We start from the raw sequence: 56245 nt of genomic DNA on the forward strand, positions 1-56245 counted from the left end.
AACATCGACCGCGACAATTTCGACGACGTGATGAAGGCGATCGAACCGCGTGCCGCGTTCCAGGTGGAAAACCGCCTGAGCCCGGAAGGCGGCAAGTTCGCGGTCGACCTGAAGTTCCGCTCGCTGTCGGATTTCAGCCCGGACGAAGTCGTCGAACAGGTCGAGCCGTTGCGCCGCCTGCTCGAGGCGCGTTCGAAGCTCGCCGACCTGCGCAACAAGCTCGCCGGCAACGACAAGCTCGAGGATCTGCTGTCCGAGGTGCTGAAGAACACGCAGCAGCTGCAGGAGCTCGCGAAGGGCACGGGCGGCGACAAAGACGGCGAATGACGACGGAGTATTGAGATGAACCAGCAAACGGCTGCGGCCCAAGCGAGCGGCGCGGAATACGCCGCCGGGACCTCGCTGCTCGACGACATCGTCGAGAAGAGCAAGGTCGCGAAATCCGATTCCGAGCATGCGCGTGCGAAGGACCTGATCGGCGAACTCGTGCACCAGGTGCTCGACGGCACGGTGATCGTGTCGGACAACCTGTCGGCCACGATCGACGCGCGCGTCGCGGAACTCGACCGCCTGATTTCCACGCAGCTTTCCGCCGTGATGCACGCGCCGGAATTCCAGCGCCTCGAAAGCACGTGGCGCGGAATGGATTATCTGGTCAAGGAAAGCAACACGGGCCAGACGATCAAGATCAAGGCGCTGCACGCGCCGAAGCGCGACCTCGTGCGCGACTTCAAGGGCGCGAGCGAGTTCGACCAGAGCGCGCTGTTCAAGAAAGTCTACGAAGAGGAATTCGGCACGTTCGGCGGCTCGCCGTTCGGTGCGCTGATCGGCGATTACGAGATCTCGCGTCAGCCCGAAGACATGTACTTCATCGAGCAGATGTCGCACGTCGCCGCGGCCGCGCATGCGCCGTTCATCGCGTCGGCGTCGCCGGAGCTGCTCGGCCTCGAGTCGTTCTCCGACCTCGGCAAGCCGCGCGACCTCGGCAAGGTGTTCGACACCGTCGAATACGCGAAGTGGAAGTCGTTCCGCGACGCGGAGGATTCGCGCTACGTCGGCCTGACGCTGCCGCGCTTCCTCGGCCGCCTGCCGTTCAATCCGAAGGACGGCCAGACCGCGGAGAACTTCAACTTCGTCGAGGACGTCGACGGCACCGATCACGACAAGTACCTGTGGTGCAACGCGGCATGGGCCTTCGCGGCCCGCCTGACGGCCGCGTTCGACGACTTCGGCTGGTGCGCGGCGATCCGCGGCGTCGAAGGCGGCGGCCTCGTCGAGGATTTGCCGACCCACACGTTCAAGACCGACGACGGTGAAGTCGCGCTGAAGTGCCCGACCGAAATCGCGATCACCGATCGCCGCGAGAAGGAGCTGAGCGACCTCGGCTTCATCCCGCTCGTCCATTGCAAGAACTCAGATTACGCCGCGTTCTTCGCTGCGCAGTCGGTGCAGAAGCCGAAGAAATACAGCACCGACAGCGCGAATGCGAACGCCGTCCTGTCCGCCCAGCTTCAGTACATCTTCTCGGTATCGCGCGTCGCGCACTACCTGAAGGCGATGATGCGGGACAAGATCGGCAGCTTCGCATCGGCGCAGAACGTGGAGACTTTCCTCAACCGGTGGATTTCGCAATACGTCCTGCTCGACGACAACGCCTCGCAGGAACAGAAAGCGCAATTTCCGCTGCGCGAGGCATCCATACAAGTGTCGGAGATTCCGGGCAAGCCGGGCTCGTATCGTTCGGTCGCGTTCCTGCGCCCGCACTTTCAGCTCGACGAACTCTCGATTTCTCTGCGACTTGTCGCTGATCTGCCCAAACCGGCAAATTCATAAGCGAGTAAATCGCCCGGGCGGGCCGCCTGGGTAGGACGTTAAAACCACCTCTTTGGGGAGTCGAAGGGCCATGTTACATATGCACTTGCAGTTTGGTAGTCCCGCGGTGAAGGGCGAATCCGCGGACAAGGACCACCAGGGCTGGATCGAACTGAAATCGTGGGATCACTCGATCGTTCAGCCGCGTTCGGCAACCGCATCGACCGCTGGCGGTCACACGATGACGCGTTGCGAGCACGGCGACATGATCTTCACGAAGGAAATCGATTCGTCGAGCCCGCTGCTGTACCAGCACGCTTCGGGCGGTACCACGTTCGACGAAGTGACGGTCCATTTCTCGCGCGCGGACGGTGAAGGCAAGCGCGTGCAGTATCTGGAAGTCAAGCTCAAGTACGTGATCATCTCGAGCATCGCCCCGAGCGTTCGCGAGGAAGGTCTGCCCCTCGAGACGTTCTCGCTGAAGTACGCAGCCGTGCAGTGGAAGCAAACCCAGCAGAAGATCGGCGGCAACCAGGGCGGCAACACGCAAGGCGCCTGGAGCCTGACGAAGAACGACAAGACCTACGCGGTCTAAGGTCGGTTGCGGCAACGGGGCGCTTCGCGTCCCGTTGCCGTTTTCGCTGTCCACCCCGGCCGATGAAACGATTCGAACCCAGTTTTCTCGACAAGCTGTTCGACGACGAACCGCACCTGCCGGCCTCGGCAGCGATGCGGCAATTGTCGCTGGAAGAGCTGAAGAACACGGTCGCCCGCGACGTCGAGGCGATCCTCAACACCCGTATCGCCCACACCGAGAACGAGCTGGCCACGCTGCCGGAATGCCAGAAATCGGTGCTGACCTACGGGCTGAACGATTTCGCGGGGCTGAGCCTCGCGAGCCACTACGATCGCGCATTCATCTGCAAGTCGATCCAGCAGGCGATCGCGCGCCATGAGCCGCGCCTGCAGCAGGTGCAGGTGACGTTCGAGCTGAACGAGCAGGCCACCAACGCGCTCTACTTCGCGATCCAGGCGCTGCTCGTCGTACACCCGGCCGAGGAGCCGGTGAGTTTCGACGCGATGCTGCAACCGTCGACGCTGCAATACTCGGTCACGCGCGCACGCGCGGCGCGAATGCAGTAAATCAAGCCGCCGAGCGGGCCGGACCGCCCGGTGGTCAATCAGGTCCGGCAGAAATATTGAGGTTCGGGGTCGTCGATGGAAGAATTGCTGCCGTATTACGAACGCGAATTATCGTTTTTGCGGCGCTATTCGCGCGATTTCGCCGAACGCTATCCGAAGATCGCCGCGCGTCTCGCGGTGTCGGGCGAGCACTGCGAGGATCCGCACGTCGAGCGGATGATCGAGTCGTTCGCGCTGCTCGGCGCGCGCATCAACAAGAAGCTCGACGACGACTACCCGGAATTCACCGAAGCGCTGCTGGAAGTGCTGTATCCGCACTACCTGCGGCCCTTCCCGTCGTGCTCGATCGCGCAGTTCACGCCGGCTTCGCCCGGCCAGCAGACCGAGCCGGTCGTGATCGATCGCGGCACCGAGCTCAAGAGCCGCCCGATCCGCGGCGTGCAATGCCGGTTCCGCACCGCCTACGACGTGACGCTCGCGCCGATCCGCATCTCGGAGGCGCGCTATACGCCGGTCGCGCTCGCGCCGAGCGCGACGGTGCTGCCGTCGAACGCGACGGGCGTGATCTCGATCACGTTCGAATCGCTCGCCGCGCAGCTCGATCTCGGCGCGCTGAAGCTGTCGACGCTGCGCGCGCATCTGCACGGCGAGCAGTCGTTCGTCGCCGCGCTGACCGACTGCCTGTTCGTCAACGTGCTCGGCGCGTATGTCGAGCCGGAACGCAACGGCCGCTGGACCGCGCTGCGCAAGCTGCCGATCGCGCAGGCCGGCTTCGACGAGGACGACGCGCTGATCGACTATCCGGCGAAATCGCATCCCGCGTACCGGCTGCTCACCGAATACTTCGCGTTTCCCGACAAGTTCGATTTCGTCGACTTCGACCTCGCGGCGATCGCACGTGCATCGGGCCGCTGCCAGCGCGCGACGCTGCATCTCGTGCTGCAAGACGTGCGCAGCGATTCGCACGTCGCGCGCCTGCTGGAGTTGCTGACCGCAAGCCATTTCCGGCTGTTCTGCACGCCGATCGTCAACCTGTTCCGCCAGCACGGCGAGCCGATCCGCATCACGCACCGCGCGGTGTCGTATCCGGTGATCGCCGAGGCGCGGCGCGCATTCGCGTACGAGGTGTACTCGATCGATTCGGTGAAGCTCGTCCGGCAGCAGGCGCACGAGGAATCGGTGATCGAGTTCCGCCCGTTCTATTCGCTGCATCACGGCGAATCGGCGCGGATCGGCCATTACTGGTTCGCGCGTCGCAACGACTGGGTCGCGCAGAAGAGCCCCGGTTACGAAACCGAGATCTCGATCGTCGACATCGACTTCGAGCCGACGTCGCCGCAAACCGACACGCTGAGCCTCGACCTCACCTGCACGAACCGCGACCTGCCGGCGATGCTGGCGTTCGGCCTCGAAGGCGGCGACCTGTTCCAGGAAGGCGGCGCGCAGACGAGCGGCATCTCGATGCTGCGCCGCCCGACGCAGAGCGTGCGCTTCGAGCGCGGCCGCGCCGCGCACTGGCGGCTCGTGTCGCACCTCGCGCTCAATCACGTGTCGCTCGTCGCGCACGGCCTCGCGCCGCTGAAGGAAATGCTGACGCTGTACGACCTGCGACGCACGGCCGTGTCGATGCGCCAGATCGACGGCCTGGCCGGCGTCGAGCAGCGCGGCGCCGTGCAGTGGCTGCCCGGCAAGCCGTTCGCGACCTTCGTGCGCGGCATCGAGATCCGGCTGACGATCGACGAGGAACACTTCGTCGGCGCGAGCCTCGCGTCGTTCGTGCGCGTGCTCGACAGCTTCTTCGGGCTGTACGTCCACCTCAACAGTTTCGTTCAATTGGTCGTCGTGTCGAAGCGCACCGGCGAGGAGATCATCCGATGCAAGCCCCGAACCGGCGAATCGATCCTGGCGTAGTCGACGCGCTGCTCGACGAGCCGCATCGCTTCGAGTTCTTCCAGGCGGTGCGCGTGCTCGAAGGGCTGTTCGCGCGGCAGGCGTCGGATGCGCCCGGCGCGTGGCGGCAGGGCGACGTGGTCGCGCAGCGCATCGCATTCCGCAACACGCTGTCGCTCGGCTTCCCGCCGAGCGAGATCGAAGGCGCGCGCTCGTTCGACGGCGACGGCGCGCCGCTGAACTCGGACGAGCAGCGCGGCGCCGCGCTGGCCGCCGGCGAGCTCGGTCGCGTCGAGCTGACGCCCGCGTTCTTCGGGCTGCTCGGCGGGCAGGGCGCGCTGCCGCTGCACTACACCGAACAGATCGTCGCGCGCGAGCACCTGCGGCGCGACCACGCGGCGCGCGCGTTCTTCGACGTGTTCTCGAACCGCGCGACCGCGCTGTTCTATGCGGCGTGGAAGAAATACCGACTGCCGTTCCATTACGAACTCGACCGCGACGAGCGCTACCTGCCGCTGTTGCTCGCGATCGCGGGCGTGCCGAGCGACGAGGTGCGCGACAGTCTCGCGGCCGGCCCGGGCGGCGTGCTCGACGAAGCCGTGGCCGGCTACGCGCTCGCCGCGCGGCACCGGCCGATGTCGGCCGCCTACCTGCAACGCACGCTGTCCGATTACTTCCGCGTGCCGGTGAATATCGACCAGTTCGTCGGCAAGTGGTACGACGTGCCGCCCGACCAGCTGAGCGTGCTCGGCGAAGTCAACGCGGTGCTCGGTGCGACGGCGCTCGTCGGCGAGCGCGTGTGGCAGCGCGACATGCGCGCGCGGATCGTCGTCGGCCCGCTGTCCAAGCGCGACTACGAGGCGTTCCTGCCCGGCGGCGCGCACGCCGTCGCGCTCGAACGGATGCTGACGCTGCTCGCCGGCGTCACGCTCGAGTACGAGGTGAAGCTCGTGCTCAAGCGCACGGAAGTCGGCGCGAGCGTGCTCGGCGCGGGTTCGCGGCTCGGGTGGGACGCGTTCCTGTGCACGCGCGACGCGCTCGAGGACCGCTCGGACGCCCGCTACGAACTGCACGTGATTCACTGACCTAACAACAACACGCAATCGAACCTGAGATCGACGCCATGAGCACGCCTCTGAAGACCCTGATCACGAAACTGAACCCGCTGTGCCGCCACGCGACCGAGCGGGCGGCGAGCGCGTGCCTGGCGCGCGGCCATTACGAGGTCGATCTGGAACACCTGTTCCTCGCGTTGCTCGACGAAGCGACGGGCGACCTGCCGCTCGCCTTGCGCGCGAGCCGCGTCGATCCGCATGCGCTGCATGCCGATCTCGAACGCGAGCTCACGCGCCTGAAGACGGGCAACACGCGCACGCCGGTGTTCTCCGTGCACCTGATCGCGCTGTTCGAGCAGGCGTGGCTGATCGCGTCGCTCGATTCGCAGCTCGGCCGCATCCGGTCGGGGCATCTGCTGCTCGCGCTGCTGACCGCGCCGGATCTCGCGCAGTTCGCGCAGCGGATGTCGTCGCGGTTCGCGGAAATGAACGTGACGGACCTGAAGCACAAGTTCGACGAAATCATGGCCGGCTCGAGCGAAGCCGAGCCGCACCAGGCGGACGACGAGGGCAGCGACGCCGCGCCGGCCGCCGACGGCTTTGCACCCGCGGCCAGCCCGTCGAAGACGCCCGCGCTCGACACGTACACGACCAACCTCACGCAGCGCGCGCGCGACGGCAAGATCGACCCGGTGATCGGCCGCGAAGCCGAGATCCGCCAGGCGATCGACATTCTGATGCGCCGCCGCCAGAACAACCCGATCATGACCGGCGAGGCCGGCGTCGGCAAAACGGCAGTCGTCGAAGGGCTCGCGCTGCGGATCGCGGCCGACGACGTGCCGCCGCCGTTGCGCGGCGTCGCGTTGCACGTGCTCGACATGGGGCTGCTGCAGGCCGGCGCGAGCGTGAAGGGCGAGTTCGAGAACCGGCTGAAGAGCGTGATCGACGAGGTGAAGAAGAGTGCGCACCCGATCATCCTGTTCATCGACGAGGCGCACACGATCATCGGCGCGGGCGGCCAGGCCGGCCAGAACGACGCCGCGAACCTGCTGAAGCCGGCGCTCGCGCGCGGCGAGTTGCGCACGATCGCCGCGACGACGTGGAGCGAATACAAGAAGTACTTCGAGAAGGATGCGGCGCTCGCGCGGCGCTTTCAGGTCGTGAAGGTCGAGGAGCCGAGCGAGCCGCTGGCCGCCGCGATGCTGCGCGGGATGTCGGGCCTGATGGAGAAGCACTTCAACGTGCGGATTCTCGACGATGCGATCACCGAGGCCGTGCGCCTGTCGCACCGCTACATCAGCGGCCGCCAGCTGCCGGACAAGGCGATCAGCGTGCTCGACACCGCGTGCGCGAAGGTCGCGCTCGCGCACAGCGCGACGCCGGCCGCGATCGACGATACGAAGAAGCGCATCGAGCGCATCGATGCGGAAATCGCGTCGCTGGAGCGCGAGGCGGCGGGCGGCGCGGCGCACGACGAGCGGCTCGGCGAGCTGCGCGGCGCGCGCGAAACGGCGCTCGAACACCTGGCGAAGGACGAAGCACGCTATGAGGCCGAGCGCGTGATCGTCGCCGAGATCACCGAACTGCGCGACGCGCTCGACAAGGCGCGCGGACCGTCGGAAGACGGCGAACCCGTCGATGTGCCGGCCACGCGCGAGAAGTTGACCGAACGCGTCGCGGCGCTGCATGCGCTGCAAGGCGGCGAGCCGATGGTGCCGCTGCAGGTCGACGGCCACGTCGTCGCCGAGATCGTCGCCGCGTGGACGGGCATTCCGCTCGGCCGGATGGTGAAGGATGAAATCGACACCGTGCTGAACCTGCAGCCGCTGCTGACCGCGCGCGTGATCGGCCAGGACCATGCGCTGGAGGCGATCGCGCAGCGCGTGCGCACCGCGACCGCGAACCTCGAGGATCCGAACAAGCCGCGCGGCGTGTTCATGTTCGTCGGGCCGTCGGGCGTCGGCAAGACCGAGACGGCGCTGGCGCTGGCCGACATCCTGTACGGCGGCGAGCGCAAGATGGTCACGATCAACATGAGCGAGTACCAGGAAGCGCACAGCGTGTCGGGCCTGAAGGGCTCGCCGCCCGGCTACGTCGGTTACGGCGAGGGCGGCGTGCTGACCGAGGCCGTGCGCCGCAACCCGTATTCCGTCGTGTTGCTCGACGAGGTCGAGAAGGCGCACCCGGACGTGCTCGAGATGTTCTTCCAGGTGTTCGACAAGGGCACGATGGACGACGCGGAAGGGCGCGAGATCGACTTCCGCAACACGCTGATCATCCTGACGTCGAACGTCGGCTCGGCCGCGGTGATGCAGGCCTGCCTGAACAAGCCGGCCGAGGAATTGCCCGATCCGGACGCGCTCGCCGAGACGCTGCGTCCGCAGCTGTACAAGACCTTCAAGCCGGCGTTCCTTGGCCGGATGAAGGTCGTGCCGTACTACCCGATTTCCGACGACGTGCTGGCCGAGATCATCGAGCTGAAGCTCGAACGCATCCGCCGCCGGATCGAGGCGAACCACAAGGCCGCGTTCGAATGGGACGAATCGCTCGTCGACGCGGTGCTCGCGCGCTGCACCGAGGTCGATTCGGGCGCCCGCAACGTCGACCACATCCTGAACGGCACGCTGCTGCCGGAGATCGCGGGCCACGTGCTCGGCCGGATCGCCGACGGCGCGGCCATCGCGCGCATCGCGGTGCGTGCGGACGAGGCCGGCGAATTCGCGTACACCGTCGAATGAGCCCCGCGCGCGACATCTGATGCATCAACGGATTCACTGGACCATGCCGATCAATCTCCCCGAGCTGCTGACGCCGATCAGCGACGCGTCGCCCAGCGGCGACGACCTGCTGTTTTCGAACGAATTCGACGCGATCCAGGACGCGCGGCGCTACGACGACCCGACGCTCGACCAGGGCGAATGGGTGACCGAGATCAAGGAGGCCGACTGGGGCTTCGTCGTCGATCATGCGGGCGAGCTGCTGCGCACGCGCACGAAGGACCTGCGGCTCGCCGTATGGCTGACCGAGGCACTCGCGCTCGAGGACGGCATCACGGGCCTCACCGAAGGCTATGCGCTGCTCGAGGGTCTGTGCCGCGACTTCTGGGACACCTTCCACCCGCTGCCCGAGGACGACGACATCGAGCACCGGCTCGGCAACGTCGCATGGTTGTCCGGCCGCACGGCCGAGCTGCTGCGCGCGGTGCCGCTGACGGACGGCGCATCGAATGCGTTCAGCACGCTCGACTGGGAAGTCGCGCAGCACGTCGCGCAGTCGATCAAGCGCGATCCCGAGCACGCGGACGACATCGCGCGCGGCAAGCCGTCGATCGAGCAGATCGATGCGTCGCGGCGCGTGACGTCGATCGCGTTCTACACGGCGCTGCTGGCGAACCTGAAGGCGTTCGAATTCGCGCTCGATGCGTTCGAGGAGCGGCTCGTCGAGCGAGCGGGCGATTCGGCGCCGAGCTTCCGGCAGGCGCGCGACGCGTTCGAGACCGTGTACCGGCTCGCCGAGCGCTTTGCGCGCGAACAGGGCTATACGGGCAGCGCGCCGCAGACGCAGGCGGCGCCGCAGGCCCAGTCAGAACGCATCGAGCCGGTGTTCGGCCAGCCGATCCAGACCGAGGAGACTCACGTGCAGCAGCAGACCGCTTCGCGTCCTCCGGTGACGCAGATGATCGCCGGCATCCAGAACCGTGCGCAGGCCGTCGACCAGTTGCGTGCGGTGGCGCGCTATTTCCGTCAGACCGAGCCGCACAGCCCGGTCGCGTATCTCGCCGACAAGGCGGCCGAATGGGCCGACATGCCGCTGCACAAGTGGCTCGAGAGCGTCGTGAAGGACGACGGCTCGCTGTCGCACATTCGCGAGCTGCTGGGGGTGAGGCCCGACGAGCAGGCGTGAACGCACGACGGGCGGCGCATCGCTGCCACCGCCCGTCGTGTGCCGCGCCGCGCCGCTTCGCCGTTGAGCCAGCGGTCGGCCGAATCCCCGTTACTGCCCCACCCGGAACTCGATCCGCCGATTCCTCGCCCTGCCGTCGGCCGTATCGTTCGGCGCGATCGGCTGATCCGGCCCGACCCCCGTCGTCGTCATCTGCTGCGGCGGAATGCTCTTCGTGATCAGATAACCCTTCACCGCATCCGCGCGCGCCTGGCTCAGCGCGATGTTCGACGTCCGGTTCCCCGAATTGTCGGTGTGGCCGATGATGTCGACCGTGCGGTTCTGCATCTTCGCGAGCGCGGCCGCCATCTGGTCGAGGATCAGCTTGCCTTGCGGCGTCAGCGTCGCGCTGCCGGTCTCGAACTCGATCGTCCGGTTCGCGAGCGTCTGGTCGAGCACGCCCTGTTCGGACGCCGACACGCGCAGCCCGTTCTTGATCGTGTACGTCGGGTTCAGCGTGTTCGCCATGTCGCTCGCGAGCTGCTGGCGCTGCGCCTCGTTGTGCACCTCGCCCTTCATCTCGATCTGCGTGCCATTGATTTTCAACTGGCCCTTGCTGATCTGCTTGAGCTGCGCGCCGAGCAGCTTCTGCACGTTCGCGCTCCAGTTCGGCGGCGTCGCGACGTCGCCCACCTCGACCTGGTCGACGACGTTCGTCGCGCCGTAGGTGTCGCGCAGCTTCTGCAGCACGGCGGCCTTGGTCGCTTCGTCGGGCACCTTGCCGCCGACCACCACCTGGCCGGGCGTTGCATTCGCGGGCGGCGGCGTGATCGTGCCGGCGGTGGTGCCGTGCACCACCGTGCCCGACGCGCCGCCGGCGTTCGGGTTCGCCTGCGGCAGCGCGGTCGTCGCGACCGTGCCGTTGCCGACCGGCGTGACGGTCGCGCCCGTGTTCTGCGCGAAGGCCGCGCCGCTCGCGACGAGGCCGGCCGCGAACAGCGCGGCGAGGGCGGGCGAGACGGCGGACGACAGGCGCGCGCGCCGGACCTGAATCGTGCGATGCATGCCGTCAGCCTCCGATGAACGCTTCGCGGAACGCGTCGATGGCGACACGCAGCGAGAGTTGCGGTTGGTCGAGGTAGCTGACGAGCTTGCTGATCTGGTGATCGTTTTGCGCATGGGCGTCGATCCACTCGGGATCGTCGATGTCGATGTTGTGGGCGGCGTAGGTCTGCGGGTCGACGACGCTCAGCAGCGTCTTCGCCGACGCGCCGTTGAAGCCGATGATGAGCCGTTCGCGTTCGGCGATCGTGCCGATGAAGATCGCCAGCTCGAAGTCGGCCTGCGCGACGAACGGCGCGATCAGCTCGAGCCAGAACGCGGCGACGAGGCTGCGGTAGAACGGATCGACCGGCAGCGGCAGCGTGAGGCCGCGTTCGATGTGCGACGAGCCGCTCTGCATCACCGGCCGCAGCAGCGAGCCGAGCGCGAGCATCGCGCCGCGCAGCCGCACCGGATGACCGCTTTCGAGCAGCATCTCCTGCAGGCCGTGCAGCGACTGGTGTTCGACGAAATCGTTGAAGGTGCCGTCATGCGACGTGCCGGGGCCGCCGACGTCGATCGGCACCTGCGTGTCGCCGAGCGCCTGCAGCGCGCCGGGCGGCTCGTCCTTGCCGAGCAGCGGCGGGATCTGCGCGGCGACGCGCGACCACAGCCGCGCGAACGCGAGCGGGCTGCGCGCGAGGAACGCCAGCGGCCGGTCGACCTCCAGCGCGGTGGCGCCGAGGAACGGGAAGCGGCGCATCGACACGTCGTGGCTCGCGACCATGTGGCCCGCGATCGCGAGCTTGCTGCGCGAACCGAGGAACGCGAAATGCATCGGCTTCGCGTCCTCGTAGACGATCTTCCAGCGCGGATCTTCCGCGAGCAGCTCGAGCGCCTGCGCGATCCAGCGATCGAGCGTCTGCAGCAGCTGCGGATTGTGCGCGCTCTTCACGAAGTCGCCGCGCGACGGAATCTTGCCGAAGTAGGCGATTTGCGCCTGTACGGTTTGCGTCATTGCGCCCTCTGTGCATTCGTTGCGTTGGCGGCCGCGACGGCCGGCGCGGCACCCGGCGTGCCGGTGCCGGCTTGCGTCGCGTTCTGCGCGGCGCCTGCGCTCGCGTCGGCGACCGACGACGGCAGCTGCAGGCCGCGCAGGCTTTGCTGCTGCGGCTGGTCGCCGCCACCGGCCGACGGTTGCGACGTACTGATGATGCGCATCGTCACCGACACGTTCACGCTGCCCTGTGCCCACGTCAGGTCGAAGGTGCCGTCCGGACGGCGCTTGCGCTGCGCCGAGTTGATCAGCTTCTCGAGACCGTAGCGGCCCGGCTCGTTGACGAGCTGCACCGTGCGGCCGTCAAAGGTCGTCGCGGACAGCGTCGCGCCCGGCGCGCCCTGCGGGTTCGGCCACACGAAGTTGGTCCACTGCGGCGGCGTGTTGCGGTAGCGCAGTTGCTGGCCGTCGATCGCGATCGTGTATTCCGTCGTGCCCGTGCTCGGTTGCGGCAGGATCTGGAACACGGTCTGCGGCTCGGACGACGCGGCCGCGCTGCCGGCGGCGCCGCCCGCGAGCGGCGCGACCCAGCGTGCGAAGCCGTTCGTGAAGTCCGGCGTGAGCCCGATGCCCATGTCGCCCCACGTGCGGGCGGCGAGCGTGTCGCCGCGGCGCACCGCGAGCGGCCCGAGCGTCGTGCCGACGAACTTCGCGATCGAGCCGTCCGGGCCGAACACCTGCGCGATCTCGCCGGCGCCGGCCTCGACCTTCGCGTTCGCCGCGAACGGGTACTTGGTCGCGAGCGAGCTCTGGAACGGCTGGTAGACCTGCGCGTTCCACACCTTGTTGACTTCGGCGCTGGCCGGCTGGATCACGACCGCGAACGCCTGCATCAGCGGCCGCACCAGCAGCGGGCGCAGCGACTTGCGTTGCGAATCGGTCAGGCCCGTCAGCATCTGCTCGTCGACGAGCTTCAGCGAATCGGCGAGTTCTGAACCGCTGCCGTCGAGCGTCTGCTGCATCAGCTGGCGCGCGCCCGGCCCCGGGTCGCCCTGGTTCTTGATCACGTTGAAGCGGGTGCGGACCTTCGACAGCGACTCCATGTAGCCCTTCAGCATCGACGTGCCGTCATGCGTCGCGACGATCCGCGCGAGGCCGACGAACTCCTGGCCGATCGGACCCATCGGCACCTCGGCCGGATTGCCGTTGATGTCGATGTTGGCTGCCGCCATCTGGCCGGCCTGCGAGCGCGTGAACAGTTGCTTGACCCAGTTCACGACGCCCGTCTGCGCCTTCTTGATCGTCACGTTCGCGAGCGACGGGTTGTCCCACGACGTCTGGTCGTACGCGGTCTCGAGGATCTTGCGGATCGGCGAATCCTGCGGGTCGCCGAGGCGGTTCATCCCGTCGACAGCCTGGCCGAAGCTGGTGAAGCCCTGGACCGCGATGCCCTGCATGAATTTCTGCCAGTGCTGCGCGTACTCGGTCTTGTACATGCCGACGAGCGTCTTCTGGATCTGCTCGGGGCTGCCTTCGAGCGTCAGGTCGTCCTGCGTCGACGTGTTGAGCACCCAGTCCTTCGCCTGCAGTTCCTTGGTCGCCGCATCGCGGATCGCCGGCTGCACGTAGTCGAACCACGCTTCGCGCGTGAACGTGCCCGGAATCGCGTAGCTGCCTGCCACGAGCCCCTGGTTGCCGTCGCCGACGATGCGCGCGATGGTCATCGGCGCGAAGCGGGTCGACGCACGGGCCTTGATTTCCTCGTACACGCGCTGGCGGGCCGGCATGCCGCGCACGACGCGGCGCAGATTCTCGCGGGTCTGGTCGACGAGCGCGAGGTTCGCGTCGATCATCGGCCAGTCGTTGTCGTTCACGCGCGACAGGTAGAACGAGATCATGCGCTCGGCGCTCCGGATCATCTCGTCGCGCGGCATGTTGCCGCGATTCGTCTCGAGCCAGCCGCGCCAGAAGCGGGCGAGCTGGTCGGTCAGGTGCGCCTGCTCGACGTGACGCTTGTCGGACAGCATCAGGTAGGTCTTCAGCGCGTTGTACGCGTCCTGCACGTTGGTCGGCGACGCGTCGCTGTAGAGGCCGCCCTGCGGCGCGGCGGGCTGCTGCGGGGCGGCGGCCGGCGCGGCGCCCGACGCGGCCAGCACGGCGCCGGCCTGCGGCGCGGCGCCTGCCGCGTTCGTCGACACCGGCATCGTGCCGCCCTGCACGGCGCCCGATTCCGGCGGGCGCGTCATCGGCACGAGCTGCTCGGGGTGCGCGTTCACGTCCTTCATGAACGACGCGAGGTTCTGCGACACGGGAGCCAGCAGGATCTGGCGCACGCCGTTGTAGTACTCGGTCAGCAGGTGCTGCTCGAGACGGTCGCCCTGGTACAGGCCGAGCGACACCGACAGCGGCTTGTCACGGCGGAACTGTTCGAGCTGCTCGATCCGGTCTTCCAGGATGTCCATCGCCTGCAGGCGCGACTGCAGGTCGTTGCGGCCCTGCTGCAGGCGCGTGACGTTGTCGAGGTCGGCCTGCACGTTCGACACGAGCTGCTGGTTGCCGATCGTCGACCAGGTCCAGCCGCCGAGCGCGAGCGCGAGTGCCGCGACGAAGCCGAAGAAGGTCGCGTAGCGCAGCCGCGTCTTGGTCGGGCTCGCGAACTGGCGCACCGTCTGGCGGTCGGCGAAGATCACCTTCGAGAACAGGTCGCGCAGGAAGAAGCCGTTCTTCGAGAACGCGCTGTGCGGTTTCGGCAGCGCGCTGCCGTCGAGGCCGAAGCGGTGCGCGATGCGCTGCGCGGCCGCGCTGTTGGTTTCGCCTTCCTGCAGCGCGCTGGTGAAGTAGAAGCCGCGGAAGATCGGCTTGTACTGGAACGGGTTGTTCTCGAACAGCGTCGCGAGGAATGCGCGCAGCGACGGCTTGATCGTCGAGAATTCGAGCGGGAAGCTCAGCTGGCCCGGCGACAGCTGGTTGCCGCGCGACAGCGACAGCTGCGCGACGCTGATTTCCTTCAGCCCTTCGTAGAGTTCCTCGAAGTGCGTGTCGAACTGCGCGACGACGTCGCGCTTGTCGTCGGGCTCGTAGGGCAGCGTCGCGCCCCACACGCGGTCGTACTCGTGCTTGTCGCTGCTGCTGAAGAATTCGGTGAAGCCGGTGATCAGGTCGGCCTTCGTGAACATCACGTAGACCGGCGCGAACACTTCGAGCTTTTCCGTCAACTCCTGAACGCGCTGACGAAGGTTTTTCGCGAGGTTGATCGCGAATTCCGGGCGGTTGCCGGTGAGTTCGGCGATGCTGGCCGTGACGATGATGCCGTTGATCGGCGCCTTCGGACGGTAGCGCTTGAGCAGCCCGAGGAAGCCGAGCCACTCGCTGCGGTCTTCCTCGTGCACCGAATAGCGGCCGGCCGTGTCGAGCAGGATCCCCTCGGTCGTGAAGAACCAGTCGCAGTTGCGGGTGCCGCCGATGCCGTGGATCACGGCGCTGTTCTTGTCCGCGAACGGGAATTGCAGGCCGGAATTGAGCACGGCGCTGCTCTTGCCCGCGGCCGGGTTGCCGATCACGATGTACCACGGCAGTTCGTACAGCGCGGAGCCGCCCGACACCTGGCCGATCTTCGACGTCTTGATCGTCTTCACCGCGTCCGACAGGCGCGTGCGCAGCACGTCGAGGTCGGCCGTCTTCGCGTCCGGCGCGAGCGCGGCGGCGGCCGGTGCGGCGATCTTGCCGGTTTCCGCCTGCTCTTCCAGCACCTGGCCGAGCTGCTGGTTCGCGCGCTTCACGCGCCAGCGGCGCCACAGCGCGACGACGAGCCACAGCGCGAGGACCGCCGCGAACGCGATCGCCGCCCACAGGAGCGGCAGCTGCAACATGTCGGCGACGATGAACAGGATGGCCGCTAGCGCGACGATCCCGACGATCGAGAGCGTACGCGGATGAGTCAGCACGTTGAGGATGCGTTGCATAGGACGTTCAGGTTCCGGTGCGATTCGATGAGGCGACGCAGGCGCGCCGAGCGGCAAGGGTGGCGCCGCGATGTGTCGCCATGCTGTCAAACGGGATGAAGGAGGCTGGCATCAATGCGCTCGCGGCATCGGAGCAGGCGCGCGCATTAACGAAAGGACGCTGTGAGATTTAAAACGGAAGCGGCGGCCGGAAAAAATCGCGCACCGGAATGCCCGATTGTTTGCGCCGCCCAAATCGTTTCCTGCCGGGTGATTAAAAAGCCCCATGCCGCCCTCATTATTTCTTGTCCGGCAGCGCTGACTAGCTGCCGCGTCCCAGTTTAAAACCGGGTTTATGGTATTCCACGTGCCCGAGATCCATCATTTTCCATCGGCCGCCCCAGGTCAGGCCGACTTGCTCGGCGACCTGGCCGTACAACTGGTAGCCGCGCATCGCCCACGGATCTTTCTCGGAAATGACCAGCTTGCCGTCGCGCAGGAACGCGTTGTCGGCCGCCAGCCCGAACTGGTGATAACTCTGGAAGGCCGCCGCATTGGTCACGTTCGTGCCCATCTGCGCAAGCCGGTTCTGTCGTTCCGGGCTCCGGTAGCCTTCCAGCAGCGCCATTTCATAACCATGTTGTTCGTGCATGATCTTGTAGACCAGCAGCAAACGCGTCCGGAAATCCGGGTCCAGCAGGTTCCAGTCGCGGCTTGCGTCCTTCAGCGCCGGGCGGACCTGTTCGACTTCCTTCGTGGCAAAGACTTCCGGCGGCAACGGCGGCGGCGGCACGAGTTGTTCGCCCTGCAACAGCGCGGCGATCTTCTCGTCGGGCACGCGCGCGGTGTCGTCGTACTGAAATAATTGCCGACCGCGTAACGCAATGGCCACCAATGGCGGCGTCGCAAGAATACCTGCCGACACCATAATCATCAAGCGCCGCCGAACCAGTAAATTTTGCACGTCACTAAATGCACCGCGCGTCACGCTTGCCGATTTAACAATCTGACTCCGCGCGCGGGCGGCGCGAGCGTTCGCACGGCGCGTGAGACGGCCGTGAAACTGGGCCACGGATTCGAAAACGGTCGCGCGGATACCCGGTAAAAGCAACAGTGCCGCGATGGCGACGGCAAGGGCGAAATAGGCGACGAGTGCGACGGCAATCAACGAAATCCCCGGAAATTGGAATTGATTGTGTTTTGCAATGCTTGCTCTTAGAATCAGGCTGCTTCGAGAGGCCGGGCTATATTATCGCGGTGAATTAAACCAGGATTCAATGAGACGCTGAATGAGTGCGCCGGAAAATTCAAATTCGAAAACTCCGCCCAGCCTGCTGTCCGATACTAAACCGGCAGGCGAGGGAGGACCTCGGCAGTCGCGCATTCTCGCGGATCTGGAAGGGCGTGTCACGCCGCCCGCCGAGCCGCCGCGCCGTTCGCTGAAGGCGCCGATCGCCGCCGTCGTGGCGTTGGTCGTGGCCGTCGGCGGCTGGGGCGCGTGGCGCATGCAGCAGTCGCCGGGCGAGCAGCCTGCCGCGATCGCGGCCGCGCCGGCACCGGCGGCGGCTGCGCCGGCCAAGGCCGCACCGGCCAGCGGCGGCGCCGCGCAGGTCGCGCAGAATGGCGCATCCGCTGCACCGGCCGCGCAACCGGCCACGATCGTCAACGACGATTCGGCGTCCCAGACCGTTGCATCCGCATCCGCTTCCGCCGCGGACAACAGCCGCCTGTCGCGTGCGCTCGCCAACGGCACCGACGAGGGTTCGGGCGCGGCGGCCACGGCCGGCGTCGCCGCAACGGCGGCTGCCGCGGCAGCGGCGACGACCAAGACGGCGAAGGCCGACGCGTCGAAGAGCACGAAGGCCGCGGCCCACGGCAAGACCGATGCGAAGGCCGACACGAAGGCCGAAGCCCGCAAGCATCGCAAGGAACAGCAGGCCGAGCTCGCGCAGGCGAAGAAGCGCCGCGAAGCGGCGCCGACCCGAACCGCGAAGGCGGGCGCGAAGGACGATCCGGATGCCGATCTGCTCGCCGCGCTCGTCGCGCGCACGAAGCCGGCCGACAAGAAACTCGCCGCCCAGAAGGCGCAGGCCGTGCCGACCAAGACGGCCGCGACCGGCGGCTCGCTGGGGACGCGCGTGAAGGAGTGTTCGGAGCGCGGTTTCTTCGAGGATCAGCTGTGCCGCTGGCGCGTGTGCGACGGCCACTGGGGCAAGGATCCCGCGTGCCCGAGCGCCGCGCAGTCGGAGACGCGGCAGTAACGCACGTCGCGCACGCCACGATGCTTCCTTGTCAGCAGCGCCGCCCATCGGGCGGCGCGTTGATTTCGGAGGCGCGGAGAAGCTGCCGGTATGATGCCGCGTGACGCTGTCACGAACGCGTCACGCCCGTCGGGCATACGTTTCCTTTCTTTTCCCGGCGCGGGCCCGCGACCCGCGATGCGCCGCGCGCCGCACCCCCTTCGACACGATGGACCTGATCGTACAGACTTACGGCGCCGATACGTCCGGCATGGTGTGCGGATTCCGCTTCGTTCCGGGCGGCGCCGGCGCGCTGCTCGATGCCGACGCGGCCGCCGCGTGGCTGCGCACGTGCCGCGAGCACGGCGCGGCCGCATCGGGCGATTTCGTCTGGCTGCATTTCAATCTCGCGCACGGCGCGAGCGAGCGCTGGATGCGCACGCATCTCGGGCTGCCCGACAGCTTCTTCGAATTCCTGCACGAAGGCTCGCGCTCGACGCGCATCGAGCAGGAGGACGGCGCGTTGCGCGCGATCGTCAACGACGTGATGTTCAATCTCGAGCTCACGCCGTCGGAGATCGCGACGCTGTTCGTCCACGTCGAGCGGCGCATCATGGTGACCGCGCGGCTCAAGCCGCTGCGCTCGGTCGACACGCTGCGCGCGTCCGTGCGCGACGGCGAGCTGTTCCGCTCGCCCGCGGAGCTGCTCGTGCATCTGCTGCGCGATCAGGCCGACCTGCTGATCCAGATCATGCGGCGCACGAGCATCGACGTCGACCGCATCGAGGATCGCTTCCTGTCGCAGCGGCTCACGTCGAGCCGCAGCGAGCTCGGCGCGATGCGCCGCACGCTGACGCGCCTGCAGCGCATGCTCGCGCCGGAGCCCGGCTCGGTCTTCCGGCTGCTCGCGAAGCCGCCCGCGTGGCTGCACACGGAAGACGTGCAGGAGCTGCGCGAGTCGACCGAGGAATTCTCGCTGGTGCTCGCCGATCTGGCGGGGCTCAACGAGCGGATCAAGCTGCTGCAGGAAGAGATCGGTTCGCGCCTCGACGAGCAGAACAACCGGACGCTGTTCACGCTGACGCTCGTCACCGTGATCGCGCTGCCGATCAACATCGTCGCGGGCTTCTTCGGGATGAACGTCGGCGGCGTGCCGTTCTCGGAGAACAAGCACGGCTTCTGGCTGATGGTGCTGCTCGTTGCCGGCTTCACCGCGCTGGCCGCGTGGTGGGCGTTCCGACGCCGCGACGATCGCTAGCGCGGCATCGGGCGTCGCATCAACGCAGCAGCGCGATCGCGCGTTCGCCGATCACCATCCCGAGCAGGCCGACGAGCGCAACGAGCGGCGGGGCCGGCGAGCGCACGTGCAGCAGCGCGTACAACACGCCGACACCGATGCCCACCGCGAGCGAGGTCACGTAATCCATCATGGCGGTCTCCCGTAGGTCCGGCGTCAGGGCTTGAGGATGACGCGCTCGCGCGCGCCGGCCAGCACCGCGCGATACGCGTCGTGCGCACGCTCGAGCGGGTACACGTAGTCGTCGCCGATCGGGAACGGGCGCAGCGTGCCGTTGCCGAAGCCGGGCGCGAGCGTGTCGAGGATCTGCGCGACCGCGGCCGCGCCGAGCTGCAGCGAATCGATGCCCACGAACGTGTGCTGGCCGCGATAGAACGAGAAGATGTCGAACGGCACGCTGCGCTCGATCGTCGAGATGAAGATCTGCCGCGCGCCGATCGCCATCGACGCGTTCGCCGCGTCGAAATACGGGCTGCCAACCGTGTTGTAGACGACGTCCGCGCCGTGGCCGCCGGTCAACTCGCGCACCGCGTCGGCCACCGTGCGGCTCGACGCGTCGATCATGTGGACGTCGCCCGACGCGTGACCGCGATAGTCGCCGGGCCCGCGCTCGACGCCGATCACGGTCGCGCCGCGCGCGGTGGCGAGCTGGATCGCGGCCTGACCGACCTTGCCGTTCGCGCCGAACACGAGCACGACGTCGTCGGCCGTCGGCATCCCGGCGCGACGGAGGCCTTCGTACGCGGTGACGAACGGCACGCCGACGCCGGCCGCCTCGTCGAGCGTCAGCACGCCCGGCTTGCGACGCACGTGCGCGGCGTCCAGCACGAGCCATTCCGCATGCGAACCGTCGCGCCCGACGCCGAGATCGCCGCCCGAGCCCCACACCGGCGCGCCGATCCAGTCGTCGGGGCCGCTGCGCACGATCCCGGCCCAGTCGCGCCCGGGTGTGCGCGGCCACACCGCATGCGGCATGCGGCCGAGCGCGGCCTTCACGTCGCTCGGATTCACGCCGGCCGCGCGCACCTCGATCAGCACCTGGCCGTCGGCCGGTACGGGCGGGGCGATGTCCCGGACCCGCGCGTCGAGCGACTCGATGTCGGCGGCGGGGGTGTCGAAGCGGATGCTGCGCATGATGATCTCCGTGAAGATGGCGGCTGCCCGGCCCGGCGGGCCGGCGCGTGCGGCGGATGAAACCGGTGAATGCAGTCTAGTGGGCCCGGTTTGACACGGAAACGTGCAAAGGCGGATGATTGTTTTGCGTTATCCGCATAGCCAAATCAGCAGGCCCCCGCATGGACGACTTCCTTTCCCCGCACCTCGCGCTGTTCGTCGACGTGGTCGACCAGCAGAGCTTCTCGGCGGCCGCGCGCCGGCTCGGCGTCGCCGCGTCGTCGGTCACGCGGCGCATCGACCGGCTCGAGACGCAGCTCGGCATCCGGCTCCTGCATCGCACCACGCACGCGCTGCGGCCGACCGAGGCCGGGCAGCTTCTATATGGGCGCGCGGCCCGCATGCTGGCCGAACTGCGCGGACTACAGGAAGACCTGCACAGCCAGCACGACGAACCGGGCGGCCTGCTGCGCATCGACTGTCCGGCGCCGTTCGGCCGGCGGCACCTGATGGCTGCGCTGGCCGCGTTCATGCAGCGTCATCCGGCGCTGCAGGTCGATCTCGTGCTGACCGACAGCATGGTCGACCTGCAGGGCGCACGGCTGGGCTCCGACGTCGATCTCGCGGTGCGCATCGGCCCGCTCGAGGACACGCGTTTCGTCGCGACGGTGCTGGCGCCGCAGCGGCGCGTGCTGTGCGCGAGCGCGGCCTACCTCGCCCGGCGCGGCGAGCCCGCCTCGCCCGACGCGCTCGCCGGCCACGACTGTCTCGCGTGGCATGGCGCACCGCCGCCCGGCGCATGGCGCTTCGGCGAGCGCCGTCACGTGCCGGCGCAGCCGCGGTTTCGCAGCAATCATTCGGAAGCGTTGCTCGAGGCGGCGATCGACGGGCTCGGTCTCGCGCACCTGCCGACCTGGCTCGTGGCGGACGCGCTGCGCGACGGACGGTTGCGCGCGCTGCTGCCGCAGTACGCGGCGGCGCCCGAGCCGGCGACGATTCACGTGCTGCGTCAGCAGCCGCGCGGCAGTGCGCGCACGTCGCGGCTCGTCGCGTTCCTCGCCACGTGGTTCGCGCAGCCGGCGTGGGATGCCGCATGGGCGTGACGGTCGGCGAACGCCGTGCCGCATGAAAAAAGGGCCTCGCATGCGAGGCCCGTCAACAGGTCGGAGAAACCGGTACGCCGGCCGGCGCCGCGGGTCGCGCGGCGCCGGCCGGATCTGCACCGTTACTGCGTTACTACCTTGCGCGGCTTGAAGAGGCCCTGGTATTGCCGTGCCGGGCGTTCCTTCGTCACCGGCTCGATGCCGCCGAAGGTCGGCGTCTGGCGCAGCTTCATCGCGGCCGGCGAAGCGACCGAGCCGATCGACGTCGAGCGCGAAGCCGGCGCGAGGTTGTTCGCGACGAGCAGCGCCGCTTCGCTCTTCAGGTTTGCCAGCAGCACCGGATCGGTCGAGCCGTTCACCTGCGTGAGCAGCCCGCTCCACGCCGCGTCGCTGTAGTTCACGACGTAGTAGTCGAGACCGCTCGGGTCGGCGACCACGCCCGTGCAGCCGTCGATCCGCGTCTGCGCCTGCGTGTCCTTCAGCGCGAGCGTCGTGCGTTTCGCGAGACCCTGGCCGTACGCGAGCGTGATCGGCACCGTCCATTGCAGGCCCGGATACGCGTTCTTGTTCGGGAACGGCTGCTGTTTCAGCGTGACGATCGTCTGGTTCTTCGTCATGTCGCACTGCGTGTCGAGCGAGATCAGCGGCACGCCGGTCTGACGCACGTAGCTGTCGCCGATCGGGCCGACCGACTGGCCGCTTTCCTTCGACAGCGCGTCCCACAGACGCTTCGGCGTCCCGTTGCCGAACGAGTAGTCGACCAGGTACTGCTGGAGACCCTTGCGCAGCGTCTGCTCACCGAGATAGTTCTCGAGCGTCTTCAGCACGTGGCCGCCCTTGTCGTACGTGAACGCGCTCGCGCTCAGCACGAAGTCGTTCGACGCCCAGTCGTTGAAGTTCGGCGCGACCGGGAACGCGTTCGGGCCGATGTCACGATTGATCACGCGATACTTGTTCTTCACCTGGTCGAGCCAGCTGAACTCGTCGGGGAAGAACTGGATCGTCGTCTTCGTCTCGAAGAACGTCGCGAACGATTCGTTGAGCCACACGTTGTCCCACCAGTCGGTCGTCACGAGATCGCCGAACCACTGGTGCGCCACTTCGTGCGTCAGCACTTCGTTGCCGTAGCGCGACATCGGCTGGCCCGGCTGCGGCAGGATGTCGTCGGCGAATTCGAGGATCGAGCCCCAGTTCTCCATTCCGCCGAAATTCAGGTCCTTCTGCTCCTTGAACGCGTCGTTCGCGGCCACCGTGTCGAACTTCGTCAGCGGCAGCGGGATGCCCGTGTAGCGGTAGTAGTAGTCGAGCGCCTGCTTGGTGCGGTCCATCGCCGGCTTCGCCCAGTCGCTCATGCCCGGCGGCGTGAACACGCGCAGGTGCAGGCCGCCCTTGCCGCCCGGCAGCGGGCTCGTGAAGTCGTCCTCGTAGGTGTCGAACAGGCCGCCGCCGAAGAACAGCAGGTACGACGGCATCGGCGGGGTCTTCTCGAACTGCACGAGCTTGTAGCCGCCGCCGACGTTGGTCGACGGCTTCTCGGCCGCGTTCGACACGACGCGCCAGTTCTGCGGCACTTCGGCCGTCACTTCATAGGTCGGGCGGAACGCCGGCTCGTCCCAGCCCGGGAACCACTGGCGCGACAGGTTGGTTTCGCCCTGCGTCAGGATCGCGCCGCTCGTCTTGCCATCGGTGCCCTTCAGGTCGACGCGGAACACGCCTTCCGCGGCCGAGCAGCCCGGGTACGGATCGTCGCCGCAGCTGCCGCCCGTCTGGTTGACCGGATCGTCATACGACTTGAAGTTGATGATGCCCGACCACTCCATGTGCAGCGAATAGTTGCCCGGTGCGATCGTGCCGGCAGTGGGGCGCAGCTGATAGAAGTCGCCCTTGTCCTGCGGCGTCGCGATCAGCTGGATGTTGCCCGGCTGCAGCGTGATGCGGCCGTTGGTGAACTTGATCCGGTGGCCGGCGATCACGATGTTGTTGACGGGCTTCAGCACCTTGATCTCGACGTCGGCGCGGCCGTCGAACGCGTTCAACGCGTCGTTCGGGCGGAACCACAGCCGGTAGTTCACAGGCACCACGGTGTCCGGCAATTCGACAGGCGAGACGCTCTTGTCGACGTTGGATGCGCTCGGCGGCGCGGTGACGGCGGGCGACGAGCCCGTATGCGGCGCGCCGGCGGAGCTGAGCGCGGAAGCGGAGCCCGCACCGCCGTCGTCGCCGCCGCACCCGCCGAGCGCGAGTGCGGCGACGAGCGGCAGATAACGCATCTTGCGAATATGAATCGACATGACTGAAACCTCGATTGTTGAATGAATCGTTCAGTGCTGCGAAAACACCGGCAAAAGCGATCCCCTCGCCGTTTAATCAACAGCGAAAAAATGCCAATGACGGATTATTCGAAAAAGACGGCGGCCGACTACGTGAAGGTAATCATGGTTTACTGCCCCCTCTGAATTTCCGGATGTCGTTTAACTGGCCGGTTCAAAATGGCCGGGCGCGTGTTGTACTGAATTGATTTCGCGCGCACGACACGGGGCCGCGCGCCCGGCGCGGGCGCGCAATCCCTTTGAACCGACGACCTACGGGGCTGGCCGGGCCAGGCCGCAGGACGGATGGACAGCGTGTCGCCGTCCCGTAAATTCGCCGTCATGCGGCTTCAAGGTTTGTCGGCTTGCTCCAAGGATGCGTAAATATACTTGATGGTTTTGGGTAAAGGAAACGAAAAATTTAGAAAGAGCATCTATTGAATTCCGGGCGCTTCATTGAATGCTGGAAGTCATTAATGCGCTTTCCGTTTAGCCGGAAATTTCGTAGTTTTAATCTATTAACGATCTTGCGTTGCCGCGGAAACTACGAAATCCGGTGACGGGCGGCACGGCCGGTACAGGCTCGGTCGGTACAATGCAGCGACGCGCCCCGTTCACCGCTTGCCGCGAGGAGACCTTCCCATGCCACGCACCCAGTCCCGTCTCGCGCCGCTGCGCGCCGTGCTGCTGCTGTTCGTCGTCGGGTTCCTGCTGGGCGGTTGCGCGGGGCTCATGCGCGAGCCGGTGCGCGTGTCGGTCGCCGGGCTCGACCCGCTCGTCGGGCAGGGTCTCGAGATGCGCTTCAGCCTGAAGTTGCGCGTGCAGAATCCGACCGATGCGCCGATCGACTACGACGGCATCTCGGTCTCGCTCGACCTGAACGGCACGCCGTTCGCGAGCGGCGTCAGCGACCGGGCGGGCACCGTGCCGCGGTTCGGCGAGGCCGTGCTCGACGTGCCGGTTTCGGTGTCGGCGTTCGCGGCTGCGCGGCAGGCGTGGAACCTGCCCGGCGCGGCCGCGAACGGCGAACTGCCGTATGCGCTGCGCGGCCGCCTCGCGGGCAGCGGGCTGGGCACCGTACACTTCAGCGACGCGGGCACGCTGCGCCTGCCGACCCTGCCGGGGTGGGGCGGATAGATCGTTCGGCTGACTTCAACGGCGGCCAAATGTGTCGGAAAATTCACCATTTGACAGTCTTTGACGCTTATCTTCGCGAGATGTCGACTTTAGTCGATGGGCCCCCTTACACTTGTCGATGTCCGAGGGTCGGACATTCTTTTAGGGGAATTCCATGGCGGCAAAATTCGAGCTCAAGAAGGCCACGAACGGTCAGTACTACTTCCACCTGAAGTCGGCGAACGGCGAGATCATCCTCGCGAGCGAGCGGTACGAGGAGAAAAGCGGCGCGAGAAACGGGATCGCGTCCGTGCGGGAAAACGCGCCGCTCGACGAGCGCTACGAGCGCAAGCTCGCCCACAACGGTGAGCCCATGTTCAACCTGAAGGCAGCGAACCACCAGGTCATCGGCACGAGCGAAACGTACAGCAGCGCGCAGGCACGCGACAACGGCATCGCGGCCGTCAAGCGCGATGCGCCCACTGCGGAAGCCTACGATCTCGGCTGATTGACGGTGGCGCCGCGCGGATGCCTTCGGGCGGCCGTCGCGGCGCCCGTTTTGCCGGGTCGGGCAAAGCGCGGTATGGTGTGGTCCGCGCGGTGAATTCTCGCCGCCGTTGAAGCCAACCGTACCGAGTTCGCGTGACCGATTTCCCCCTTTTCCACTGGACCGACACCGACGGCGTCGATCATGCCGTGCGCTGGCGTTCCGAAGCCGGCGTGCAACCGCCGAAGCGCGCAGTGCCCGCCGACGACCGCCTCACGGCCGATGCGGCCTACCGTCTCGCTTGCGAGGGCGCCGCGCTCGTCTGGCAGGGCGACTTCCAGAATGCGCGCCAGCTCCTGCAGGCGATGGCGCGCCGTGTCGAACGCAAACCGAAGAAGGCGAAAGCCGCGGCCGGCGTCGATGCGTTCAACCTGCATCGTCTCGCGCAATCGCAGCGCGCCCGCACGCTCGGCATGCTGCTGATCCCGCTGGACGCCGATTACACGATCCCGCTGCGCCGCGCGCCCGACGTGCGGGCGGCCTGCGAGGAGGCGTACGGCCCCGGCGGTGTGCCGTCGGTCGTGTCGCTGCGCGAACTGCTCGGCCTCGTCGGCGCGCACGAGTGGCGCAAGAAGGGCGTGCCGATCCCGGCGCTCGGCGGCGCGCCGATCCATCCGCACTACGGCGTGTTCTCGCCGGTGCGCGGCGAATACGTCGAGCTCGTCGCGCGCGCGCCGCTGCCGGCGACGTCGCTCGCGTTCGATATCGGCACGGGCACCGGCGTGCTGGCGGCGGTGCTCGTGTCGCGCGGCGTCGAGCGCGTCGTCGCGACCGACCAGGATCCGCGCGCGCTCGCCTGCGCGCGCGAGAACGTCGCGCGGCTCGGCCATGCGGGCCAGGTCGAGATCGTCGAGGCCGACCTGTTTCCTACCGGCCGTGCGCCGCTCGTGGTCTGCAACCCGCCATGGGTGCCGGCCCGGCCGAGCGCGCCGATCGAATACGCGGTCTACGACCCGGACAGCCGCATGCTGCGCGGTTTCCTCGCGGGGCTGGCCGCGCATCTGGAGCCGGGCGGCGAGGGCTGGTTGATCCTGTCCGATTTCGCCGAGCATCTCGGGCTGCGGCCGCGCGACACCTTGCTGCAATGGATCGACGAAGCCGGTCTCGTCGTGCTCGGCCGCGACGACATCCGCCCCGCGCATCCGAAGTCGACAGACGCCGACGATCCGCTGCATGCGGCGCGTCGCGCCGAGGTCACGTCGCTGTGGCGGCTGGGCGCCCGGGCCTGACCGCGTATTTTCGGTAAACTACCGCCATTCCTCACGAATTTCCGCCGCCGGGCCGTGGTCGACCGACCGTGGCCCGGCGGCGCTTCACGATGTCGAACAAGACCCACGAAATCCGCCCGGAGCAGTCCGTCGAGCTGCTGAAGGAACTGCACATCCTCACCCGCGACGGGAAGCTGAACCAGGACAGCCGCCGCAAGCTGAAGCAGGTCTATCACCTGTTCCAGTTCATCGAGCCGCTGCTCGCCGGCGTGCAGGCCGACAAGGGCCACGTGACGCTCGTCGATCACGGTGCCGGCAAGTCGTATCTCGGTTTCATCCTGTACGACCTGTTCTTCAAGCAGCAGCCGGGGCACGGCACACCGGCGTTCGCGTCGCACGTGTACGGCATCGAGACGCGCGAAGAACTCGTCGCGCGCTCGACCGAGCTTGCCGCGCGGCTCGGGTTCGGCGGCATGTCGTTCCTGAACCTGTCGGTCGCCGATTCGATCACGTCGCCGCAACTGCCCGACACGGTCGACGTCGTCACCGCGCTGCATGCGTGCGACACGGCGACCGACGACGCGATCCGCTTCGCGCTCGCGAAGCGCGCGCAGCACATCGTGCTGGTGCCGTGCTGCCAGGCGGAAGTCGCGGGCGTGCTGCGCAGGAACAAGGGCAAGTCGCTCGCGAATGCGCTGACCGAGGTGTGGCGGCATCCGCTGCATACGCGCGAATTCGGCAGCCAGATCACCAACGTGCTGCGCTGCCTGCAGCTCGAGGCGCATGGCTACCAGGTCAGCGTGACCGAGCTCGTCGGCTGGGAGCATTCGATGAAGAACGAGCTGATCATCGCGCAGTACAAGAACCTGCCGCGCCGCAAGCCGGGCGAGCGATTGAACGAGATCCTCGCGATGTTCGGGCTGGCCGAGCTGAACGAGCGCTTCTTCGTCGCGCAAGCCGCCGCGGCGGGCGACGCCGCCATCGAGCCGGCCGAAGGCTGACGCGGTCGCGCGGGCATGGCGCCCGCGCCGCGCGTGGCACGCCGCATCACACGTCGTCGCCCGGCCGGCGCATCCATTCGCGCCAGCCTTCGTGGCCGAGGCGGCGCAGCGTTTCCTGATTCTTTTCGTAGATCGCGGACGCGTCCGGGAACGCGTCGACCGCGCGTGCGATGCTGTCCTCGCGCAGCAAGTGCAGGATCGGATACGGCGCGCGGTTCGTGTAGTTCTCGATGTCGTCGGGTTCGGTGCCGTCGAACCGGTATTGCGGATGGAAGCTCGCGATCTGCAGCACGCCGTCGAGCCGCAATTGCCGCACGAGCCGCTCGGCGAAGAACAGCGCATCGTTGTAGTCGACGAAATCGGCGAACGCGTGCGGGTAGATCACAAGCGTCGTATCGACCTGCTGCGGGTCCGCCGCTTCCAGCGCGCGCAGCTCGGTTTCGAGTTCGGCGAGCGCGTCCTCCAGCGTCGTCGCTTCGCTGATCGCGTAGCGCACCTGTTCCTTCACGTAGACGCTTTTCGCGAACGGGCACAGATTGAGCCCGATCACCGCGCGCGCGAGCCAGTGCCGCGTGGCGGCGAGGATGTCGTCGTGCGAATCGGGGCGGGTGTCGGTCATCGTGATACCAGTCGGGCGGAAGGGCGAAGAGGGCCGCATTGTAGCGGGCGCGCCGGGGACGAACGCGCGCGGCCCGTCACGCGCAGGCCGCCTCGATCAATTGCGTGACGAGTGCGGGCGCGGTGCCGATCGGCGTTTCGCCATGCCGGTAGGTCTGGCTGGCCGCATAGATGCCTTCGACCACCAGCGCGAGCGCATCGGCGAGCGCCTTCGGCTGCCGCGCGCCGGCGCCTTCGCACAGCGCGACGAGCCGTTTCATCAGCTGCTCCTTGTTCTGCGCGACGCGTTCGCGCGCCGGGTGCGACGCATCCGGGAATTCGGCGGCGACGTTGACGAACGGGCAGCCGCGATAGTCCTTTTGCGTCGCGCGCTCGGCGAGATCGGCGAAGTACTGGATCAACTGCGCCTTCGGCTGGCCCGGATGCTTCGCGGCACTCGTGTCGAGCCGCTCGAAGAAGCACGCGTCCATCCGTTCCAGATACGCGAGGATCAGCTCGTCCTTCGACGAGAACTGGCGGTACAGGCTCATCTTGTTGACGCCCGCGCGTTCCACCACCGCCTCGACGCCGACCGTGCGCACCCCTTCCTTGTAAAACAGCTCCTCGGCGGCACGCAGCAGATGCTCCTGCGCGGTGGCGCCGTCGATCGGCCGGCGCGTGCGCCGTGCCAGCGGTTTGGCGACCTCGATGCCCGACATGATGGCCCTCGACTACGTAATGGATTGCTTGACATGTTACCGACTGGTAACTACGATCGCAACACAGTTGTGACCGGTCGGTAACAATCGCGGCCGGATCGACAGACGAATGCCAAGCGTCGGCCCGGGTCAGCCGATGTTGAAATGCGCGGCGGAGGTGGCCTGGTCGGGGCGGCGTGGTGCGATGGCGCCGGAACCGCCAACTGGAGAACGTGAAGATGAACTGGGCAGTGACACGAATCGGCGGGCGCTTCCATTACGGATGGCTCGCGGCGGCGGTGGTATTCCTGATCCTGCTGGCGGCGGCCGGCACGCGCGCGACGCCGAGCGTGCTGATGGTGCCGCTCGAACGCGAACTCGGCTGGAGCCGCGCGGCGATTTCGCTGGCGATTTCGGTGAACATCGCGTTGTACGGCCTGACGGGCCCGTTCGCGGCCGCCGCGATGCAGCGCTTCGGGCTGCGTCCGACGATCCTCACCGCGCTCGTGACGATGAGCGCGGGCGTCGCGCTGTCGTCGATGATGACGCAGAGCTGGCAGATGGTACTGATCTGGGGGCTGATGGTCGGCTGCTCGACGGGCGTCGTCGCGCTGACGCTGTCCGCCACCTTCGTCACGCGCTGGTTCCATGCGCGGCGCGGCCTCGTGATGGGGATCCTGACCGCGAGCACGGCCACCGGCCAGCTCGTGTTCCTGCCGATGCTCGCGGCGATCGCGCAGCGCCACGGCTGGCGGCCGGTCGTGCTGGTCGTCGCGGTGGCGGCCGCGATCGTGATTCCGCTGGTCGCGTTCCTGCTGCCCGAGCGGCCGGCCGACGTGAAGCTGCGCCCGTACGGCGAGCCGGCCGATACGCCGGCGGCGCCCGATGCGACGAAGGAGAATCCGCTCGCGGTCGCGTTCCGCACGCTGCTGATGGCGAGCCGTTCGCGCGACTTCTGGCTGCTGTTCTTCAGCTTCTTCATCTGCGGCGCGAGCACCAACGGCTATGTCGGCACGCACCTGATCGCGATGTGCAGCGACTACGGGATGACCGAAGTGCAGGGCGCGTCGCTGCTCGCGGCGATGGGCGTGTTCGACCTGTTCGGCACGACGCTGTCGGGATGGTTGTCCGACCGTTACGACAACCGCGTGCTGCTGTTCTGGTACTACGGGCTGCGCGGGCTGTCGCTGATCTACCTGCCGCATGCGTTCGGGATCGATTTCTTCGGGCTGCCGCTGTTCGCGATGTTCTACGGGCTCGACTGGATCGCGACCGTGCCGCCCACCGTGCGGCTCGCTACCGACGTGTTCGGCAAGGCCGCCGCACCGGTCGTGTTCGGCTGGATCGTCGCCGGCCACCAGCTCGGCGCGGCGTTCGCGGCGCTCGGCGCCGGGCTGCTGCGCGCGAGCCTCGGCACCTACACGATCGCGTCGATGATCTCGGGCGGGCTGTGTATCGTCGGCGCGCTGATCGTGCTGCGGATCAATCGCGGCCCGTCGCGCGCGGCCGCGCAGGCGGCCTGAGCGCGGCGGACCGGCCGGCCGCACACGCTGCGGCCGGCCATTGCACGCGCGGCGATTTGCATAGCGCGGCAGGATCGGGCGCGCTGTCGCTCAAGCGGGTATGCTTGCGGTTCGCCGGGCGTTCGCGCCCCTTCATCGATGTCAGCGAGGAACCGCATGTCCGTCAAACCTGCTCCCACCACTGTTTCGATTCACGATCTGATCGCGGGCCGCTGGAGCCCCCGCGCGTATTCGGATGAAGCCGTCAGCGCCGGCGATCTCCACGCGGTGCTCGAAGCGGCACGCTGGGCCCCGTCCGCGTACAACGCGCAACCGTGGCGTTTCATCGTATTCGATCGCACCCAGGACGAAGACGCGTTCAAGCGCGCGTTCGCGACGCTGGTGCCGTTCAACCAGGGCTGGAATGCACCGGCGCCGGTGCTGATCGCGGTCACCGCGCACACGCTGACGCCGAAGGGCGAGCCGGCGCCGACCGCGCTGTACGACGCCGGCGCCGCCGCGATGTCGCTGGTGCTGCAGGCGCACGCGCTCGGCCTCGCCGCGCACCAGATGAGCGGGTTCGACGCGAAGGCATTCCGCGACGCGTTCGCGATTCCGGCGGATGTCGCGATCGTGTCGATCATTTCGCTCGGCCACTACGGCAATGTCGACAAGCTCGATCCCGTGCTGCGCGATCGCGAGAAGGCGCCGCGCACGCGCCACGCGCTCGGCGAAGTCGTCTACGCGGGTGCATGGAAGAAGAGCTTCGGCGCAGCGGCCTGACCCCGCGGGTGGGCAGGCTGCGTCGCGCATCCTGTCCGCGCCCGTTTCCGGCGCGCCACGCCGCGCGCCGTCGCCACCGGCGCCCGTTGCGCGGCCCCGGTGGCCGGCCCCGGTTGTGATCCCGCGGGCTTCATGTTAAAAAGCCGGTCCTTTCCGTTTTCGCGCCGGCCTGCTGCGGCAATTTCCCATGACTTACTGCGCGATCGATTTCGGCACGTCCAATTCCGCCGTGGCGCTGCCCGACGGCGATGGCATGCGCCTCGCGCCCGTCGAGGGCGACCACCTGACGCTGCCCACCGCGATCTTCTTCAACAACGACGAAGAGACGGTCGAATACGGCCGGGCGGCGCTGGCTTCCTATATCGACGGCTTCGACGGCCGGCTGATGCGCTCGATGAAGAGCATCCTCGGCTCGCCGCTCGCGGAAACGACGACCGATCTCGGCGACGGCAGCGCGATCGCGTACACCGAAATCATCGCGCGCTTTCTGACGCACCTGAAGCGCAAGGCCGAAGCGCGCGCGGGCGCGCCGATCGGCCGCGCGGTGCTTGGCCGGCCGGTGTTCTTCGTCGACGACGATCCGCGCGCCGACCGTCTCGCCCAGGATCAGCTCGAGGCGGCCGCGCAATCGGTCGGCTTCGCGGACGTTCACTTCCAGTACGAACCGATCGCCGCCGCATTCGACTACGAATCGCGCCAGCCGGCCGAGCGTCTCGTGCTGGTCGCAGACATCGGCGGCGGCACGTCCGACTTCTCGCTGGTGCGCGTCGGCCCGGCGCGGATGGCGCGGCTCGAGCGCAAGGACGACGTGCTGGCGCACCACGGCGTGCACGTCGCGGGCACCGACTACGACCGGCGTGTCGAGCTGGCGGCGATCCTGCCCGCATTCGGCTACCGTTCGCTCGACCCGGAAGGGCGCGAGCTGCCGAACAAGATCTACTTCGATCTCGCGACCTGGCATCTGATCAACACCGTCTACACGCCGAAGCGCGTCGGCGAGCTGAAGCTGATGAAGCACCTGTACCAGGACGTGCGGCAGTACGACCGGCTCACGAGCGTGGTCGAGCAGCGGCTCGGGCACGCGCTGATGGCGCGTGCGGAAGAAGCGAAGATCGGGGTCGCGGCGGGCGGGGAGACGATGATCGACCTGAACGACGTGGAAGAGGATCTGCTGATCGCATTCGACGCGAATCGCCTCGTCGACGCGAGCCGCGACGATACCGCGCGCATCGTCGACGCCGCGCGCGAGACGGTGCGGCTCGCGGGCGTGGCGCCGCGCGACGTCGGTGCGCTGTATTTCACCGGCGGTTCGACGGGGCTTGCATTCCTGTCCGGCGCGCTCGCCGGTGCGTTCCCGGATGCGCAGCCGGTGTTCGGCGATCGCCTCGCGAGTGTCGCGACGGGGCTCGGCATTCACGCGCAGCGACTGTTCGGCTGAACGGCGGGCGGCTACGGGCCGCCATGCGCCACCATGTAGGACGACCGGCGCGCAAAAACAAAAAGCCCCGCCGAAGCGGGGCTTTTTTACACGAATAATCGCGCCAAGCTTAGACCGGACGGATGTTCGCAGCTTGCAGACCCTTCGGGCCCGTCTTCACTTCGAATTCAACCTTCTGGTTTTCTTGCAGCGTCTTGAAGCCTTCGACGCGGATTTCCGAGAAGTGCGCGAACAGATCGTCGCCGCCGCCTTCCGGGGTGATGAAGCCGAAGCCCTTTGCGTCATTGAACCACTTGACGGTACCGGTTGCCATGTTACTTGTTCCTAAAAAAATAAAACGGGGCCGAGGCCCATGGGGTGCGGAAAATCAAGGAAGGGGTAATAGGACCAACCGGAGTACCGTTGATGGGCGAACTACGAAAGAACCAATTCACTCGCCGCTTGAAATCCTGCGAAGTCCTTTATACGGCTAATCCTTCTGACGGTCAACCGTATTCCCATGCTCTCAGGGTTATTGCGGATATCTGGTTTACAAAGCTTGCAAGCGATGCGAATTTTTTGTAGGGGTCGATCGATTTTGGCGCCACGTTCGAGGTGCAACCGTTAAACTACGCGCCGCGTGGACGGGTTGCCCCGATCGGGTAACCCTCCTCCCCAAGAATGCGTGCGCGGCGCGCTCCGAGCCGATCCCGGATCGCAGGCCGACCATGCTTTTTGAGACACAGGAGAGGATGTGAAGAGTTCTATTCAACGGAACATCGGCCCGTTTGCATTGATGCTGACGGGGCTGGGTTCGATTATCGGCTCGGGTTGGCTGTTCGGTGCCTGGAAGGCCGCGAAGATCGCCGGTCCGGCGGCGATTTGCGCATGGATCATCGGCGCCGTCGTGATTCTCGCGATTGCGCTGACGTATGCGGAACTGGGGGCGATGTTCCCCGAATCGGGTGGCATGGTGCGTTACGCGCGCTACTCGCACGGTTCGCTGGTGGGCTTCATCAGCGCATGGGCCAACTGGATCGCGATCGTATCCGTGATCCCGATCGAGGCCGAAGCATCGATCCAGTACATGAGCACGTGGCCGTATCCGTGGGCGCACGCCCTGTTCGTGAACGGTGAATTACAGACGCTCGGGCTGCTGCTGTCGGCCGTGCTGGTCGTCGTCTACTTCATGCTGAACTACTGGGGCGTCAAGGCCTTCGCGCGGGCGAACACCGCGATCACGATCTTCAAGTTCCTGATCCCCGGCCTCACGATCCTCGGCCTGATGCTGTCGAGCTTCCATTCGGAGAACCTCGGCACCGCATCCAATGCCAGCTTTGCGCCGTACGGCTGGTCGGCCGTGCTGACCGCGGTCGCGACGAGCGGCATCGTGTTCGCGTTCAACGGCTTCCAGAGCCCGGTGAACCTGGCCGGTGAAGCGCGCAATCCGTCGCGCAGCGTGCCGTTCGCGGTGATCACGTCGATCCTGCTCGCACTCGTGATCTACGTGCTGCTGCAAATGGCGTATATCGGTTCGGTGAACCCGGCCGACGTCGCGAAGGGCTGGGAGCACTTCAACTTCTCGTCGCCGTTCGCGGAGCTCGCGATCGCGCTGAACCTGAACTGGCTCGCGATCCTGCTGTACGTCGACGCGTTCATCAGCCCGAGCGGCACCGGCACGACCTACATGGCGACGACCACCCGCATGATCTACGCGATGGAGCGCAACAACACGATGCCGAAGATGTTCGGCAACGTGCACCCGATCTACGGCGTGCCGCGCCAGGCGATGTGGTTCAACCTGCTCGTGTCGTTCATCTTCCTGTTCTTCTTCCGCGGCTGGAGCTCGCTCGCGGCGGTGATCTCGGTCGCGACGGTGATCTCGTACCTGACCGGCCCGATCAGCCTGATGGCGCTGCGCCGTTCGGCGACCGACATCGAGCGCCCGCTGTCGATTCCGCTGATGAAGCTGATCGCGCCGTTCGCGTTCGTATGCGCGTCGCTGATCCTGTACTGGGCGAAGTGGCCGCTGACGGGCGAAATCATCCTGCTGATGATCGTCGCGCTGCCGGTGTATTTCTACTTCCAGGCGAAGTCGGGCTGGACCGGCTGGGGCGCCGACCTGAAGGCCGCGTGGTGGCTGGTCGCATACTTGCCGACGATGGCCGTGCTGTCGCTGATTGGCAGCAAGGAGTTCGGCGGTCATGGCTACCTGCCGTATGGCTGGGACATGCTGATCGTCGCGGCGATTTCGCTGGTGTTCTACTTCTGGGGCGTGAATACCGGCTACCGGACCCAGTATCTCGACGAGCGCGAGTCGCACGACGAGATCCTCGAAGGGGTCGGTGTCTGACGCGTGACCTGTCGCCGGATTCGGCGGCGACAGGATGCAGCGCAAAAAAGCCCGCCCGAGCGCGATGCTCGGGCGGGCTTTTTGCTGACTGGCTCGGCGGTTGCACCGCCGTCCGGGTTCAGGCGTCGGCGTTCGCGAACACGTAGTTCGTCATCGCAAGCACGCGCTGGTACGTGCCGAGCGACTGGATGCCGAGCTGGTAGTCGTCATCCGCCGCGCCGAGCGCCGTGAAGACCGGCAGCAGGTGCTCGTCGGTCGGATGCATCAGCGCCGCGTGCGGCGCCTGCCGGCGATAGTCGAGCAGCGCATCGACGTCGCGCGCGGCGAGTTTCGCCTCGAACCAGTCGGTGAATTCGGCGACGCGCGGGTCCGCATCCTCGGGCGCCGCGCCGAAATCGGCGGCGCGCAGGTTGTGCGTGATCTGGCCCGAGCCGATCACCATCACGCCTTCGTCGCGCAGCGGCCGCAGCGCGCGGCCGAGCGCGAAGTGATGCGCGGCGTTCGCGCGCGGCTGGATCGACAGTTGCGCGACCGGCACGTCGGCTTCCGGAAACATCAGCAGCATCGGCACCCACGCGCCGTGATCGAGCCCGTGTTCGGTCGTCGCGGTCGCGATGCCGGCCGCGTTCAGCAGCGCGGCCGCGCGTTCGGCGACGTCCGGTGCGCCCGGCGCCGGATAGCGGATGTCGTACAGCGCCTGCGGGAAACCGTAGAAATCGTGGATCGTGTCCGGATGCGCGGCGACGCTCGCGACCGGCTGTTGCGTGCCCCAGTGCGCGGACAGCATCAGCACCGCGCGCGGGCGCGGCAACTCGGCGCCGAGGTGCGTGAACGCGCCGGACGGCAGCGCCGGGTCGATCGGCAGTGTCGGGGCGCCGTGGGACAGGTAGAGCGAAGGCAAGCGGTTCATGGTGGTGACCTGCAAAAGGGGTTGCCTGTGACTATAAGCGCGTACCGTGCATTGATAAATCGGCGACCGAGAATTTGATTGACGCTTGTTTGTTGATAATCGTGGCGACGACCGGCGCTCGAATGCGGATTCGCATCCGAAGGTGAGAAATCGATGGAGTTGCAGTGCGAATAGAAGGAGATCCGCGCAGAAGGATGACTTACTGCGCGTGCCGGATGCCGGCCCACGGCGTCGTGAGCGGGGCGCTGAGCGCGAATAGGTCGAGCACGCGCGTGACGGTCTGGTCGACGAGTTCCTCGATCGTCTTCGGCATCGCGTAGAACGCGGGCAGCGGCGGGAAGACGATGCCGCCCATTTCGGTGACGGCGGTCATGTTGCGCAGATGCGCGAGGTTGAACGGCGTTTCGCGCACCATCAGCACGAGACGGCGGCGTTCCTTCAGCGTGACGTCGGCCGCGCGCGTGATCAGGTTGTCGGACAGCCCGTGCGCGACGCTCGCCAGCGTCTTCATCGAGCAGGGCGCGATCACCATGCCGTCGGTCGCGAACGAGCCCGACGCGATCGTCGCGCCGACGTCGCGCACCGAATGCACGACGTCCGCACGGCGTTCGACATCGGCCTTCGGCAGCTTCAGTTCATGCTGGATGTTGAGCCAGCCGGCGTTCGAGATCAGCAGATGCGTTTCGACGCCGCCGGCGGCGCGCAGCAGGTCGAGCAGCCGCACACCATAGATCGCGCCGGTGGCGCCGGTGATCGCGACGATCAGCCGGCGTGGCGGCGCGCTGGGAGATGCCATTGAAAAGGGGACGGGTGCCGCGTGTTAGGCGGCGGCGAACAGTTGCTGCAGTTCGCCCGACTGGTACATCTCCATCATGATGTCCGAGCCGCCGATGAATTCGCCCTTCACGTACAGCTGCGGGATGGTCGGCCAGTTCGAGAATGCCTTGATGCCCTGGCGGATTTCGTCGTCCTCGAGCACGTTGACCGTCTTGAACTGGTCGACGCCGCAGGCCTTCAGCACCTGCACGGCGCGGCCCGAGAAGCCGCACATCGGGAATTGCGCGTTGCCCTTCATGAAGAGCACGACCTGGTTTTCGTCGACGATTTGCTTGATACGTTGTTGGGTGTCCATGACTGACCTTGCGTTTGCGGGGCGTTAGATCGAAATGATAGCGGATTTCAACCGGGCGGGCCGGCCATCAACCCGGCAGGCGGCCGCCGGTCGTGCGTTCGATGGCGGCGAGATCGGCGAGCGATTCGACCGCGACGAAGCCGTGCGACGCCAGGATCGCGCGGACGGCTTCGGCCTGGTCGTAGCCGTGCTCGATCCAGAGCGTGCCGCCCGGTTTCAGATGTGCGCCGGCGCCCGCGACGATCGTGCGGATCGCGCTGAGGCCGTCGGCATCGTCGGTGAGCGCGCCGCGCGGCTCGAAACGCAGGTCGCCTTGCGCGAGGTGCGGGTCGTGCTGCGCGATGTACGGCGGGTTGCTGACGATCGTATCGAACGCGAGCGCGGGATCGAGCGCCGCGTACCAGTCGCTCTGCAGCCAGTGCAGCGGGCCGCCGGGGCGCCGCGCGTCGAGCAGTTTGTCGGCGTTGCGTTGCGCGACCGCGAGCGCGGCCGGCGAACGGTCGAGCGCCCAGACGCGCGCATCGGGACGCTCGGCCGCGATCGACACGGCGATCGCGCCGCTGCCGGTGCCGAGGTCGAGCACGGCGGCATGCGGCAGCCCGCCGATCGCGTCGAGCGTGGCTTCGACGAGCAGCTCGGTTTCGGGGCGCGGGATCAGCACGTCGGGCGTCACGTCGAACGGGCGGCCGAAGAACTCGCGCATCCCGACCAGTTGCGCGACGGGCTCGCCGGCGACGCGGCGTGCTTCCAGTGCGCGGAAGCGTTCGACCGCGGCGTCGTCGAGCGGCGCGTCGCCGCGCGTGATCAGCTGCGTGCGGGTCCAGCCGAGCGCATGCGCGAGCAGCACGCGCGCATCGACCGGATCGAGCGGCGATGCGCGTAGCAGCGCGTCGGCGGTGGTGTCGGACATCGCGGCCTCAGTCGGCTTCGCCGAGCGACGCGAGCAACTCGGCCTGATGCTCGGTGACGAGCGCGCCGATCAGTTCGTCGAGATCGCCGTCCATGATCGCCTCGAGCCGGTACAGCGTCAGGTTGATCCGGTGGTCGGTCATCCGTCCCTGCGGGAAGTTGTACGTGCGGATGCGCTCCGAGCGGTCGCCGGAGCCGATCAGGCTCTTGCGCGTCGCGGCTTCCTTCGCATGCTGCTCGTGATACTGCTTGTCCTTGATGCGCGCGGCGAGCACCTTCAGCGCGCGATCCTTGTTCTTGTGCTGCGAGCGGTCGTCCTGGCATTCGACGACGATCCCGGTCGGGATGTGCGTGACGCGCACCGCCGAATCGGTCTTGTTGATGTGCTGGCCGCCCGCGCCGGACGCGCGGAACGTGTCGATGCGCAGGTCGGCCGGATTGATCTCGACCTCGCCGATTTCGTCCGCTTCCGGCATCACGGCGACCGTGCACGCGGACGTATGGATGCGCCCTTGCGTCTCGGTGGCCGGCACGCGCTGCACGCGATGGCCGCCCGATTCGAACTTCAGGCGCGAATACGCGCCCTGGCCCGCGATCCGCACGATCACTTCCTTGTAGCCGCCGAGATCCGACGCGCTCTCCGACATCATTTCGACCTGCCAGCGCTGGCGTTCCGCGAAGCGCAGGTACATGCGCAGCAGGTCGCCCGCGAACAGCGCCGATTCGTCGCCACCCGTGCCCGCGCGGATTTCGAGGAAGATGTTGCGGTCGTCATTCGGATCCTTCGGCAGCAGCATCTTCTGCAGCTCGGTCTCGAGGCGCGCCATGCCTTCGCGCGCGCTGCGGATCTCGTCTTCCGCGAAATCGCGCATCGACGGATCGGCGAGCAGCTCCTGCGCGGCCGCCTCGTCGCTGCGCGATTGGCGCCATAACGCGTATTGCTCGACGACCGGGCCGAGTTCCGCATGTTCGCGTGTCAGCTTGCGGTACTGGTCGAGGTCGGCCGTGACGTTTTCGCGGCTCAGCAGGTCGTTCAGTTCGGCCAGCCGTGTGGACAGCTGGTCGAGCTTGCGTTGCATGCTCGTCTTCATGGTGTGGAGCGGCGCTCCCGGGCAAGGGGTATTCGGAAAGGATAGGCCGGCGGCAGGACAACGACCGGCCGGCGGCAGGGCGACCGGGCGGCGCTAGTGGCCGGATGGGTCGTTCGAGCGCGGCGCGTGCTGGTAGAAGCCGCGCATCAGGTCGATCAGCGAATCGCGATCGGCGCCGTTGACGCGGTTGAGCGCGCTCGTCGGGCCGTGGATCAGCTTGTTGGTCAGCGCCTGCGACAGCGCTTCGAGCACCGCAGCCGGATCGTCACCGCGCGCGAGCAGCTTCTGCGCCTTCTCGACTTCGGCCCGTCGCAGCGCGTCCGCCTGCGTATGCATGTGACGGATCACCGGCACGACGCTGCGCGTGTCGAGCCATTGCATGAAATTCTGCACGCGCGTCTCGATGATCGCTTCGGCCTGTGCGACCGCGGCCTGGCGCGATGCGTTGCCCTCGCGCACGATCGCGCCGAGATCGTCGACGGTGTAAAGGAACACGTCCTTCAGCTTGCCGACTTCGGGCTCGATGTCGCGCGGCACCGCGAGGTCGACCATGAAGATCGGCCGGTGGCGGCGCGCCTTCACCGCGCGCTCGACCGCGCCGAGGCCGATGATCGGCAGCGTCGACGCGGTGCACGACACGATGATGTCGAATTCGTGCATGCGCGTGGGCAGGTCGGCCAGCGGCATCGCGCGGCCGTTGAAGCGTTCGGCGAGCCGCTGGCCGCGTTCGGCCGTGCGGTTCGCGACGACGAGTTCGCGCGGGCCTTGCGCGGCGAAGTGCGTCGCGCACAGCTCGATCATTTCGCCGGCGCCGATGAACAGCACGCGCTGATCCGACACCTTTTCGAAGATCCGCTGCGCGAGGCGCACCGCGGCGGCGGCCATCGACACCGACTGCGTGCCGATTTCGGTCGTGCCGCGTACTTCCTTCGCCACCGCGAACGTGCGCTGGAATAGCTGGTTCAGGTAGGTGCCGAGCGCGCCCGCTTCGGTCGCGGTGCGAACGGCATCCTTCATCTGGCCCAGAATCTGGGTTTCGCCGAGCACCATCGAATCGAGGCCAGACGCGACGCGAAACGCGTGCCGGACCGCTTCCGACTGCGGCAGCGCATAAACGTGCGGCGCGAGCTCGTCGACCGGAATCCGGTGATATTCCGACAGCCAGCGAAGCGCGCCTTCGCGGGCCGCGCGATCGTCGGTCGCGCAATACAGTTCGGTGCGGTTGCAGGTGGAGAGGATCGCCGCCTCGGGCGTATTCGGCGCCTGCGGGCCGAGAAACACGTTCTTGAACGTGACGAGAGCCGGTTTGATTTGCTCGAGCGGAAACGCCACGCGTTCGCGCAGGGCGACAGGCGCAGTGTGATGGTTGATTCCGATCGTGAGGAGTTGCATATCGAGGGCTATCGTTTAGCCCCATATTATAGCGTTTCAGTGATTTCCTCACTGGCTGCATACCGGGCATCGGCGTGGCGGGGCCGCGAATTTGGGGGTTCGATCGGCACGCGGTCGAGCTGATAGCCGAAGCCATAGAGCGGCAACAGCCGGTAGCCGCGCTCCGGAAGCAGCTGCAATTTGCTGCGCAGCCGGGACGCGTGCGTGTCGAGCGTGCGCGACTTCATGTCGCGGCGGCGGCCCCATACCGTTTCGAGGATATGGGCGCGCGACACGGGCCGCGACACGTTCGTGAGCAGCAACTGCGCGAAACGGAACTCCTTCGGCGTGAGTGAAACGATTGCGTCGCCGAAACGCACGAGGCAATGCGTGGTGTCGAATGCGTATTCGCCATACGTTTCGCGCGAGCGGGCGGGTGCGCGCCGTACGCCCGCGCGCCGGCTTAGCGCGTTGACGCGCGCGAGAAACTCGGGCCCGCTCACGGGGCGCACGAGGCAATCGTCGGCGCCCGCGTGCAGGCACGAGACGATTTCGCTTTCGCGCGCCGACTGCATCATGGCAATGGCCGGCAGCCCGGGCAGGACCGCCTGCGCGCGCGGAATGACTTCCTGCGCCGGCTGGTCGCCGGCCCAGTGGCCGGTGACCAGCATGTCGCAGGTGTTGTCGGCGGCGAGCCATTCGAAGAATGCGGTGCTGGACGGAAACGCATGGCACACATGACCGCCCGCGAAGAGCAGGCGGTTCAGGAGTGCGCTATGACGCGACTCCGGATCGATCAGAGCGATTCGCATGACGATTTCTTCAATACGGCAGCCGGTGTGCGCTTGCCATAACGTCGAGTCGGCCCCTACACTCGAACGTTCGCGGCGCCCGGCTGGTCTCGGGTTCGATGGATGAATCGATGCTAGCCGCTGGCAACGTTCACGCCTATGGGACGAATCTGAATTTATAGAAGGCGTTGAATGAACTGGTTTGGAATCCTTGTCCTGGGAGCGGCCGTCGGGCTGTTCGGCCGCTGGCTGCATCCGATGCGGCGCACGCGTCGGCCGGCGTGGTGGATCGCGGTGCTCGTCGGCATCGTGGGCGCGGCCGCCGCCCGCATGGTCGGCAATCTCTCGGGACTGTTTTACGATGGCGAGACGCTCGAATGGCCGGTCTGCACCGGCGTCGCGTTCCTCGCCGTAGCCGTGACGGTCGCGCTGTCGGCCCGTCGCTGAATGCTCTCAGGTGAAATCATGAATGCCCGTCTCCCCGAAGTCTCGCCGGTGCCGGCCCGTCTCGCGCTGCTGCGTGACGCGATGGCCCGCGAGAACCTGGCCGCCTATCTCGTGCCGTCCGCCGATCCCCATCTGTCCGAATACCTGCCGGAACGCTGGCAGGCGCGCCGCTGGCTGTCGGGTTTCACGGGCTCGGTCGGCACGCTGGTCGTGACCGCGGAGTTCGCGGGGTTGTGGGTCGACAGCCGCTACTGGGTGCAGGCCGACGCCGAGCTGGCGGGCACGGGCGTGCAACTGATGAAGATGACGGGCGGGCAGCAGAGCGCACCGCACGTCGACTGGCTCGCGCAGAACGTGGCGACCGGCGCGACGGTCGGCGTCGACGGCGCCGTGCTCGGCGTCGCGGCCGCGCGCGGGCTGACGGCCGCGCTGAGCGCGCGCGGCATTGCGCTGCGCACCGACGTCGACCTGCTCGACGCGATCTGGCCGGAGCGGCCGGGGCTGCCCGCCGACGCGGTGTTCGAGCACGTGGCGCCGCAGGCCGACACGACGCGCGCGAGCAAGCTGGCCGACGTGCGCCGCGCGATGCACGCGCAGGGCGCGCAATGGCACTTCGTGTCGACGCTCGACGATCTCGCGTGGCTGTTCAACCTGCGCGGCGCCGACGTCAACTTCAATCCGGTGTTCGTTGCGCACGCATTGATCGGCGCCGATCGCGCGACGCTGTTCGTCGCCGACGGCAAGGTGCCGCCGGCGCTGGCCGCGTCGCTCGCGCGGGATGGCGTCGACGTCCGCGCGTACGACGCCGCGCGTGCGTCGCTCGCGGCGCTGCCCGACGGCGCGACGCTGCTGATCGACCCGCGCCGCGTGACGTTCGGCACGCTCGAGGCCGTGCCGGCCGGCGTGAAGCTCGTCGAGGCCGTGAATCCGTCGACGTTCGCGAAATCGCGCAAGACGTCCGCGGAGATCGAGCACGTGCGCGTGACGATGGAGCACGACGGCGCCGCGCTCGCGGAGTTCTTCGCGTGGTTCGAACAGGCCGTCAATCGCGAGACGATCACCGAGCTGACGATCGAGGAAAAGCTCACGGCCGCGCGCGCCCGGCGCCCCGGCTACGTGTCGGCGAGCTTCGCGACGATCGCCGGCTTCAACGCGAACGGCGCGATGCCGCACTACCACGCGACGCGCGAGTCGCACGCGACGATCGTCGGCGACGGCCTGCTGCTGATCGATTCGGGCGGCCAATACATGACGGGCACGACCGACATCACGCGCGTCGTGCCGGTCGGCACCGTCAGCGACCTGCAGCGGCGCGATTTCACGATCGTGCTGAAGTCGATGATGGCGCTGTCGCGCGCCCGCTTCCCGCGCGGCATCCGCTCGCCGATGCTCGACGCGATCGCCCGTGCGCCGATGTGGGCGGCCGGGCTCGACTACGGCCACGGCACCGGGCATGGCGTCGGTTACTTCCTGAACGTGCACGAAGGCCCGCAGGTCATCTCGCACTACGCGCCGGCCGAGCCGTACACGGCGATGGAAGAGGGGATGATCACGTCGATCGAGCCGGGCGTGTACCGTCCGGGCCAGTGGGGCATCCGGATCGAGAACCTGGTCGTGAACCGGGCGGCCGGGAAGACGGAGTTCGGCGATTTCCTCGCGTTCGAGACGCTGACGCTGTGCCCGATCGACACGCGCTGCGTGCTGATCGAGATGCTGCACGACGAAGAGCGCGCGTGGCTGAACACGTATCACGCGACGGTGCGCGAGCGTGTCGGCCGGCACCTGGGCGGCGACGCGAAGGCGTGGCTCGACGCGCGCACGCAGCCGATCTGATGCAACGCGCGGCAACGGCCGGATGGCGATTCGGTCAAGATCGAACGACGGCCGGACGATAACAGCGAGGGCAAGCAATGGCGGATACGGCGGTGATCGTGGTCGACATGCAGCGCGGGCTGGTGGAGCGGGCGCGGCCCGCGTGCCGGCTCGACGACGTGGTGTCGGGCATCAACCGGTTGACGGCGGCGGCGCGCGCGGCGAACGCGCCGGTGTGCTTCGTGCAGCACGACGGCGACGCGGACGACGACGTCGTGCCCGGCACGCCGGGCTGGGAACTGCATGAGGGGCTGGTCGTCGGCCGCGACGACTGGCGCGTGCGCAAGCAGGCGAGCGACGCGTTCCACGACACGCCGCTGGCGGCGCAGCTCGATCGCCACGGCATCCGTTCGGTACTGATCTGCGGCTATGCGACCGAGTTCTGCGTCGATTCGGCCGCGCGCCGTGCCGCGCTGCTCGGCTATCGGACGACCGTCGTGTCCGACCTGCACACGACGAACGAGCGCGCGCACCTGTCGGCGGCGCAGATCGTCGCGCACCATCAGTTCATCTGGAGCAACAATTCGCTGTCGGGCAACGCGGTGACGCCGCGTCCGCTCGCGGACGTGCTCGCCACGGAGTTCGCATGACGATCAAGGCAGTGGTGTTCGATTTCGGCGGCGTGCTGATCGACTGGAGCCCCGAGTACCTTTACCGTCAGCTGATTCCCGATGCCGCCGAGCGGCGCTGGTTCCTCACGCACGTGTGCGCGATGGACTGGGTGGTCCGCCAGGACGGCGGCCAGACGATCGAGGAAGGCACGGCCGAACTCGTCGCGAAGTTTCCGGAGCACGAAGCGCTGATCCACGCGTTCTACGCGCGCTGGCACGAGATGATCGGCGGCGTGCTCGACGAAGGCGCGGCGCTCGTCGACCGGCTGGACGCGCAGGGGATGCCGCTGTTCGGGCTGACGAACTGGTCCGCGCAGACGTTTCCGTATGCATGGGACAACTTCCCGGTGCTGCGCCGCTTCAAGGACATCGTCGTATCGGGCCGCGTGAAGCTCGTGAAACCCGATCCGGCGATCTACCGCGAGATGCATGCGCGGATCGATCCACACCTGCCGGGAATCGCGCCGCACGAGCTCGTGTTCATCGACGACAACGCGCACAACGCGGCGGCCGCGACGGCGCTCGGCTGGCATGGCATTCATCACACGAGCGCGGCGGCGACCGAAGCGCGGCTGCGCGAACTGGGCGCGCTGGTGTAAGCGGCGGGGAAGCCACGCGGGATCAAAAAAGCGAGCCAAGGGCTCGCTTTTTTGATCGTGCGGTTCCGGAAGCGGCCCCGTTCGGCGCCGGCCCCGCGTGATCGCGGCGCCGGGCGCCCGGGCCGCGCCGCTCAGCGGCTGATCGGCTTGTAGCGCAGACGCTTCGGCTTCGCGGCTTCCTCGCCGAGGCGCGCACGCTTGTCGGCTTCGTACTCCTGGTAGTTGCCGTCGAAGAACGTGACCTGCGAATCGCCTTCGAACGCAAGGATGTGCGTCGCGATCCGGTCGAGGAACCAGCGATCGTGCGAGATCACCATCACCGAGCCCGCGAATTCGAGCAGCGCGTCTTCCAGCGCACGCAGCGTTTCGACGTCGAGGTCGTTCGACGGTTCGTCCAGCAGCAGCACGTTGCCGCCCGAGATCAGCGTCTTCGCGAGGTGCAGGCGCCCGCGTTCGCCGCCGGACAGGTTGCCGACGACCTTCTGCTGGTCGCCGCCCTTGAAGTTGAAGCGGCCGATGTACGCGCGCGACGGCGTTTCGTACTTGCCGACCGTCAGCACGTCGGCGCCGCCCGAGATTTCCTCGAACACCGTCTTCGAACCGTCGAGCGCGTCGCGGCTCTGGTCGACGTACGCGAGCTTCACCGTCGGGCCCATCACGACTTCGCCCGAATCCGGCTGTTCCTTGCCGGTCAGCATCTTGAACAGCGTCGACTTGCCGGCGCCGTTCGGGCCGATGATGCCGACGATCGCGCCGGCCGGGATCTTGAAGCTCAGGTTGTCGATCAGCAGGCGGTCGCCGAACGACTTGCTGACGTTCTTGAACTCGATCACTTCGTTGCCGAGGCGTTCGCCGGCCGGAATGAAGATTTCCTGCGTTTCGTTGCGCTTCTGGTATTCCTGGCTGCTCAGCTCCTCGAAGCGCGCGATACGCGCCTTCGACTTCGCCTGGCGGCCCTTCGGGTTCTGGCGCACCCACTCCAGTTCCTTCTTGATCGCCTTCTGGCGTGCCGATTCCGACGCTTCTTCCTGCTTCAGGCGCTCTTCCTTCTGGTCGAGCCAGCTGCTGTAGTTGCCCTTCCACGGAATGCCGTGGCCGCGGTCGAGTTCGAGAATCCACTCGGCCGCGTTGTCGAGGAAGTAGCGATCGTGCGTGACGGCGACCACGGTGCCCGGGAAGCGCACCAGGAACTGCTCGAGCCAGTCGACCGATTCGGCGTCGAGGTGGTTGGTCGGTTCGTCGAGCAGCAGCATGTCGGGCTTTTCGAGCAGCAGCTTGCACAGCGCGACGCGGCGCTTTTCGCCGCCCGACAGGTGCTCGATCTTCGCGTCCCACGGCGGCAGGCGCAGCGCGTCGGCGGCCACTTCGAGCTGCTGCTCGGGGCTGCCGCCGTCGCTCGACGCGAGGATCGCCTCGTACTTCGCCTGCTCGGCCGCGAGCGCGTCGAAGTCGGCGTCCGGCTCCGCGTACGCCGCGTAGATCTCTTCCAGCTTCTTGTTGGCCTGGAACAGGTCGCCGAGGCCTTCCTCGACGGCTTCGCGCACGGTCTTCGTCGGGTCGAGCTGCGGTTCCTGCGGCAGGTAGCCGATGTTCAGGTTCGGCATCGGCGTGGCTTCGCCTTCGATGTCCTTGTCGACGCCCGCCATGATGCGGATCAGCGTCGACTTGCCCGAGCCGTTCAGGCCGAGCACGCCGATCTTCGCGCCGGGAAAGAACGACAGCGAGATGTCCTTCAGGATCTGGCGCTTGGGCGGCACGATCTTGCCGACCCGGTTCATCGTGAAAACGTATTGGGCCATTTCGGTGTGAAAGTCAGAAGTGGTTGAGACGGCCGCGCAGCGCGCGCGTGGCGGCGTCGGGTGATTCGGTACGGAGCGTGCCGCGCGGAGCGCGGCGGTGCGAGCGCGTATTGTACTTCGCCGCCGGCTGCCGCTGGCGCGGCGCAGGCCATTCGGCCGACCCGCGCTCACAGCCACGCGGCGACGCCGCCGTGCCCCGAGCACGTGCCGCGCCGGTGGCGGCTGAAGCTGTACGTGCCGTCGCGGCAGCGCGCGCTCGCGCCGTCCGGCACGCGGCCCGATTTCGAATGCGCGGGCGCATGCACGGTTTCGCCGTCGCGGTTGCGATACGTGTCGTGACGGTCGAGATCGGCTTCGTTGCCGTAGCCGGGCGGCGCGCGATAGGCGTGGGCGGAAAGGGGCAACGCGGCGCCCGCGACGAACAGCGCGGCGGACAGGGTCGCGACATGGGTCGCGCGGCGGAGCAGGGCATGCATGGTCTCTCTCGTTTCCTTCGTTGTTGTCGATGCCGGGCGATGTCGGACCAATCGCCCGCGCCGCATGTTAGCGGATCGGCGCCGGGTGCCCGCACGACGCTACGCCGCGCCGGACATCGACGCCGCGCCATCGGCCTGCGCGGCGTCGAGAATCCACCGGCGGAACACTGCAACCTTCGGCCGTTCCGCGTGATGCGGCGGATAGACGAGGTAGTACGCGAAATCGTCGAGCCACGCGACGTCGGCAAGCTGCACGAGCCGGCCGCTCGCCAGCTCGCCGCGCACCATCGCGGCCGGCAGCAGCCCGGCGCCCTGGCCCGCGACGATCGCCTGCAGCAGCAGGCCCGAGTCGTCGAACGCGGGGCCGCGCGGCGGGCCGAAATCGTCGATCCGCTGCGCGCCGAACCAGATGTGCCAGCCCTTGCGTTCGGCGTCGTGCAACTGCGGCCAGCCGACGAGTTCGGCCGGCGCTGCCGGCATGCCGAGCCGCGCGACGAGTTCCGGCGACGCGAGCGCGACGATTCCCACCGTCAGCAGGCGTTCGCTGCATAGCCCGATGTAACGCCCGAGGCCGTGACGGATCGCGACGTCGACGCCGTCGCGCGCGAAGTCCGCGAGCGCGTGGCTCGTGACGACCTGCAGATCGACGTCCGGGCACGCCTGCCGGAATTGCGCGAGGCGCTGCACGAGCCACGCGGACGCGAAGAACGGCGTGACGCTCACCGTCAGCACGCCGCTGTCGGCGGCGCCCGACACGCGCTGCGACGCATCGGCGATCTGCCGGAACGCATTGCGCACGGGCGGCAGGTAGTCGCGGCCGGCGGCCGTCAGCAGGATGCCGCGGTTCACGCGCTCGAACAGCTGCACGCCGAGATGCGTCTCGAGCGTACGGATCATCTGGCTCACCGCGCCGGGCGTGACCGACAGCTCCTCGGCGGCCGACTTCACCGACAGGTGGCGGGCGGCGGCTTCGAAGGCGCGCAACGCATTGAGCGGCGGCAGGCGGGAGCGGTTCATTCAGTTTTTCTAAAGCGAAAGCTCGACGAAATATCGTTTGAGACGACGCGTACGCGCGAGTACCGTTGACGCATCGGATCGCATGTTTCGCGGCTGCCTGTCGGCGGCCGATGCGATCAACATAGTTCAACTATATCCACGGGGCAATCCGGACGCCGCCCGGCAGCCGGTGGAACCCGAAAGGAGCATCGTCATGAACCGCCCGGGCGCGTCGCGCATTTTCTACGGCTGGTACGTGGTGGCGGCCGCGTTCGCCGTCACGTTCGTCGGGTTCGGCAGCGCGTATACGTTCAGCGCGTTCGTCGAGTCGCTGCAGCGGGATTTCGCCGCGTCGCGCGGCCAGATCTCGCTCGTGTTCTCGCTCGCCGGCTTCCTGTACTTCGGCTTCGGCATCGTCAGCGGGCCGCTGGCCGATCGTTTCGGCTCGCGGCGGCTCGCCGTCGCCGGAATGCTGCTGACCGGCGTGGGGCTCGCGGCCGCCGGCGCCGCGCATACGCTGCTGCAGGTCTATGTCGCGTACGGGCTCGGTGTCGGTTTCGGCGTTGGCTGCGCGTACGTGCCGGCCGTCGGCGCGGTGCAGCGCTGGTTCGTGCGCCGGCGCGGGTTCGCGTCGGGGCTCGCGGTCGCGGGGATCGGCGTCGGCACGCTCGTGATGCCGCCGCTCGCGTCCGCGCTGATTGTGCAGGTCGGCTGGCGCGGCGCGTATTTCGCGCTGGCCGCGCTCGCGATCGTACTGGGAGCCGGCATGTCGCTGCTGATCGAGAACGATCCGCGCAGGCGCGGTTTGCTGCCGGACGGCGATGCACCCGGCGGCGGCGGTTGGCATGCCGCTGGCGCTGCTGCGTCGACCGGCGCGAGCGTGCATGCCGGCGCGACGGTGCGCGAAGCCGTCACGTCGCGGCCGTTCGCGAGCCTGTACGCGGCTTGCCTCGTCTGCTCGTTCGGCGTGTTCGTCCCGTTCGTTCACCTCGTGCCGTACGCGCTCGATCACGGCGTCGCGCCGTCGACGGCCGTGCTGCTGCTCGGCGCGATCGGCGTGGGCAGCACGGCCGGCCGCTTCTTCCTCGGCGGCCTCGCCGACCGCTTCGGCCGCCGCGCGTCGCTGCTCGCGATGTTCGCCGGCATGGCCGTTGCGCTCGTCGCATGGGCGGGCGCCGGCAGCGTCGCGACGCTGGCCGCGTTCGCGCTCGTGTTCGGCGTGTTCTACGGCGGCTGGGTCGCCGTGCTGCCGGCGGTCGTGATGGACTATTTCGGCGGGCGCAACGTGAGCGCGATCATCGGCATCCTGTACACGAGCGTCGCGTTCGGCACGTTGATCGGGCCGGCCGCCGCAGGCTTCATCTACGACGCGGGCGGCGGCTATCTCGTGCCGATCCTCGCGAGCGCCGCCGCGAATGCGATCGCGTTCGCGATCGTCGCGACCACCGGGCGGGCGCCGGCCGCCGCGCGTGCGGCTGGCGGATAACGCCGCCCGGCTGGGCGCGTCGCGCGGTTTCCGGTAGGGTGACCGGACCGTCAACCATCGACGCACGGTCGGGGAGGCATCGTGACATTCGACGAAGTCCGGCAGATCGCACTGGCGTGGCGCGGCGTCGAGGAACGCACGTCGTACGGCACGCCCGCGCTCAAGGTGAAGGGCAAGCTGCTCGCGCGATTGCGCGAGGACGGCGACACGCTCGTCGTGAAGGGCGTCGGCCCCGACGAGCGCGCGTGGCTGATCGAGTCGGCGCCCGACGTGTACTACGTGACCGATCACTATATCGGCTGGCCGATCGTGCTGGTGCGCCTGTCGGCCGCGCATCCCGACGCCGTGAAAAACCTGCTCCTGCGGGAATGGCGTGCAATCGTGCCGGCGAAGTGGCGGGACGAAGTCGCCGGCGACACGAACTGAACGGCGCGCGCAGCACGCGAGCCGCCGCCGAACCGGATCAAGCGTTGCATCGGTTCGTATCGATGCAACGAGTGGTTCCATCGAAATTCTTCAATTGGTTCTTAGTGAAGAACCGTTTGATGCTTACACTCCTTCGCTTCGAAGGCGGCTGACGACAGCCGACGGAACGGGCGTACGCGATGCGCCGGCGCTTGGTGCGCCGCATCGCACCCGCAGCTTCGCAGATTGCGCGGACGACCCGACCGGAACGGCCCCATCCGGCCTCATGCCCGCGTGCGGCGCACGCGCGGCCGCGGCCGGATTCAACAACGACAACGCCCGCGCCGCCTTCACGCGACACCGGTCGTACCGGAACCGTTTTTTGGAGAGAGACAGATGAGTGGAAGCAACACAGGCCTCGGCACCGGCCTGAAGCAGCGTCACGTCACGATGATGTCGATTGCCGGCGTCATCGGCGCGGGCTTGTTCGTCGGCTCCGGCCACGCGATCGCGGAAGCCGGGCCGGCATCGATACTCGCGTATGCGATCGCGGGCGTGCTGGTCGTGCTGGTGATGCGCATGCTCGGCGAGATGGCCGTCGCGCATCCGGACAGCGGGTCGTTCTCGACCTATGCCGACCGCGCGATCGGCCACTGGGCCGGCTTCACGATCGGCTGGCTGTACTGGTGGTTCTGGGTGCTGGTGATCCCGATCGAGGCGACCGCCGCCGCGACCATCCTCAATGCGTGGTTCCCGGGCATCGCGACATGGATCTTCGCGCTCGGCATCACGCTGCTGCTTACCGTCACCAATCTCTTTTCCGTCAAGAACTACGGCGAATTCGAATTCTGGTTCGCGCTGATCAAGGTCGTCGCGATCGTCGTGTTCCTGTGCATCGGCGGCGCGGCGATCGTCGGCATCATCCCCGCGCCGGCCGTGTCGGGCGTGTCGAACCTGTTCGTGCACGACGGCTTCATGCCGCACGGCGCGAGCGCGGTGCTCGCGGCGATGCTGACGACGATGTTCTCGTTCCTCGGCACCGAGATCGTGACGATCGCGGCCGCCGAATCGGACAACCCGCAACGCCAGATCGTGCGGGCGACGAACTCGGTCATCTGGCGTATCACGCTGTTCTATCTCGGCTCGATCCTCGTCGTCGCGGCCATCGTGCCGTGGAACGACCCGCTGCTGCCGAAGCACGGCTCGTATCAGCGCGCGATGGAACTGATCGGCGTCCCGAACGCGAAGGCGATCATCGACGTGATCGTGCTCGTGTCGGTCGCGAGCTGCCTGAATTCGGCGCTGTACACGGCGTCGCGGATGCTGTTCTCGCTGTCCAGGCGCAAGGACGCGCCCGCCTTCCTGCATCGCACCGATTCGACCGGCACGCCGCGCGCGGCCGTGCTCGCGTCGACCGCGTTCGGTTTCCTGACCGTGATCGCGAACTACCTGATGCCGGAGCAGGTGTTCGGCTTCCTGCTCGCGACGTCGGGCGCGATCGCGCTGCTCGTGTATCTCGTGATCGCGATCTCGCAGTTGCGGATGCGCAAGACGCTCGAAGCGGGCGGCGCGGACCTGACGTTGCGGATGTGGCTGTTCCCGTGGCTCACGTGGGCGGTGATCCTGTTCATCTGCGGCACGCTGACCGTGATGTTCGTCAGCGAGGAACACCGGATGGAGGTTGGTGCGACGGCCGTGCTGGCGTTGATCGTGCTGCTCGCGTCGTGGCTGAACAAGCGTGGGCGCGATGCGCGGGCGGATGCGGGGCGGCGGGTGTCGGCGACGTGATCTGATCGAATGAGGTGACGACGGGGCGCGAAGTCCCGGGCGTGAATATGGCCTGATCGGCGGTTGCCGGTCGGGCCATTTGTCTTTTTGCGCGAGCACGCGGATATACGTCACGTCACGTTGCCCGGTCTTTCGTACCCCGCGATCGTTGATGTACGAACGCGTCAAAATCGAACTCGTCTGATTTCATCGCGAACGGCAACGCCATACATTGATCGCTTCGAGAACCGAGGTGAACGATGGCGTCGATGCCGACAACACAGTTCCGTTCAGCGAATCAGAGCGATGACGCGGGCGTCGTCTGGCGCCCGTTCGTTCAAAGGGCTTGTCAACCGGCGCCGACTTGAATCGGCGCCGTTCCAGTCCCAACAGAGGGCACCGTGAGAACAGCCATGATCGATCTGCTCGTGCTGGCGTCGGCGCATGCATTTGCCGGCCCGACGGCGGCGGACGAGATAGCGGCGCGCAGCGGCTTGCCAGCAAGCGAGGTCAATGCACTGCTCAGCGACTGTGACTCGAGCCAGACGAGCATGAATTTTTGCGCGTGGCGCGATCAGATCGTCGCCGAGCGGGAATTGCAGCGGATCGTCGACAAACAGGTGAGCGAGCAGCCACGGCGCAAGGCGGCGCTCGACGCGCAGATGGCGAAGTGGAAGAAAGCGCGCGACACATCCTGCGAAAAATCGGCGCGTCACGCATGGGGCGATGGGTCGATGCGACCTGCGGCACAGGCGATCTGTGCAACGGCGGCAACGAAGGAAATGGTGAAAAGGTTGTCCGCTCGCGCTTCCCGCAAACCTTCATGAATCGGTCCGATATGACAAAGGGCCGCTGCGTTCGCGATCTCGTCACTGCCGATGCGTGTTCGCCATGTCATGCAGGAGTGACGCCCTGGCGTACTCGCGTCCCGTTATCAGGAGATCAGGTCCGCCGGCGTTCGCTTAAACGGCCGTGTCCCGATGTGTGACGATCGATTCGTTCCTGTTGGGAAATGAAGTATCGACAAGTCGGACATTTGTTACTAACGTAGTTTCATTTAATCTACGGACACTCACCACCCATCAAGCGTCCAACCATGTCGATCCGTCATCTGTTTTCTTCCGCATTCGCGGCGACTGCGCTGCTCGGCGCCGCATCCGCGGGCATCGCCGCCCCGCTCACCGTCGATGTCTACAATCCGGGCGCGCATGCGATCTTCCCGGTTTCGTCCGAAATCGTTTCGGGCAAGACCGAGGCGATCCTGATCGACGCCCAGTTCCAGCGCAACGACGCGCAGGCGCTGGTGAGCCGGATCAAGGCGAGCGGCAAGACGCTCAAGGCCGTCTACGTGAGCCATAGCGACCCCGACTATTACTTCGGGCTGGAAACCATTCACGCGGCGTTCCCGGATGCGAAGATCGTCGCGACGCCGCAGACCGTCGCCGCGATCGAGGCCAGCAAGGACGGCAAGCTCGCCTACTGGGGCCCGATCCTGAAGGACAATGCGCCGACTTCGGTGATCGTGCCGCAGCCGCTCGACGGCAATACGCTGCGCGTCGACGGCGAGCCGCTGCGCATCGTCGGGCTCGACGGCCCGACGCCCGATCGCACGTTCGTGTGGATTCCTTCCACACGGACCGTGGTCGGTGGCATCCCGGTCGCCGCGAACATTCACGTGTGGATGGCCGACACGCAGACGCCGCTGTCGCACGCGAACTGGCTGGCAACGCTCGACCGGATCGATGCGCTGAAGCCGGCGCGCGTCGTGCCCGGCCACTTCCTGCCGAACCGTGACGGCAGCCAGCCGTTCGCCACCGGCGTCGCGTTCACGCGCAATTACGTGAAGGCGTTCGACGACGAAGCGGCGCGCGCGAAGGATTCGGCGGCACTGATCGCGGCGATGGAGGCGCGCTACCCGGATCTCGGCGAGAAGTCGTCGCTCGAGCTGAGCGCGAAGGTCGCCAAGGGCGAGATGCAGTGGCCTGCGCCGGCGCCGTTCCCCGCGGCGGGCAGGACGGTGCGCGTGCAGTTCGGCGCTACCGCGTTCGACCTGCACTTCCAGGACGACAAGACGATGTCGTTCGTCGGTACGGCCGGCCAATTCAACGGTGTGACGGATACGGTGCAGTACACGGCGCGCGAGATTCGTCCGCAGGTGTACATGGTGTACTGGCATGAGCCGTCCACCGGCTCGAACGTCGTGCACGTCGAGGATTTCGAACGCGGCGCGGTGGATACGAACATCGCGACGAAGGACGGACAGTTCCTGCATATGTCCGGGACGCTGAAGATCGTCGGCCGGGAATGAGCCGGTCTTCCGCCATCGAAAAGAAAAAGCCCGCATTCAGCGGGCTTTTTTACGGTCGATGCAGCAGCAACGCTCACACGTTGAACAGGAAGTTCATCACGTCGCCGTCGTGCACGACATATTCCTTCCCTTCCGCGCGCATCTTGCCGGCTTCCTTCGCGCCTTGCTCGCCCTTGTACGTGACGAAGTCGTCGAACGCGATCGTCTGTGCGCGGATGAAGCCGCGCTCGAAGTCGGTGTGGATCACGCCGGCCGCCTGCGGAGCGGTATCGCCGATATGGATCGTCCACGCGCGCACTTCCTTCACGCCCGCGGTGAAGTAGGTCTGCAGGCCGAGCAGCTTGAAGCCCGCGCGGATCACGCGGTCGAGGCCCGGCTCTTCCATGCCCATGTCGGCAAGGAACGCTTCCTTGTCCGCGTCGTCGAGATCGGCGATTTCCGCCTCGATCGCCGCGCACACGGCGACCACCGGCGCATTTTCGCTTTCCGCGTACTTGCGCACCGCCTCGAGGTGCGGGTTGTTCTCGAAGCCGTCGTCCTTCACGTTGGCGACGTACATCGCCGGCTTCGCGGTGATCAGGCAGAACGGCTTGATCAGCGTTTCTTCGTCGTCCGACAGCGCGAGGCCGCGCACCGCCTTGCCCTGGTCGAGCTGCGCGCGCACCTTTTCGAGCACCGCGACGAGCTTCGCCGCTTCCTTGTCGTTGCCCGACTTCGCCGCCTTCGAATAGCGCGTGAGCGCTTTCTCGATGGTGCCGAGGTCGGCGAGCGCGAGTTCGGTGTTGATCACTTCGATGTCGTCGATCGGGCTGACCTTGCCGGCGACGTGAATGACGTTGTCATCCTCGAAGCAGCGCACGACGTGCGTGATCGCGTCGGTTTCGCGGATGTTCGCGAGGAACTGGTTGCCGAGGCCTTCACCCTTGCTCGCGCCCGCGACGAGGCCCGCGATGTCGACGAACTCGACCACGGCCGGCACGACGCGCTCGGGGCTGATGATTTCGGCGAGCGCCTTCAGCCGCGTATCCGGCACTTCGACGATGCCGACGTTCGGCTCGATCGTGCAGAACGGGTAGTTCTCGGCGGCGATGCCGGCCTTGGTCAGCGCATTGAACAGGGTGGACTTGCCGACGTTGGGCAAGCCGACGATGCCGCATTTGAGACTCATGGAATCCTTCGGACGGGTGAGGCGGCGCGGCCGGACAGGGCACGGCGGCGCGGGAAAAAGGGCGGCCGGCGCGTGGAGCGCGGCGGGCCGACGGTCAAAGACGCTATTGTACCGTGCCGGCGCTCCGGATTCCGGGCTTGCCGCCGAACGGCCGATGCGGCGGGCCGCCGCGCCGGCGCACCGGCCTGCGATTCTGCTGATTTCCCGCAAAGTCCGGCCGCGTAAGGGTTTGGCCCCGCGGCTATAATGCCCGCCATGACTGCCCACCACTCCTTCGACGTCGCCGTGGTCGGCGGCGGGCTCGTCGGCAAGACGGCCGCGCTCGCGCTGACCCAGTCCGGCTACAAGACCGCCTTGCTCGCCCAGCCGGCCACGCCCCGCCCCGCCGATCTCGCGTTCGACACGCGCATCTACGCGCTTTCGTCCAGTTCGCAGGCGTTGCTCGAGCGGCTGCGGGTCTGGCAGGCGCTCGACCACGGCCGGCTCGCGCCGGTCTACGACATGCGCGTGTATGGCGATGCGCATGCCGAATTGCATTTCTCCGCCTACCAGGCGTCCGTGCCGCAGCTCGCGTGGATCGCCGAATCGTCGCGGGTCGAGGCGTCGCTCGACGCCGCGCTGCGGTTCCAGCCGAACCTCACGTGGTTCGACGCGCGTGCGCAGGGTTTCGACGTGCGCGACGACGCGGCCGTGCTCACGCTGTCGTCGGGGCAGGTGCTCGAAGCCGATCTCGTCGTCGGTGCCGACGGCGCGCATTCGTGGGTGCGCTCCCAAATGGGGGCCAGGGTAGAGCGACGCGACTACCGGCAAACGGGCGTCGTCGCGAACTTCAAGGCGTCGCTGCCGCACCGCGAGACGGCCTACCAGTGGTTCCACGAAGGCGAGATCGTCGCGCTGCTGCCGCTGCCGGACGGCCACGTGTCGCTGGTATGGTCCGCGCACACCGCGCATGCGGACGAACTGCTCGCACTCGATCCGGCGCAGCTCGCGGCCGAAGTCGAGCGCGTGTCTCACGGCCAGGTCGGCACGCTCGACTGCGTGACGCCGGCCGCCGGCTTCCCG

Annotated in this window: 51 protein-coding genes (2 of these 51 cut by a window edge); 30 read left to right on the plus strand and 21 right to left on the minus strand. The window is 67.2% G+C overall.

Annotation, left to right across the window (positions count from 1 at the left end; translation table 11 throughout):
• The 8 genes from tssB to tssA form a co-directional block, all read left to right on the plus strand.
• Nucleotides 1–327 carry the 3' portion of a type VI secretion system contractile sheath small subunit gene (gene tssB / locus GJG85_RS02395; RefSeq protein WP_006484395.1) on the plus strand. It extends 189 nt beyond the left edge of the window, so 327 of the gene's 516 nt are visible here — the last part of the coding sequence; its start codon lies beyond the left edge, outside the window; its stop codon occupies nt 325–327.
• A gap of 15 nt (nt 328–342) precedes the next feature.
• Nucleotides 343–1833: a type VI secretion system contractile sheath large subunit gene (gene tssC, locus GJG85_RS02400; protein ID WP_006477094.1), complete on the plus strand. Its 1491-nt coding sequence runs from the start codon at nt 343–345 to the stop codon at nt 1831–1833.
• Between the two features lie 70 nt (nt 1834–1903).
• On the plus strand, nt 1904–2407 hold the full coding sequence (locus GJG85_RS02405; RefSeq protein ID WP_006477093.1) for a type VI secretion system tube protein Hcp: 504 nt from the start codon (nt 1904–1906) through the stop codon (nt 2405–2407).
• Nucleotides 2408–2469: 62 nt separating this feature from the next.
• Entirely contained in the window at nt 2470–2955 is a 486-nt protein-coding gene (gene tssE, locus GJG85_RS02410; RefSeq protein ID WP_089488119.1) for a type VI secretion system baseplate subunit TssE, read from the plus strand.
• A gap of 75 nt (nt 2956–3030) precedes the next feature.
• Nucleotides 3031–4866 carry a type VI secretion system baseplate subunit TssF gene (gene tssF / locus GJG85_RS02415; protein WP_050013101.1) on the plus strand — a complete coding sequence of 612 codons (1836 nt, stop codon included), beginning with the start codon at nt 3031–3033 and terminating at the stop codon, nt 4864–4866.
• Nucleotides 4830–5930: a type VI secretion system baseplate subunit TssG gene (tssG, locus tag GJG85_RS02420; protein ID WP_050013100.1), complete on the plus strand. Its 1101-nt coding sequence runs from the start codon at nt 4830–4832 to the stop codon at nt 5928–5930. Before tssF ends, tssG begins: the two co-directional genes overlap by 37 nt.
• Nucleotides 5931–5968: 38 nt before the next feature.
• Entirely contained in the window at nt 5969–8638 is a 2670-nt protein-coding gene (tssH, locus tag GJG85_RS02425; protein WP_204383634.1) for a type VI secretion system ATPase TssH, read from the plus strand.
• Nucleotides 8639–8681: 43 nt separating this feature from the next.
• On the plus strand, nt 8682–9803 hold the full coding sequence (gene tssA / locus GJG85_RS02430; RefSeq protein ID WP_204383637.1) for a type VI secretion system protein TssA: 1122 nt from the start codon (nt 8682–8684) through the stop codon (nt 9801–9803).
• Between the two features lie 90 nt (nt 9804–9893).
• Here the strand turns inward: tssA and GJG85_RS02435 are convergent, their stop codons facing one another.
• From GJG85_RS02435 to GJG85_RS02450, 4 genes are all read right to left on the minus strand, one after another.
• Nucleotides 9894–10847: an OmpA family protein gene (locus tag GJG85_RS02435; RefSeq protein WP_124631204.1), complete on the minus strand. Its 954-nt coding sequence runs from the start codon at nt 10845–10847 to the stop codon at nt 9894–9896.
• A gap of 4 nt (nt 10848–10851) precedes the next feature.
• Nucleotides 10852–11841, minus strand: a complete 990-nt coding sequence (tagF, locus tag GJG85_RS02440) for a type VI secretion system-associated protein TagF (RefSeq protein WP_050013096.1) — start codon at nt 11839–11841, stop codon at nt 10852–10854.
• Complete coding sequence (gene tssM, locus GJG85_RS02445) at nt 11838–15782, minus strand: type VI secretion system membrane subunit TssM (RefSeq protein ID WP_050013095.1); 3945 nt, start codon at nt 15780–15782, stop codon at nt 11838–11840. Before tssM ends, tagF begins: the two co-directional genes overlap by 4 nt.
• 301 nt (nt 15783–16083) lie before the next feature.
• The gene (locus tag GJG85_RS02450) at nt 16084–16929 is read right to left on the minus strand and encodes a M15 family metallopeptidase (protein WP_050013094.1); all 846 of its coding nucleotides are present in this window, start codon (nt 16927–16929) and stop codon (nt 16084–16086) included.
• A 121-nt stretch (nt 16930–17050) separates the two neighbouring features.
• Here GJG85_RS02450 and GJG85_RS02455 point away from each other — a divergent pair, with 121 nt between their 5' ends.
• Nucleotides 17051–18022 carry a hypothetical protein gene (locus tag GJG85_RS02455; RefSeq protein WP_050013093.1) on the plus strand — a complete coding sequence of 324 codons (972 nt, stop codon included), beginning with the start codon at nt 17051–17053 and terminating at the stop codon, nt 18020–18022.
• Between the two features lie 208 nt (nt 18023–18230).
• Nucleotides 18231–19259, plus strand: a complete 1029-nt coding sequence (locus tag GJG85_RS02460; protein WP_050013092.1) for a transporter — start codon at nt 18231–18233, stop codon at nt 19257–19259.
• 19 nt (nt 19260–19278) lie between these two features.
• Here the strand turns inward: GJG85_RS02460 and GJG85_RS02465 are convergent, their stop codons facing one another.
• A complete protein-coding gene (locus tag GJG85_RS02465) occupies nt 19279–19431 on the minus strand; it encodes a DUF1427 family protein (protein ID WP_080334215.1) in 153 nt (50 codons plus the stop codon).
• A 23-nt stretch (nt 19432–19454) separates the two neighbouring features.
• A complete protein-coding gene (locus GJG85_RS02470) occupies nt 19455–20432 on the minus strand; it encodes a zinc-binding alcohol dehydrogenase family protein (RefSeq protein ID WP_124557590.1) in 978 nt (325 codons plus the stop codon).
• 161 nt (nt 20433–20593) lie between these two features.
• Between GJG85_RS02470 and GJG85_RS02475 the strand changes: the two genes are divergently transcribed.
• Nucleotides 20594–21514, plus strand: coding sequence for a LysR family transcriptional regulator (locus GJG85_RS02475; protein WP_050013090.1), 921 nt, complete (start codon nt 20594–20596; stop codon nt 21512–21514).
• Nucleotides 21515–21636: 122 nt separating this feature from the next.
• Here the strand turns inward: GJG85_RS02475 and GJG85_RS02480 are convergent, their stop codons facing one another.
• Nucleotides 21637–23805: a M1 family metallopeptidase gene (locus tag GJG85_RS02480; protein ID WP_204383638.1), complete on the minus strand. Its 2169-nt coding sequence runs from the start codon at nt 23803–23805 to the stop codon at nt 21637–21639.
• 17 nt (nt 23806–23822) lie between these two features.
• Here GJG85_RS02480 and GJG85_RS02485 point away from each other — a divergent pair, with 17 nt between their 5' ends.
• The 5 genes from GJG85_RS02485 to GJG85_RS02505 all read left to right on the plus strand — a co-directional run bounded on the left by GJG85_RS02485 (nt 23823) and on the right by GJG85_RS02505 (nt 27695).
• Nucleotides 23823–24032, plus strand: coding sequence for a hypothetical protein (locus GJG85_RS02485; RefSeq protein ID WP_160300508.1), 210 nt, complete (start codon nt 23823–23825; stop codon nt 24030–24032).
• 433 nt (nt 24033–24465) lie between these two features.
• Nucleotides 24466–24960 (plus strand): LEA type 2 family protein, encoded by a 495-nt coding sequence (locus GJG85_RS02490; protein ID WP_050013088.1) that lies wholly within the window; start codon nt 24466–24468, stop codon nt 24958–24960.
• 154 nt (nt 24961–25114) lie between these two features.
• Complete coding sequence (locus GJG85_RS02495; RefSeq protein WP_050013087.1) at nt 25115–25447, plus strand: YegP family protein; 333 nt, start codon at nt 25115–25117, stop codon at nt 25445–25447.
• A gap of 134 nt (nt 25448–25581) precedes the next feature.
• The gene (locus tag GJG85_RS02500; RefSeq protein WP_050013086.1) at nt 25582–26715 is read left to right on the plus strand and encodes a class I SAM-dependent methyltransferase; all 1134 of its coding nucleotides are present in this window, start codon (nt 25582–25584) and stop codon (nt 26713–26715) included.
• Nucleotides 26716–26804: 89 nt separating this feature from the next.
• Entirely contained in the window at nt 26805–27695 is an 891-nt protein-coding gene (locus GJG85_RS02505) for an SAM-dependent methyltransferase (protein ID WP_204383640.1), read from the plus strand.
• Between the two features lie 46 nt (nt 27696–27741).
• Here the strand turns inward: GJG85_RS02505 and GJG85_RS02510 are convergent, their stop codons facing one another.
• Together GJG85_RS02510 and GJG85_RS02515 are read right to left on the minus strand one after the other, a co-directional pair.
• Nucleotides 27742–28314: a DUF1415 domain-containing protein gene (locus tag GJG85_RS02510; RefSeq protein ID WP_050013085.1), complete on the minus strand. Its 573-nt coding sequence runs from the start codon at nt 28312–28314 to the stop codon at nt 27742–27744.
• Nucleotides 28315–28390: 76 nt separating this feature from the next.
• Complete coding sequence (locus tag GJG85_RS02515) at nt 28391–29011, minus strand: TetR/AcrR family transcriptional regulator (protein ID WP_050013084.1); 621 nt, start codon at nt 29009–29011, stop codon at nt 28391–28393.
• Between the two features lie 218 nt (nt 29012–29229).
• Here GJG85_RS02515 and GJG85_RS02520 point away from each other — a divergent pair, with 218 nt between their 5' ends.
• The 3 genes from GJG85_RS02520 (at nt 29230) to GJG85_RS02530 (ending at nt 32713) form a co-directional block, all read left to right on the plus strand.
• On the plus strand, nt 29230–30513 hold the full coding sequence (locus GJG85_RS02520) for an MFS transporter (protein ID WP_050013083.1): 1284 nt from the start codon (nt 29230–29232) through the stop codon (nt 30511–30513).
• A gap of 156 nt (nt 30514–30669) precedes the next feature.
• Entirely contained in the window at nt 30670–31275 is a 606-nt protein-coding gene (locus GJG85_RS02525; protein WP_050013082.1) for a nitroreductase family protein, read from the plus strand.
• A gap of 187 nt (nt 31276–31462) precedes the next feature.
• Nucleotides 31463–32713, plus strand: a complete 1251-nt coding sequence (locus GJG85_RS02530) for an Hsp70 family protein (protein WP_050013081.1) — start codon at nt 31463–31465, stop codon at nt 32711–32713.
• Nucleotides 32714–32822: 109 nt separating this feature from the next.
• Here GJG85_RS02530 and GJG85_RS02535 read toward each other — a convergent pair whose 3' ends face one another.
• Nucleotides 32823–33026 (minus strand): cold-shock protein, encoded by a 204-nt coding sequence (locus GJG85_RS02535; RefSeq protein WP_006477070.1) that lies wholly within the window; start codon nt 33024–33026, stop codon nt 32823–32825.
• 420 nt (nt 33027–33446) lie between these two features.
• On the opposite strand from GJG85_RS02535, the gene GJG85_RS02540 reads away from it, so the two are divergent.
• On the plus strand, nt 33447–35045 hold the full coding sequence (locus GJG85_RS02540; protein WP_050013080.1) for an APC family permease: 1599 nt from the start codon (nt 33447–33449) through the stop codon (nt 35043–35045).
• A gap of 118 nt (nt 35046–35163) precedes the next feature.
• On the opposite strand, the gene GJG85_RS02545 is transcribed toward GJG85_RS02540, so the two are convergent.
• The 7 genes from GJG85_RS02545 to GJG85_RS02575 form a co-directional block, all read right to left on the minus strand.
• On the minus strand, nt 35164–35955 hold the full coding sequence (locus tag GJG85_RS02545; protein WP_050013079.1) for a class III extradiol ring-cleavage dioxygenase: 792 nt from the start codon (nt 35953–35955) through the stop codon (nt 35164–35166).
• A gap of 199 nt (nt 35956–36154) precedes the next feature.
• Complete coding sequence (locus tag GJG85_RS02550) at nt 36155–36751, minus strand: UbiX family flavin prenyltransferase (protein WP_050013078.1); 597 nt, start codon at nt 36749–36751, stop codon at nt 36155–36157.
• Between the two features lie 24 nt (nt 36752–36775).
• Nucleotides 36776–37087 carry a Grx4 family monothiol glutaredoxin gene (gene grxD, locus GJG85_RS02555; RefSeq protein WP_006477066.1) on the minus strand — a complete coding sequence of 104 codons (312 nt, stop codon included), beginning with the start codon at nt 37085–37087 and terminating at the stop codon, nt 36776–36778.
• A 67-nt stretch (nt 37088–37154) separates the two neighbouring features.
• Complete coding sequence (prmC, locus tag GJG85_RS02560) at nt 37155–37997, minus strand: peptide chain release factor N(5)-glutamine methyltransferase (protein ID WP_050013077.1); 843 nt, start codon at nt 37995–37997, stop codon at nt 37155–37157.
• A gap of 7 nt (nt 37998–38004) precedes the next feature.
• On the minus strand, nt 38005–39087 hold the full coding sequence (gene prfA / locus GJG85_RS02565; RefSeq protein ID WP_006494405.1) for a peptide chain release factor 1: 1083 nt from the start codon (nt 39085–39087) through the stop codon (nt 38005–38007).
• Between the two features lie 93 nt (nt 39088–39180).
• Nucleotides 39181–40479, minus strand: coding sequence for a glutamyl-tRNA reductase (gene hemA, locus GJG85_RS02570; RefSeq protein ID WP_050013076.1), 1299 nt, complete (start codon nt 40477–40479; stop codon nt 39181–39183).
• A 26-nt stretch (nt 40480–40505) separates the two neighbouring features.
• Entirely contained in the window at nt 40506–41270 is a 765-nt protein-coding gene (locus GJG85_RS02575) for a response regulator transcription factor (RefSeq protein ID WP_050013075.1), read from the minus strand.
• 171 nt (nt 41271–41441) lie between these two features.
• Between GJG85_RS02575 and GJG85_RS02580 the strand changes: the two genes are divergently transcribed.
• From GJG85_RS02580 to GJG85_RS02595, 4 genes are all read left to right on the plus strand, one after another.
• On the plus strand, nt 41442–41696 hold the full coding sequence (locus GJG85_RS02580) for a hypothetical protein (protein ID WP_089488127.1): 255 nt from the start codon (nt 41442–41444) through the stop codon (nt 41694–41696).
• 18 nt (nt 41697–41714) lie between these two features.
• Nucleotides 41715–43529, plus strand: a complete 1815-nt coding sequence (locus GJG85_RS02585; RefSeq protein WP_050013073.1) for an aminopeptidase P family protein — start codon at nt 41715–41717, stop codon at nt 43527–43529.
• Between the two features lie 77 nt (nt 43530–43606).
• The gene (locus GJG85_RS02590; RefSeq protein WP_204383642.1) at nt 43607–44158 is read left to right on the plus strand and encodes a cysteine hydrolase family protein; all 552 of its coding nucleotides are present in this window, start codon (nt 43607–43609) and stop codon (nt 44156–44158) included.
• Nucleotides 44155–44778 carry an HAD-IA family hydrolase gene (locus GJG85_RS02595; RefSeq protein ID WP_204383643.1) on the plus strand — a complete coding sequence of 208 codons (624 nt, stop codon included), beginning with the start codon at nt 44155–44157 and terminating at the stop codon, nt 44776–44778. The genes GJG85_RS02590 and GJG85_RS02595 overlap by 4 nt, the downstream gene beginning before the upstream one ends.
• A gap of 131 nt (nt 44779–44909) precedes the next feature.
• Here the strand turns inward: GJG85_RS02595 and ettA are convergent, their stop codons facing one another.
• From ettA to gcvA, 3 genes are all read right to left on the minus strand, one after another.
• Nucleotides 44910–46577, minus strand: coding sequence for an energy-dependent translational throttle protein EttA (gene ettA / locus GJG85_RS02600; protein WP_050013070.1), 1668 nt, complete (start codon nt 46575–46577; stop codon nt 44910–44912).
• 167 nt (nt 46578–46744) lie between these two features.
• Complete coding sequence (locus tag GJG85_RS02605; protein WP_050013069.1) at nt 46745–47053, minus strand: DUF3761 domain-containing protein; 309 nt, start codon at nt 47051–47053, stop codon at nt 46745–46747.
• A gap of 99 nt (nt 47054–47152) precedes the next feature.
• On the minus strand, nt 47153–48070 hold the full coding sequence (gene gcvA, locus GJG85_RS02610) for a transcriptional regulator GcvA (RefSeq protein ID WP_204383644.1): 918 nt from the start codon (nt 48068–48070) through the stop codon (nt 47153–47155).
• 193 nt (nt 48071–48263) lie between these two features.
• Here gcvA and GJG85_RS02615 point away from each other — a divergent pair, with 193 nt between their 5' ends.
• The 5 genes from GJG85_RS02615 (at nt 48264) to GJG85_RS02635 (ending at nt 54015) form a co-directional block, all read left to right on the plus strand.
• Nucleotides 48264–49535: an MFS transporter gene (locus GJG85_RS02615; protein ID WP_050013067.1), complete on the plus strand. Its 1272-nt coding sequence runs from the start codon at nt 48264–48266 to the stop codon at nt 49533–49535.
• An 81-nt stretch (nt 49536–49616) separates the two neighbouring features.
• On the plus strand, nt 49617–49961 hold the full coding sequence (locus GJG85_RS02620) for an MmcQ/YjbR family DNA-binding protein (RefSeq protein ID WP_124594077.1): 345 nt from the start codon (nt 49617–49619) through the stop codon (nt 49959–49961).
• Between the two features lie 375 nt (nt 49962–50336).
• Nucleotides 50337–51728 (plus strand): GABA permease, encoded by a 1392-nt coding sequence (gene gabP / locus GJG85_RS02625; RefSeq protein WP_050013065.1) that lies wholly within the window; start codon nt 50337–50339, stop codon nt 51726–51728.
• 392 nt (nt 51729–52120) lie between these two features.
• A complete protein-coding gene (locus GJG85_RS02630; protein ID WP_050013064.1) occupies nt 52121–52534 on the plus strand; it encodes a lysozyme inhibitor LprI family protein in 414 nt (137 codons plus the stop codon).
• A gap of 269 nt (nt 52535–52803) precedes the next feature.
• On the plus strand, nt 52804–54015 hold the full coding sequence (locus tag GJG85_RS02635; RefSeq protein ID WP_204383645.1) for an MBL fold metallo-hydrolase: 1212 nt from the start codon (nt 52804–52806) through the stop codon (nt 54013–54015).
• 73 nt (nt 54016–54088) lie between these two features.
• Here GJG85_RS02635 and ychF read toward each other — a convergent pair whose 3' ends face one another.
• Nucleotides 54089–55183, minus strand: coding sequence for a redox-regulated ATPase YchF (ychF, locus tag GJG85_RS02640; RefSeq protein WP_124631218.1), 1095 nt, complete (start codon nt 55181–55183; stop codon nt 54089–54091).
• Nucleotides 55184–55429: 246 nt separating this feature from the next.
• Between ychF and GJG85_RS02645 the strand changes: the two genes are divergently transcribed.
• A protein-coding gene (locus tag GJG85_RS02645) for a UbiH/UbiF family hydroxylase (protein WP_089488131.1) crosses the window boundary here: on the plus strand, nt 55430–56245 show its 5' portion. The gene runs 363 nt beyond the window's last position; the window shows 816 of its 1179 coding nt (coding positions 1–816); it begins with the start codon at nt 55430–55432; its stop codon lies beyond the right edge, outside the window.

The sequence above is a fragment of the Burkholderia sp. MS389 genome (assembly GCF_016899425.1).
In the GTDB taxonomy this organism is placed as follows: domain Bacteria; phylum Pseudomonadota; class Gammaproteobacteria; order Burkholderiales; family Burkholderiaceae; genus Burkholderia; species Burkholderia sola.

What these genes read in the sequence shown, in the direction of transcription:
- tssG (WP_050013100.1), top strand. Translation starts at nt 4,830, where the DNA reads ATGCAAGCCCCGAACCGGCGAATCGATCCTGGCGTAGTCGACGCGCTG.
- GJG85_RS02630 (WP_050013064.1), top strand. Translation starts at nt 52,121, where the DNA reads ATGATCGATCTGCTCGTGCTGGCGTCGGCGCATGCATTTGCCGGCCCG.
- tssE (WP_089488119.1), top strand. Translation starts at nt 2,470, where the DNA reads ATGAAACGATTCGAACCCAGTTTTCTCGACAAGCTGTTCGACGACGAA.
- GJG85_RS02520 (WP_050013083.1), top strand. Translation starts at nt 29,230, where the DNA reads ATGAACTGGGCAGTGACACGAATCGGCGGGCGCTTCCATTACGGATGG.
- GJG85_RS02550 (WP_050013078.1), bottom strand. Translation starts at nt 36,751, where the DNA reads ATGGCATCTCCCAGCGCGCCGCCACGCCGGCTGATCGTCGCGATCACC.
- GJG85_RS02535 (WP_006477070.1), bottom strand. Translation starts at nt 33,026, where the DNA reads ATGGCAACCGGTACCGTCAAGTGGTTCAATGACGCAAAGGGCTTCGGC.
- ettA (WP_050013070.1), bottom strand. Translation starts at nt 46,577, where the DNA reads ATGGCCCAATACGTTTTCACGATGAACCGGGTCGGCAAGATCGTGCCG.
- GJG85_RS02590 (WP_204383642.1), top strand. Translation starts at nt 43,607, where the DNA reads ATGGCGGATACGGCGGTGATCGTGGTCGACATGCAGCGCGGGCTGGTG.
- GJG85_RS02475 (WP_050013090.1), top strand. Translation starts at nt 20,594, where the DNA reads ATGGACGACTTCCTTTCCCCGCACCTCGCGCTGTTCGTCGACGTGGTC.
- GJG85_RS02510 (WP_050013085.1), bottom strand. Translation starts at nt 28,314, where the DNA reads ATGACCGACACCCGCCCCGATTCGCACGACGACATCCTCGCCGCCACG.
- GJG85_RS02525 (WP_050013082.1), top strand. Translation starts at nt 30,670, where the DNA reads ATGTCCGTCAAACCTGCTCCCACCACTGTTTCGATTCACGATCTGATC.
- GJG85_RS02470 (WP_124557590.1), bottom strand. Translation starts at nt 20,432, where the DNA reads ATGCGCAGCATCCGCTTCGACACCCCCGCCGCCGACATCGAGTCGCTC.
- ychF (WP_124631218.1), bottom strand. Translation starts at nt 55,183, where the DNA reads ATGAGTCTCAAATGCGGCATCGTCGGCTTGCCCAACGTCGGCAAGTCC.
- tssM (WP_050013095.1), bottom strand. Translation starts at nt 15,782, where the DNA reads ATGCAACGCATCCTCAACGTGCTGACTCATCCGCGTACGCTCTCGATC.
- gcvA (WP_204383644.1), bottom strand. Translation starts at nt 48,070, where the DNA reads ATGAACCGCTCCCGCCTGCCGCCGCTCAATGCGTTGCGCGCCTTCGAA.
- tssC (WP_006477094.1), top strand. Translation starts at nt 343, where the DNA reads ATGAACCAGCAAACGGCTGCGGCCCAAGCGAGCGGCGCGGAATACGCC.
- tssA (WP_204383637.1), top strand. Translation starts at nt 8,682, where the DNA reads ATGCCGATCAATCTCCCCGAGCTGCTGACGCCGATCAGCGACGCGTCG.
- GJG85_RS02635 (WP_204383645.1), top strand. Translation starts at nt 52,804, where the DNA reads ATGTCGATCCGTCATCTGTTTTCTTCCGCATTCGCGGCGACTGCGCTG.
- GJG85_RS02495 (WP_050013087.1), top strand. Translation starts at nt 25,115, where the DNA reads ATGGCGGCAAAATTCGAGCTCAAGAAGGCCACGAACGGTCAGTACTAC.
- GJG85_RS02605 (WP_050013069.1), bottom strand. Translation starts at nt 47,053, where the DNA reads ATGCATGCCCTGCTCCGCCGCGCGACCCATGTCGCGACCCTGTCCGCC.
- grxD (WP_006477066.1), bottom strand. Translation starts at nt 37,087, where the DNA reads ATGGACACCCAACAACGTATCAAGCAAATCGTCGACGAAAACCAGGTC.
- tssF (WP_050013101.1), top strand. Translation starts at nt 3,031, where the DNA reads ATGGAAGAATTGCTGCCGTATTACGAACGCGAATTATCGTTTTTGCGG.
- GJG85_RS02455 (WP_050013093.1), top strand. Translation starts at nt 17,051, where the DNA reads ATGAGTGCGCCGGAAAATTCAAATTCGAAAACTCCGCCCAGCCTGCTG.
- GJG85_RS02435 (WP_124631204.1), bottom strand. Translation starts at nt 10,847, where the DNA reads ATGCATCGCACGATTCAGGTCCGGCGCGCGCGCCTGTCGTCCGCCGTC.
- GJG85_RS02480 (WP_204383638.1), bottom strand. Translation starts at nt 23,805, where the DNA reads ATGTCGATTCATATTCGCAAGATGCGTTATCTGCCGCTCGTCGCCGCA.
- GJG85_RS02585 (WP_050013073.1), top strand. Translation starts at nt 41,715, where the DNA reads ATGAATGCCCGTCTCCCCGAAGTCTCGCCGGTGCCGGCCCGTCTCGCG.
- GJG85_RS02595 (WP_204383643.1), top strand. Translation starts at nt 44,155, where the DNA reads ATGACGATCAAGGCAGTGGTGTTCGATTTCGGCGGCGTGCTGATCGAC.
- GJG85_RS02405 (WP_006477093.1), top strand. Translation starts at nt 1,904, where the DNA reads ATGTTACATATGCACTTGCAGTTTGGTAGTCCCGCGGTGAAGGGCGAA.
- prmC (WP_050013077.1), bottom strand. Translation starts at nt 37,997, where the DNA reads ATGTCCGACACCACCGCCGACGCGCTGCTACGCGCATCGCCGCTCGAT.
- tssH (WP_204383634.1), top strand. Translation starts at nt 5,969, where the DNA reads ATGAGCACGCCTCTGAAGACCCTGATCACGAAACTGAACCCGCTGTGC.
- gabP (WP_050013065.1), top strand. Translation starts at nt 50,337, where the DNA reads ATGAGTGGAAGCAACACAGGCCTCGGCACCGGCCTGAAGCAGCGTCAC.
- GJG85_RS02580 (WP_089488127.1), top strand. Translation starts at nt 41,442, where the DNA reads ATGAACTGGTTTGGAATCCTTGTCCTGGGAGCGGCCGTCGGGCTGTTC.
- GJG85_RS02465 (WP_080334215.1), bottom strand. Translation starts at nt 19,431, where the DNA reads ATGATGGATTACGTGACCTCGCTCGCGGTGGGCATCGGTGTCGGCGTG.
- GJG85_RS02490 (WP_050013088.1), top strand. Translation starts at nt 24,466, where the DNA reads ATGCCACGCACCCAGTCCCGTCTCGCGCCGCTGCGCGCCGTGCTGCTG.
- GJG85_RS02515 (WP_050013084.1), bottom strand. Translation starts at nt 29,011, where the DNA reads ATGTCGGGCATCGAGGTCGCCAAACCGCTGGCACGGCGCACGCGCCGG.
- GJG85_RS02575 (WP_050013075.1), bottom strand. Translation starts at nt 41,270, where the DNA reads ATGCGAATCGCTCTGATCGATCCGGAGTCGCGTCATAGCGCACTCCTG.
- GJG85_RS02545 (WP_050013079.1), bottom strand. Translation starts at nt 35,955, where the DNA reads ATGAACCGCTTGCCTTCGCTCTACCTGTCCCACGGCGCCCCGACACTG.
- tagF (WP_050013096.1), bottom strand. Translation starts at nt 11,841, where the DNA reads ATGACGCAAACCGTACAGGCGCAAATCGCCTACTTCGGCAAGATTCCG.
- GJG85_RS02615 (WP_050013067.1), top strand. Translation starts at nt 48,264, where the DNA reads ATGAACCGCCCGGGCGCGTCGCGCATTTTCTACGGCTGGTACGTGGTG.
- GJG85_RS02530 (WP_050013081.1), top strand. Translation starts at nt 31,463, where the DNA reads ATGACTTACTGCGCGATCGATTTCGGCACGTCCAATTCCGCCGTGGCG.
- hemA (WP_050013076.1), bottom strand. Translation starts at nt 40,479, where the DNA reads ATGCAACTCCTCACGATCGGAATCAACCATCACACTGCGCCTGTCGCC.
- GJG85_RS02460 (WP_050013092.1), top strand. Translation starts at nt 18,231, where the DNA reads ATGGACCTGATCGTACAGACTTACGGCGCCGATACGTCCGGCATGGTG.
- GJG85_RS02505 (WP_204383640.1), top strand. Translation starts at nt 26,805, where the DNA reads ATGTCGAACAAGACCCACGAAATCCGCCCGGAGCAGTCCGTCGAGCTG.
- prfA (WP_006494405.1), bottom strand. Translation starts at nt 39,087, where the DNA reads ATGAAGACGAGCATGCAACGCAAGCTCGACCAGCTGTCCACACGGCTG.